This window comes from Sphingomonas sp. 22R3R2A-7 (genome assembly GCF_036856055.1).
In the GTDB taxonomy this organism is placed as follows: Bacteria; Pseudomonadota; Alphaproteobacteria; order Sphingomonadales; family Sphingomonadaceae; genus Sphingomonas.
On the sequence record NZ_JASPFR010000001.1, the window covers coordinates 1,801,701 to 1,859,371 of the forward strand.

A 57,671-nucleotide genomic window follows, 5' to 3' on the forward strand; every position below is an offset into this window, starting at 1 on the left:
CCGCAGACGGGAATGCAGAGCTATTACGGCTTCTCGCAGAAATGGCCGATCACGCCGCTGCCGGGCTATGCGGACCTCGCGGCCTATTTCAACATCGACAACGGCTCGGGCAAGTTGCGCGGGCTGTATGCGGAGACCAATCCCGCGGTGGTGCCGATCTTCCGCGACTGGCTCAGTCCGTTCGCATCGATGGGCGCGTCGACCGTCGTCGTCCGCCCCACCGGCGGGACCGATCACGTCTTCATGCAGCAGGTCGGCGTACCGGGCTTCCAGTTCATCCAGGATCCGCTCGACTATGACAGCCGGATCCACCACACGTCCGCCGACACCTTCGACCATCTGAAGGCGGACGACATGCGCCAGGGGTCGATCGTGCTCGCATCGGTGTTGCTCAGCGCGGCGAATGCGGACAAGGCGCTGCCACGCACGCCACTGCCGACCAAACCGGTGGTGACCGACCCTTATGGATATAGCGATGACGATGACTGATAGCATGACAGGAGCGCTCTGATGGCAGCACGCAAGGGCCATCGGCCGAGCAAGGCCCCCGCGGGACGTCCGCGCTTCTGGGGCAAGCACGCGGTGGGCGCGGCGCTCGCCAACCCCGAACGCACGGTCCGCAAGATCCTCGGCACGCGTGAGGCGCTGGCAGGCTTCGACCTGCCCGCCAACGTCCCCGTGACCTTTGCCGAGGCCGCCGACCTCGCGCGGCTCGTCCCCGGCGATGCGCCGCATCAGGGCGTGGTGATCGAGGTCGAGCCGCTCGAGGACATGTGGCTCGCCGACCTGCTCGAGCATGGCCGGGACGACAATCGTCCGCTCGTCATCCTCGACGGCGTGACCGATCCGCACAATGTCGGCGCGATCATGCGCTCGGCGGCGGCGTTCGACGCGCTCGGCATCGTCACCCCCGACCGCAACGCCCCACCCGAATCGGGCACGATCGCGCGCGCCGCGTCGGGCGCGCTCGAGACGGTGCCGTGGATCCGCGTCGTGAACCTCGCCCGCGCGCTCGAGGAGATCGCCGAAGCCGGGTTCTGGCGGATCGGCCTCACCGGCCATGCGACGCAGACGCTGTCCGAGGCGATGGGGACGCAGCGCATCGCGATCGTGCTCGGCGCCGAGGGCGAAGGCATGCGCAAGAACACCGAGGAGCATTGCGACGAACTCGCCAAGCTCCCCATCTCGGAAAAGGTCGAGAGCCTCAACGTCTCGAACGCCGCCGCGATCGCGCTCTACGCGGTGACGACGCGCTGACTCTCTCCCTCTCCCCCACGGGGGAGAGGGAAGCGGCCCGCCGCGCAGCGGTGGGAAGGGTGAGGGGCGTGAGGCCAGAAACCCCCGCCCCCACCGCGCGTCCCAACCGCCCGGATCAATCCTCGGCGGCGATCCGCACCTTCAGCCCGTCCAGCGCGTCGGTCATGTCGATCTGGCACGACAGCCGCGAGAATTCGTCGCGGTCGCTGGTCGAGTCGAGCAGGTCGTTCTCGTCCTCGCTCATCGGCTTGAGTTTGGCCGCAAAGTCCGGGTCGACATGGACGTGGCAGGTGGCGCACGAGCAGCAGCCGCCGCACAAGGCGAGGATCTCGTCGATCCCGGCGTCGCGGATGACCTCCATCACCGAAAGCCCCGCATCGCCCATGATCTCACGTTCTTCCCCCTCGCGCGTAACGACGATAAGCTTGGGCATGTCAGTCTCCGAAAAATCCTCGCAATCCCATGCCGACAGTGCGCAACGCGATCAAGCATCATGGGGCTGAACGCCGACCAGCTCGAGCACGCGATGGCGGCCTTGTGCGCGATCGAGCCCGCGTTCGCCGTCGCGGTCGCCAACAAGGGCCACCCTGCCCCGCGCATCAGCGAACGCGGCTTTGCCACCTTGTTGCGGACGATCGTCGGACAACAGGTCAGCGTCGCCTCGGCGCAGGCGGTCTGGACCAAGCTCGACACCGTGGTCGGGGGCGCCGACGACCCCACGCGGATCGCGGCCGCCAGCGACGAGACGCTGCGAAGCGCCGGCCTGTCGCGGCAGAAGCTCGGCTATGCGCGCAGCCTCGCCGACGAGGTCACGAGCGGCCGGCTCGACCTCGCCAACCTGCCCGAGGACGACGAGGAGGCGATCGCGGCGCTGGTCCGCGTCAAGGGCATCGGCCGGTGGTCCGCCGAGATCTACCTGTTGTTCGCCGAAGGACGCACCGACATCTGGCCCGCGGGCGATCTCGCCATCCAGATCGAGGTCGGCCGGATCCTCGGTCACGACACGCGCCCCAGCGAAAAACTGACCCGCGAACTCGCCGAGGCCTGGCGCCCGCACCGCGGCGCGGCGGCGATCTTCGCGTGGCATCACTATCAGGCAGAGATGAAGGTGATCTGAGCGCGGCGCTTGAACGTCCCGCGCGCCGTCGTCCCGACCAAAGCCACGCCCCGGCGCCAAGCGGCGCGGCGTTCGGGGCCCTGGATCCTGACTTTCGTCAGGATGACGAGTGCAGGCCAGCGCAGCACGCCCTGCGAACCCCTCACCGGGCACAAAGACCACGGCCCGCTCCCAAGCTCACCACCACCGCTCACCCCCTCCCGTCATCCTGACGAAAGTCAGGATCCAGAGCCAAACAGCTCAGCGTCCGTAACCCTGGATCCTGACTTTCGTCAGGATGACGGGAACAGGCCGGCGCAGCACGCCCCGCCGGCCCTCTCGAGCCACAAACACCACGGCCCGCCCCCAGCCTCACCACCACAGCCTTCCCCTTCCGTCATCCTGACGAAAGTCAGGATCCAGAGCCAAGCAGCCCACCGCCCGTGCCCCCAGGGCTGACGTCCATCAGCATGACAGGACCAACGAACAACCGCGCCCCCGCCCCCCCCCAACACCCGCGCGGCGAGCGAAGCGCTTGTCCCCCCCGCTCCCATCCGGCAAAGCACGCGCGATGCCGCCGCCCAGTTCCGCCCTCGCCCACTCGCTGTCCGACAGCTATCGCACCGTCGCCATCCCCGAAGGCGCCCCATTCTGGCGGCGGTTGTTCGCGTTCGTCGGACCGGGCTATCTCGTCGCGGTCGGCTATATGGATCCGGGCAACTGGGCGACCGACATCGCCGGCGGCTCGGCGTTCGGCTACACGCTCCTGTCGGTCGTATTGCTCTCCAACCTGATGGCGATGGTGCTCCAGGCCTTGTCCGCACGGCTCGGCATCGTCGCCGGGCTCGACCTCGCCCAGGCGTGTCGCGCGCATTATTCGAAGCGCGTGTCGGTCGTGCTCTGGTTCCTGTGCGAGATCGCGATCATCGCGTGCGATCTGGCCGAGGTGCTCGGCACCGCGATCGCGCTCAAACTGCTGTTCGGGCTGCCACTCGTCTGGGGCGTCGTGCTAACCGCGCTCGACGTGTTCCTGATCCTCGCGCTGCAACGCTTCGGCTTCCGCAAGCTCGAGGCGTTCATCGTCGCGCTGCTCGTGATCATCGCCGGCTGCTTCATCTTCGAGCTGTTCCTCGCGCGGCCCGACATGGCGGGCGTGCTCGGCGGGCTCGTGCCGACGACCGAGATCGTCACCAACCCGGCGATGCTCTATATCGCGATCGGCATCCTTGGCGCGACCGTCATGCCGCACAACCTCTATCTCCACTCGTCGATCGTCCAGACGCGCGCCTTCGCACCGACCGAGGCGGGCAAGCGCGACGCGGTGACGATGGCGACGATCGACGGCACGATCGCGCTCGGCCTCGCCTTCTTCATCAACGCCGCGATCCTGATCCTCGCCGCCGCCACCTTCCACGTCGCCGGGCGCACCGACGTCGCCGATATCGACCAGGCGCATGCGTTGCTCGCACCGATGCTCGGCATGGGCGCGGCAAGCGTCGTGTTCGCGGTCGCGCTGCTCGCCTCGGGGCAGAATTCGACCGTCACGGGCACGCTCGCCGGCCAGATCGTGATGGAGGGTTTCCTCAACCTGCGCATGCCCGTCTGGGCGCGGCGTCTCGTCACGCGGCTGCTCGCGATCATCCCCGCGGTGTTCGTGGTCGGCGCCGCGGGCGATGCGGGTGCAACGCGGCTGCTGGTGCTGAGCCAGGTCGTGCTAAGCCTGCAGCTTCCCTTCGCGGTCGTGCCGCTCGTCAAGTTCACCGGCGACGCGCAGATCATGGGCTCGCTGGTCAGCCCGGTCTGGCTGAAAGCGCTCGCCTGGGTGATCGCCGCGGTCATTATCGGCCTCAACGCGACGCTGCTGATCGGCATGCTCTAGGATAAATTGACATGGGTTAGGCAACGCGCGCCCATCTCGTCGATCGCGTCCCGCGACTGCGCAAGTCCGCGTGACAAAGGTGGCCGCGCGGCTAGGATCACCGGCGACGACAACGAGATACGGAATTCGCGTGACCGCAAACCCTGCCATGCAGCACTCCGTCCAGACGCTGGCCGATCCGATCCTCGACACGCTCGTCCACCGGATCGGCAAGGATGCGCAGGCCGCGCTTCCACACGACTGGCTCGCGGCGACGATCCTGACGGTGCGCAACGACATCGTCGAACGCTGGATGGCGTCGACCAAGGCGGCGCATGCGGCGGGCGCCAAGCGCGTCTATTATCTCAGCCTCGAATTCCTGATCGGCCGGCTGCTCCGCGATGCGGTGACCAACCTGCAACGCAGCGGCGAGGTATCGCGTGCGCTCGCACTCCACGGCGTCGATCTGGCCGCGCTCGAGGAGATCGAGCCCGATGCGGCGCTCGGCAATGGCGGGCTCGGGCGGCTGGCGGCGTGCTTCATGGAAAGCATGGCGAGCCTCGCGCTCCCCGCTTACGGCTATGGCATCCGCTATGTGAACGGCATGTTCCGCCAGCGGATCGACGATGGCTGGCAGGTCGAGATGCCCGAAAGCTGGCTCGCGCACGGCAACCCGTGGGAGTTCGAGCGCCGCGAGAGTGCGTATTTCATCGGCTTCGGCGGCGAGGTCATCGCGACCGACAGCGGCCAGGTCCATTGGAGCCCCGCCGAGGCGGTCGAGGCGATCGCGGTCGACACCCCCGTCGTCGGCTGGCGCGGCGAGCACGTCAACACGCTGCGGCTGTGGACCGCGCGCGCGTTCGATCCGATCAAGCTCGACCGGTTCAACGCGGGCGACTTCACCGGTGCGCTCGCCGATCAGCTCCGCGCCGAGACGCTCACGCGCGTTCTCTATCCCAATGACTCCACCGCCGCGGGGCAGGAACTGCGGCTGCGGCAGGAATATTTCTTCTCGTCCGCCTCGATCCAGGACATCGTCCGCCGCCACATCCAGTATTTCGGCGACATCCGCACCTTGCCCGACAAGGCCGCGATCCAGCTCAACGACACGCACCCCGCGGTGTCGGTCGCCGAGCTGATGCGGCTGCTGATCGATCATCACGAATTCGCGTTCGACGAGGCGTGGAAAATCACGCGCGCCACCTTCGGCTACACCAACCACACCTTGCTGCCCGAGGCGCTGGAGAGCTGGCCGCTGCCGCTGTTCGAGCGGCTGCTGCCGCGCCACATGCAGATCGTCTACGCGATCAACGCAAGGCTGCTGCGCGAGGCGCGCGGCGTTGACGGCATCGACGACCGCGCGATCGCCGCGATCAGCCTGATCGACGAGGGCGGCGAGCGGCGCGTGCGGATGGCCAATCTCGCCTTTGCCGGATCGCACAGCGTCAACGGTGTCGCGGCGCTGCATACGCAGCTGATGAAGAAGACCGTCTTCGCCGATCTCCACTGCCTCTATCCGACGCGAATCAACAACAAGACCAACGGGATAACGCCGCGCCGCTGGCTGCAGCAGTGCAACCCGGGCCTCACCACGCTGATCCGCGACGCGATCGGCGACGGCTTTCTCGACGATGCCGAACGGCTGATCGATCTCGATGTTTTTGCCGACGATTCCGCCTTCAGGGAGCGGTTTTGGGCGGTGAAGCGTTCGAACAAGGTGGCATTGGCAAATCATATCAAGGACAGCATGGGGCTGCGTATCGACCCCGACGCGCTGTTCGACGTGCAGATCAAGCGCATTCACGAGTATAAGCGCCAGCTGCTCAACATCATCGAGACGGTCGCGCTGTACGACCAGATCCGCAGCCACCCCGAACGCGACTGGACGCCGCGTGTGAAGCTGTTCGCGGGCAAGGCGGCGTCGAGCTATCACAATGCGAAGCTCGTCATCAAACTGGCGAACGACGTCGCGCGCCGGATCAATGCGGACCCGTCGGTCGGCGGGCTGCTCAAGGTCGCGTTCCTGCCCAATTACAATGTGTCGCTCGCCGAGAAGATCATCCCCGCCGCCGATCTCAGCGAACAGATCTCGACCGCGGGGCTCGAGGCGTCGGGCACCGGCAACATGAAGTTCGCGATGAACGGCGCGCTGACGATCGGCACGCTCGACGGCGCGAATATCGAGATCAAGGATCGCGTCGGCGACGACAACATCTTCATCTTCGGCATGACCGCGGACGAGGTCGAGGCGAAGCGCGCCTCGGGCTATGACCCGCGCAGTGTGATCGACGGGTCGGCCGAGCTGCGCCAGGCGGTCTCGGCGATCGCCTCGGGCGTGTTCTCGCCCGATGATCGCCAGCGTTATGCGGGGCTGATGGGCGGGCTGTACGAGGGCGACTGGTTCATGCTCGCCGCCGATTTCGACAGCTATGCCACCGCGCAGCGCAGCGTCGACACGCGCTGGAACGATCGCGACGCGTGGGTCGCCTCGACCGTGCGCAACGTCGCGCGTGTGGGCTGGTTCTCGTCCGACCGCACGATCCGCGAATATGCCCGCGATATCTGGACGGTGATGTGAAGCCACCCGAAGGCGCCATCGTTGCCCTGATCGAGGGCCGTCACGACGATCCCTTCTCGCTGCTTGGCGTGCATGCCGGCCCCGGGGCACGTTCGCGCGCGCCTGGCTGCCCGGCGCGGCGACCGCGGAGGCGCACGCACTCGACGGCACGACGCTTGGCACCCTGCCCCGGATCGACGATCGCGGGCTGTTCGAGGGGCCGATCGACGGCGATCCGCAGCCGGTGAAATACCATGCCGAGGGCGGTGGCGCGGATTGGTGGGTGACCGATCCGTACAGCTTCGGCCCCGTGCTCGGCCCCGTCGACGACGTGCTGATGGCGGAAGGCAACCACCACCGCCTCCACGACAAGATGGGCGCGCACCTGATCGAGCATGAGGGCGCGCACGGCGTTCATTTCGCGCTCTGGGCGCCCAACGCGCAGCGCGTCTCGGTGGTCGGCGACTTCAACGACTGGGATGGCCGCCGCCACGCGATGCGCAGGCGCGGCGACGTCGGCGTCTGGGAGATCTTCATCCCCGACATCGCCGAATATCGCGCGTATAAATACGAGATCGTCGGTCCCGATGGCCGGCTCCAGCCGCTGAAAGCCGACCCCTTCGCCTTTGCCAGCGAGCTGCGCCCCGCGACCGCGTCGATCACGCGCACGCTCGCGCACGAATGGGCGGATACGAGCCACCGCAAACACTGGGCCTCGGTCGATCCGCGCCGCGTGCCGATCAGCATCTATGAGGTTCATGCCGGATCGTGGGACCGTGACGAGAATGACTGGTTCCTGACCTGGGACGCGCTCGCCGACCGGTTGATCCCGTACGTAGTCGAGATGGGCTTCACGCACATCGAGTTCATGCCGATCAGCGAACATCCCTATGATCCGAGCTGGGGCTATCAGACCACCGGGCTCTACGCGCCGTCCGCACGGTTCGGCGATGTCGAGGGCTTTGCGCGGTTCGTCGACGGTGCGCATCTCGCCGGGATCGGCGTGCTGCTCGACTGGGTGCCTGCGCATTTCCCGACCGACGCGTTCGGGCTCGCGCATTTCGACGGCACCGCGCTCTACGAACACGAAGACCCGCGGCTCGGTTTCCACCCTGACTGGAACACCGCGATCTACAATTTCGGGCGGCGCGAGGTGTCGTCCTTCCTCGTCAACAACGCGCTGTTCTGGGCGGAGCGCTATCATATCGACGGGCTTCGCGTGGATGCGGTCGCGTCGATGCTCTATCGCGATTATTCGCGCGAGGCGGGCGAATGGATCCCCAACGACACCGGCGGGCGCGAGAACTGGGAGGCGGTCGCATTCCTGCGCGACATGAACCGCGCGGTCTACGCACAGCATCCCGGCATCTTCACGATCGCCGAGGAATCGACCTCATGGCCAGGCGTCTCCGCGCCCGTCGGCGATGACGGCAAGAGCGGTGGGCTGGGCTTCGGGTTCAAGTGGAACATGGGCTTCATGCACGACACGCTCCAGTACATGGCGCGCGATCCGCTGCACCGGAAGCATCATCACGGCGAGATCAATTTCGGGCTGGTCTATGCGTTCAGCGAGAATTTCGTCCTGCCGCTCAGCCATGACGAGGTCGTCCACGGCAAGGGCTCGCTGCTCACCAAGATGCCCGGCGACGACTGGCAGCAATTCGCGAACCTGCGCGCCTATTACGCGTTCATGTGGGGCTATCCGGGGAAGAAGCTGCTCTTCATGGGGCAGGAGTTCGCGCAGCGTCGCGAATGGTCCGAAGGCCGCGCGCTCGACTGGTGCCTGCGCAACAGCCGCAGCCATGAGGGCATCCGCAACCTCGTCCGCGACCTGAACACGGTCTACCGCGACAAGCCCGCGCTCCACGCGCGCGACTGCGAGGCCGAGGGCTTCGAATGGCTGATCGCCGACGATGCCGCCAATTCGGTCTTTGCGTGGCTCCGCAAGGCGCCGGGTGCGAAGCCCGTCGCGATCATCGCCAACATGACGCCGATCGCGCGCGCGCCCTATCGCATCCCGCTCCCGCTCGACGGCCGCTGGTGCGAGATCATCAACAGCGACGCGCATGAATATTGGGGCAGCGGGCTCGGCAATCTCGGCGGCGTCGTCGCGGAAGACGGCGCGGCATGGGTCACGCTGCCGCCTCTGGCCACGATCATGCTCGAGTTCGAGGGCTGAAACGGAACAAGCCGCGGGTGACGAGGCGTTATACCGCGGACGATTAGGGAGAGACGAAGATGGTTGAACGGCGGGGACAGCCACTGGCGCGCGACGCGATGGCGTATGTGCTGGCCGGTGGCCGCGGCAGTCGGCTGATGGAGCTGACCGACACGCGCGCGAAACCCGCGGTGTATTTCGGCGGCAAGGCACGGATCATCGATTTCGCGCTGTCGAACGCGATCAATTCGGGCATCCGCCGGATCGGCGTCGCGACTCAGTACAAGGCGCATTCGCTGATCCGCCACCTTCAGAGCGGCTGGAACTTCCTGCGCTCCGAACGCAACGAGAGCTTCGACATCCTGCCCGCCTCGCAGCGGATCAGCGAGTTCCAGTGGTATGAGGGCACCGCGGATGCCGTGTACCAGAATATCGACATCATCGAGAGCCACGCGCCGGAATACATGGTCATCCTCGCGGGCGATCACATCTACAAGATGGATTACGAGCTGATCCTGCAACAGCATTGCGAGACCGGCGCGGACGTCACGATCGCCTGTCTCGAAGTGCCGCGGATGGAGGCGGTCGGCTTCGGCGTGATGGCGGTCGACGAGCATGACAATGTCACAGCCTTCGTCGAGAAGCCCGCCGACCCGCCGGCGATTCCGGGCAATCCGGACATCGCGCTGGCATCGATGGGGATCTACGTCTTCCACACCCGGTTGCTGTTCGACGAGCTGCGCCGCGATGCCGAAACGCCGGGATCGTCGCGCGACTTCGGCAAGGACATCATCCCGTACCTCGTCAAGCACGGCAAGGCGGTCGCGCACCGCTTCTCCGACAGCTGCGTCCGATCGGAGGGCGAGGTCGAGGCCTATTGGCGCGACGTCGGCACCGTCGACGCCTATTGGGAGGCGAATATCGACCTCACCGACGTGGTACCCAAGCTCGATCTCTACGATCGCAGCTGGCCGCTCTGGACCTATTCGGAAGTCACCCCGCCCGCCAAGTTCGTCCATGCGGACGACGGTCGGCGCGGCGAGGCGGTGTCGAGCCTCGTGTCGGGCGACTGCATCATCTCGGGCTCGTCGATCCACCGCAGCCTGATCTTCACGGGCACGCGCGCGCACAGCTATTCGATGCTCGACCAGGCGGTGATCCTGCCGCACTGCGAGATCGGCCGCGGCGCGCGTCTGTCGAAGGTCGTCGTCGACCGCGGCGTTGTGATCCCCGACGGCCTCGTCGTCGGCGAGGATGCCGAACTCGACGCACAGCGCTTCCGCCGCACCGACAACGGCGTCGTCCTCGTCACCAAGTCGATGATCGACCGGCTGATCACGTGATGGCGCAGCGGGCAGCCCATCCCCCGACCGATGCCTTTGAGACACGCGTGCTGTCGGTCGCGTCGGAAGCCTATCCGCTGATCAAGACGGGGGGCTCGCCGACGTGGTCGGTGCGCTTCCCGCCGCGCTTGCACCGCACGGCGCCGCGCTCACGACGTTCCTCCCGGGCTATCCCGCGCTCGCCGCCGTGACGAAGCGGGCGAAGGTCGTCCATCGCTACACCGACCTGCTCGGCGTCGAGGCACGCATCCTCAAGGCACGGATCGGCGATCACCCGCTCCTCGTGCTCGACGCGCCCAGCCTGTTCGCCCGCGGCGGCGGCCCATATGGCGACGCGAGCGGGATGGACTGGGTCGACAACTGGCGTCGCTTTGCCGCGTTCGGCCGCGCCGCCGCCGATCTCGCCTCGGGTGTCGTCGAGGGCCATGCGTTCGACATCCTCCACGCGCATGACTGGCAGGCGGCGATGGCCCCCGCCTATCTGCGCTACGCCCCCGGCCCCGGCACCCCTGCGAAGACGATCGTCACGATCCACAATATCGCGTTCCAGGGCCGCTATGGTCACGACATCTTCACCGCGCTCGCGCTGCCCGACGCCGCCTTCGCGCTCGACGGCATCGAATATTATGGCGGTGTCGGCTTCCTGAAGGCGGGGCTCGAGGCCGCCGACGCGATCACCACGGTCAGCCCGACCTATGCCGCGGAGATCCGCCGCGGCGAGTTTGGCATGGGGCTCGAGGGGCTGATCAACGATCGCGCAGGCCGTGTCTCGGGGATCGTCAACGGTATCGACCCCGCGGTCTGGAATCCCGAATCCGACGCCGCGCTGCCCGCGCGATACACGCACCGGACGCTGGGTCGCCGTCGTGCGAACAAGCGCGCGGTCGAGACGCTCTACGGCCTCGACAGCGGCGACGGGCCGATCTTCACCGTCATCAGCCGGCTGACCTGGCAAAAGGGCATGGACGTCCTCGTCGACATACTCGACGAACTCGTCGCGCTTGGCGGCCGATTGGCGCTGCTCGGGTCGGGCGACACCACGCTCGAACACGCGTTCCTAGCCGCGGCGGAGCGCCATCCCGGCCGGATCGGCGTGCGCATCGGCTATGACGAACCCGTCTCGCATCTGCTCCAGGGCGGCGCCGACGCGATCCTGATCCCGTCGCGGTTCGAACCCTGCGGCCTGACGCAGCTTTATGGGCTCGCTTATGGCTGCATCCCCGTCGTCGCGCGCACCGGCGGTCTTGCCGACACCGTGATCGACGCCAACGAGGCCGCGATCGCGGCGGGCGTCGCCACCGGCGTCCAGCACGACGGAGTCACGCCCGATGCACTCCGCCACGCGCTGCGCCGAACGCTCGCGCTCTATGCACGCCCCGATCGCTGGGCCATGTTGCAGCGCAACGCGATGCGCGCGGACTTCTCGTGGGACGAGAGCGGCCGCCGCTACGCAGACCTGTATTCGAGCCTCCTGGAGCCAGCATGATCCGCACCGTTTCGACCACGCCCTATACCGATCAGAAGCCCGGCACCTCGGGTCTGCGCAAGAAGGTGAAAATCTTCCAGCAGGCCAATTATGCCGAGAATTTCGTCCAGTCGGTGTTCGACGTCGTCGACGACAAGGCGGGCGCGACGCTGGTAATCGGCGGCGATGGCCGTTTCCTTAACCGCGAGGTGATCCAGGTCGCGATCCGCATGGCCGCGGCGAACGGCTTCGGCCGCGTGATCGTTGGCCGCGGCGGCATCCTGTCGACGCCCGCCGCGAGCCACATGATCCGCAAGCGCGGCGCGATCGGCGGGCTGGTCCTGTCCGCCAGCCACAACCCCGGCGGTCCCGACGAGGATTTCGGGATCAAGTACAATATCGCCAATGGCGGCCCCGCGCCCGAATCGATCACCGACGCGATCAACGCGCGCACGCTCGAGATCGACCGCTGGCTGACTGTCGACGCCGCCGACATCGATCTCGACCAGGACGGTGAGGTCATGGTCGGTGACATGCCCGTCGAGGTCGTCGATCCGGTCGAGGATTATGCCGCGCTGATGGAGACTTTGTTCGACTTCGACGCGATCCGCGCCGCGAAGCTGACGATGGCGTTCGACGCGATGAGCGCGGTCACCGGCCCCTATGCGACCGAGATCCTCGAACGCCGGCTGGGATTTGCGGCGGGCACGGTGCGCAACGGCACCCCGCTTCCCGATTTTGGCGGGCATCACCCCGACCCCAACCTCGTCCACGCGCACGCGCTGTACGAGACGATGATGGCGCCCGACGCGCCCGATTTCGGCGCGGCGTCGGACGGCGATGGCGACCGCAACCTGATCATCGGCCGGCACCGGTTCGTCACTCCCTCGGACAGCCTCGCGATGCTGGCGGCGAACGCCCACCTCGCCCCCGGCTATGCCGGCGGGCTCAAGGGCATCGCCCGCTCGATGCCCACCAGCGCGGCGGCGGACCGCGTCGCGGCAGCGCTCGGCATCCCCGCGTACGAGACCCCGACCGGCTGGAAGTTCTTCGGCAATCTGCTCGACGCAGGCATGGCGACGATCTGCGGCGAGGAGAGCGCGGGCACCGGCTCCGACCATGTCCGCGAGAAGGACGGCCTGTGGGCAGTCCTCCTGTGGCTCAACATCCTCGCCGTCCGCGGCGAGAGCGTCGATGCGATCGCGCGCGATCACTGGGCGAAGTTCGGCCGCAACTATTACGCGCGTCATGATTACGAGGGGATCGACACGCCGCGTGCGGACGCGTTGATGGCCGCGTTGCGCGCCAGTCTTGCCACGCTGCCCGGCCAGCGTCATGGCGACCTTACCGTCGAGACCGCGGACGAGTTCGCCTATACCGACCCCACCGACGGCTCGATCAGCCGCAACCAGGGTGTCCGGATCCTGTTCGAAGGCGGCAGCCGCGTCGTCTTCCGTCTGTCGGGCACCGGCACCAGCGGCGCGACGTTGCGCGTTTATCTCGAGCGCTACGAAGGCATCGGCGGCGATCTCGACCGTGATACCGGCGACATGCTGTCCGGGATCGTCGCGGCAGCAGAGGCGATCGCAGGCATCGAACGGCACACCGCGCGCACCGCGCCGGACGTCGTGACGTGATCCGCCGCGCCGTGCTGCTTGCGGCGTCCGCGCTGCTCGCCGCCGCGGCGCCGGCACCCGAGACGCCGCCGCGCTCCCCGGCGCAACTGTTCGGCCCGCTCTACACGGCGGTCCAGATGCGCGGGCTGTTTCCCGATTCGAAGACCTTTGCCGACGCGGTCCCCCATCGCTCGCCAGAGGCGATTCTGGCCGCCTATGCGCGCTGCCGCTGCGACACCGCGCCGGCACTCCGCCGGTTCGTCGAGGCGAATTTCGCGATCCCCGCCACCCCCGCCGCGCCACCGACGATCCAGAAGCTGACGCTGAAGGCGCATATCGACGCGCTCTGGCCACAGCTCACGCGGACCCAGACGACCGTTCCGGCCGGCGCGTCCGCGCTGTCGCTGCCGAGGCGCTATGTCGTCCCGGGCGGCCGCTTCCGCGAGATGTATTACTGGGACAGCCATTTCACGCTGCTCGGCGTCCAGCGATCGGGGCGCCAGGATCTGGTCGAGGACATGGTCGTCGATTTCGGCAGCCTGATCGATCGCTACGGCCATGTCCCCAACGGTACGCGCACCTATTATCTCAGCCGTTCGCAGCCTCCCGTCTTCTATCTCATCGCCGCGCTCTCGCGCGATCCGACGACGCTCGCGACGCGCAACCGGCAGCTTCGCGCCGAACACGCATTCTGGATGGCGGGCGCCGAGACGCTCAGGCCCGGCGAGCAATCGCGTCGCGCGGTCCGCCTGCCCGACGGCACTTTGCTCAACCGCTATTGGGACGATCGCGACGATCCGCGCGACGAAAGCTACCGCGAGGACGCCGCGCTCGCCGACCAGACCCCGTCGCGCGATCGGCGCCAATTGTTCCGCGATCTGCGCGCGGCGGCGGAAAGCGGCTGGGACTTTTCGTCGCGCTGGCTCGGCGACGGGCGCTCGCTCGCGACGATCCGCACCACGCGGTTCGCCGCGGTCGATCTCAACAGCCTGATGTTCGGCATGGAACAGGCGATTGCCGCAAACTGCAGCGCGCTGGGCGATCCGGCGTGCGCGGCGGCGTTCACGGCGCGCGCGTCCGCCCGCGCGGCGGCAATCCGCAAGCATCTGTGGAACGGCCGGTTCTTTGCCGATTACGACCTCGACGCCAACCATGCGAACGACTTTGCGAGCGCGGCGATGGCGTTCCCGCTGTTCGCGCGGATCGCCACGCGCGATCAGGCGAGCGCAACCACCGCCGCGCTCCGCCCGTTCGTCGGCGAGGGCGGCCTGCGCACCACCGCGATCGGCAGCGGTCAGCAATGGGACGATCCCAATGGCTGGGCACCGCTGCAATGGGTCGCGATCCAGGGCCTGCGACATTATGGCGAGACCACGATGGCGGACCAGATCGCCAAGGCATGGCTCGCCAGCGTGTCGCGCGAATACACAGCGAGCGGCAAGCTTCTCGAGAAATACGACGTCGTCGAGCGCAAGCCGGGCGGCGGTGGCGAATATCCCAACCAGGACGGGTTTGGCTGGACCAACGGCGTCACGCGCGCGCTGATGACCGACTGATCCAGCGCCGTCCCCGACACCTTCGCACGACACAAAAAAAGGGCGGGAGCCTTTCGACTCCCGCCCCCGCAGAGACACCCGGTATCAGAACTTCAGGCGGGCCCCGATCGTGTAGGCGCGACCGATCGCGTCGTACGTCGTCGGGAAGGTGTTGCCGCTGTTGAACGCCGTACCACCGACGGTCGACCCGACCAGAGGCGGCTTCTTGTCGAACAGGTTGTCGACGGTCAGCGTCATCTCGAACTGGTCGGTCGGCAGGAAGCGGAGCGCCAGGTCGAAATAATCATAGGCGTCGATCCGCTCATACGCGTCGAGCAGTGTCGCCGGGTTCGGCCCGCCCGGCTGCGCGGTCGTCAGCGGCTGCGTCGCCGTTGCGCGGAAAGGCTCGATCGCGACCGAGTTGACGTGGTTCCACAACAGCGAGATGTCGAACATCTCCTGGCTGTAGGTCACGCGACCATTCCACTTCCACTCGGGCCGCGGGTTGGTGCAATTCGTGCTGTAATAGCCCGTGCAGTCGCGGTTGATCGCGTTCGGCGTCGCCTGGAAGTGGTAATAGTCGAGCCAGGTCGCGTTGAAGCCCAGCGACAGCGTGCCGGGGACATTGATCCCGGCATCCTGCAGCCGCGCGCGCTGCGTGACGCCGAAATCGATACCCGCCGTCTCGATGACGCCGAGGTTCGAATAGCTCAGGATGACGCCCGGCGTCTCGCCCGCCCCGTTCAGGCTGCCCGTCAACGGGTTGCGCTGAATCAGCTGGCAGAAGCTGTTATTGGCGAAGCTCGGGTTGAGCGCTGCCGAATAGCAGCCGTTGAGGATGTCGCCCTGCCCCGGCTGCGTGATCGCGTCCTTCACGACGATGTTGAAGTAATCGACCGTCAGCGAGAAGCCCGGCAGGAACGTCGGCGTCAGGACGCCGCCCAGCGTGTAGGTCCGCGCACGCTCGACATCGAGATCGCGGTTGCCCGCGGTCGTGACGTTGATCTGCCCCGAGGTCGGCGCGGGGATCGAGCCGATCGTGTTCGACGGCGCGCCGGTCGCGACGCACAGCGCCGCCAGACCACCCGAGATCGCCCCCTGGCACGGATCGGGATTGAGGTTGCCAAGCCCCTGCACCGGCGAGGCGAAGAGCTCGGCGATGTTGGGCGAACGGACCGCGCGCTGGTACATGCCGCGGAACTTGAAGCCCTTGATCGGCTCGTAGCCGCCGCCCGCCTTCCACGTCGTGCTGCCGCCCGTCGTCGAATAATCGGAATAGCGGACGCCGCCTTCCGCGGTCAGCTTGTAGATGAAGGGCACGTCCTCGACGAGCGGGACGATCAGCTCGGCAAACGCCTCCTTGGTCGTGATCTGCCCGAAATCGGCGGGCGTGCGTGCGCCGGTGCCGAGCACTTCGCCCTGGATCTGCGACGGGCCATCGGGCGTGCTGCGCGCGCTGACCTTGCGGTATTCGCCGCCGATCGCGAAGCCGACCGCGTTGGTGGCGAACGGCGAGCTGAGCCCGAACAGGTCACCCGCGATGCTGCCGGTGACGACCGTCAGCTCGGTCTTGCGGGTGATGATCGCATCGAGATCGATGAACGCGAGCTGGTCGGCGGTGATGCTGCCGTTGGGGCCGAACAGGTTGAGCGGGACGCAGCCATTGCTCGTGTCGGCGCAGCGCAGCGTGCCGTCGGCCGTCCGATAGGCGCGCAGCGCCTGCTGGACCTTGCTGTACGACCCCCAGTTCTCGCGAACCTGGTTCTGCGACGTCTCGCCATATTGTGCCGACAGGTCGAACTTGATCCCGTCGGTGATCTTGCCGCGGACGCCGCCCTGGACCTGGAACATCTGCGAGGTGATCGGATTGCCGCGCGGGCCATATTCGGTGAAGCGACGCTGTGCGACGACCGGCACTTCGAGATAGCCCGCGGTCCCCGGGCCACCCTGGACCGCCGCCGCCGCGGCGCAGGCCGCAGCCGACACGCGCGGCTGGATTCCGGCGAGCGTCAGGTTGGTGTCCGAGTTGCAGATCTGGTTGCGCAGGCCGGCGGGCAGATACGGGTTGTTGAGCGCGAGCTGATAGGTGTTGCCGAACGTCGCCGACGGCGCGAGCTGCAGGCGGACTTCGCTGCGGCTGTACATCGCGGACGAATAGAGCTCGATTTCGTCGGCGACCTCATAATGCGCGGCCGAGTAGATGTTGATCTTGTTGAGCGGCGTCTGGAAATAGGTGCCGTTGTTCGTGTTGTACGTGTCCGCCGCGGTCGCCGCCTGCAGCAGCCCCGTCGTCGGATTGACCACCGCGCCGAAGGCGCTCGTCGGCAGCCCCAGCGACGCGTTGCTCGGCGACGCGAAGATCGTCACCTGCGCCGCGGTCGCGCCGGAGAACTGGCCGTTCGCCGAGCTGATCGGGAACGCGCTGATGTCGCGCTGCGTGTGGAGCAGCGGGTCCGACTGGGTATAGCCGATGCCGAGGACGACGTTGCCCTTGCCGTCGGCAAGGTTGGCGCCGAACAGGATGTCGCCGCGATAACGTGCGGTGTCGCCGCGCTCGGAGATCCGGTAGTTCGACGTCGCCTCGACGCCCTGGAAATCGCGCTTCGTGACGAAGTTGACGACGCCCGCGACCGCATCGGCGCCATAGACCGACGACGCGCCGCCCGTGACGATGTCGACGCGGTCGATCAGGCCGACCGGGATCACGTTGGTGTCGGTCAGGTTGTCGAGACCGAACGGCACGATGCGACGGCCGTCGAGCAGCACCAGCGTGCGGTTGTCGCCGATGCCGCGAAGGTTGATCGTCGCCGACCCGTCGCTGCCGTTGTTGACGCCGGGTCCGAGCGATGGACGTACCGATGGCAGCGTCCGGAGCAGTTCCTCGGCGGTACCGGGCTGGCGGAGCAGCAGTTCCTGCTGGCCGATCACGTTGACGGGGCTTGCGGTCTCGAGGTCGGGACGGCCGATCCGCGACCCGGTCACGACGATATCGGTTGCGGGAGCATCGCTCGTCGCCTGCGCCTCAGGAACGACCTCGACCGGTTCGGCAACTTGCGACAGTGCCGGTGTGGCCCCAATGAAAGCACCGACGAAGAGCGTGGACGCAAGTAACCTGCACCGCAAACCTGCATTCATGTAATTTATCTCCCCTGTGCGCACCTACCCCCGTAGGCACGCCTCCCGTTTAGGGCCGTTCCGGCCTTGCCAAGAGTGTGCATCGCAGTGCAGCATGCGACAATCGGCGTTATGACCAACTTTTCCGATTTGTTTCGGATGTGACATTTTCGATACAATGTCCGGATCGGACCTGCGTTATGCTGACCGTCGATCGGTGCGAGGGGGATCATGACGGACGTTTTTGGCATGGCCGCGCTGGCCGCGGTGATGGCGGCGCAAATGGTCGCGCAGACCGGGCCCGCGCCCCAGTCCGACAGGATCGTGGCGGATCTGTCGCGCTGCCTCGAGATCGCCGACGCCCGCGAGCGGCTCGCGTGCAGCGATGCCGCGGTGCGGACGCTCGTCGACGCCGTGAAGCGCCGCGACGTGGTGATCCTCGACCGCCGCCAGATCACCCGGACGCAGCGCTCGCTGTTCGGCCTGCCCGTCGATGCGGGCGCGCTGCTCGCGACGCCGGCGGCACCCGCCGAGCGGATCGAGGCGCTCGACACGGTGGTCACCGCAGTCGCGCCCGTCGCCGGCGCGCGCTGGACGCTGACGCTTGCCGAGGGCGGCCGGTGGCAGACGATCGCCGCGTGGGACGGCGATCGCGATCCGCGGCCGGGAATGGCGGTATCGCTCCACCGCGCCGCGCTCGGCAGCTACATCCTGCGCAGCCCCGGGCTGCGGAGCATCAAGGTCCGGCGTATCCCCTGAGCGCTGGCTCCTGCCCTTCGACATGCGCGCCGGTTCTGCGTAGGATCGGCGGCATGACCACAGCCCCCTTGCGCCGCCGCAGCGCGCTCTACATGCCCGCGTCCAACCCCCGCGCGATCGCCAAGGCGCGCAGCCTGCCGTGCGACGTGGTCATCCTCGATCTCGAGGATGCGGTGGCACCCGGCGAGAAGGCGGCAGCGCGCGCGACGATGGCGGCCGAATGCCGCGCCGGCGGGTTCGGCGATCGCGCGCTCGTCGTCCGGATCAACGGGCTCGACACGCCCTGGGGCGCCGCGGATGCCGAGGCGGTCGCGGGGCTCGCGCTCGATGCGGTACTCGTCCCCAAGATCGCGTCCGACCGCGATCTCGTCGCGGCACGCGCGGCGATCGGCCCCGAAGGTCCCGCCTTGTGGGCGATGATCGAGACCTGTGCGGGTATCCTCGCGCTGCCGGGGATCGTCGCCGCCGCGTCGTCGGCGATGCTGACCGCGCTGGTCGCGGGGACCAACGATCTCGCCAAGGAGATGCGCTGCCGTCCGGGCACCGAGCGCATGCCGCTGATCCACGCGCTCGCGGCAACCGTCACCGCCGCGCGCGCCGCGGGTCTGCTCGCGCTCGATGGCGTCTGCAACGCGCTCGACGATCCCGACCGGCTCGCGCGCGAGGCGTTGCAGGGGGCGACGCTCGGGTTCGACGGCAAGACGCTGATCCACCCGTCGCAGATCGCGGCCGCCAACAGCGCGTTCGGCCCGGCACCGGAGCAGGTCGCCTGGGCGCACCGCGTCGTCGATGCGTTCGCCGACGACGCCAACGCCGCACGCGGCGCGATCCGTCTCGATGGCGCGATGGTCGAACGGCTTCACCTCGAGGAAGCCAGGGCGATCCTCGCGCTGGCCGGATAGCCCCCGCCCGCCGCGTCTAACCGCGCGGCGAGACGATCAGCCGCGCGGGCGGCCGATCCAGTCCGCGACCTGCGTCGCGACGGTGTTCGCCGCGGTGTTGATCCCGGCGGCCGCCGACGGTGCATCGATCGCCGCGACGGGCACACGCGCCTCGAAGCGATGCTTTTCGACCGTCTGCATGCCCGCCCGCGTCAGCGCCGCGTCGAACGTCACCACGGCTTCGCGCGTCGTCGCGTCGAGCCCGAAATTGCGCAGTTCGCCACCAAGCTGGGCGCTCGGATCGCCGACGGCCTGGACCGACGACAGCACGACCATCCCCGTGCGCGCCGCCACCGTATCCGACATCAGCCGCGCGAACAGCCGTGCGGGCGGCTCCGCCCATTGCGCGTCCTTCACATAGGCGATCGACGTCGCGGTCGACTGGACCGGAACGCGCGCCGTCGCGAGCGCCTGCGGCACCGTCGGCACCTGCAGCGTGATCGACCGGGCGGTCCCCGAATTCTGGTCCTGCCCGACGGGGACCGACGACGCCGACGTCAGCGTCAGCAGCGTCGGCGGTGGTGCCGCGCCAAAGCTGATGCAGGCGCTGAGCGGCAATGCCGCGAGGAGGATGAGCAGCGGTGTCTTCATGGCGGTCATCACTTACCCTTGTAATCCGGAAGCTTCTGCTGCCCGACGAGCGAGCCTGCCCCCTGCTGGTCGACACGTTCGGCAACCGACGACAGCGCGGCGGCCGTGGTGCGCAGGTCGTGGACGAGGCGGTTGGCCTCGGGGATCGTCGTCTTCGAGAACGCCTGCAACCCGGGCCGCGCATCGCCGATCGCCGCGTTCAGCGTCTCCGCACTCGTCTGCGCCGACTGGATCGCCTTGTTCAGATTGGCCATTGCGGGCTTCACGTCCTCGGCGAGGACCCCATTGGTCGTCTGCGCGAGAACGCCGAACTGCTGTGCGGCATCACCCGCCTGCTGGATCGCCACGCGCGTCTGCGCCAGCGTCGCCGCGATCTCGGGCCCGCGATCCGCCAGCGCATCGGTCAGGCGGTTGGTGTTCTCGAGGATCCCCGCGATCGACGCCTGGTTGCGATCGGTGAGCAGCCCGGTCAGCCGCTCGGTCAGCGTCGACAACCGCTCGAGCAGCTGCGGCGCGGAGTTCAGGATCGCGCCGAGCCCGCCCTGCTTCGTGGGGATGACCGGTACGCCGTACGGACAGGGCTGCCCGTTCGAATCGGGGCATCCGATCGCGGGCGCACTCTTACGCGCGCCATCGAGCGACACCTGGCTGACACCGGTGAACCCGACGCCCGAGATCGACGCGGTCGTGCCCTGCAGGACAGGGGTCTCGTCCTTGACGCTGATGCGGACGCGGACGAACGAGGGGTCATTTTTCCATAGCGAAATCGATTTGACCTGGCCCGACGGCACGCCCGAAAACGTGACGGCCGAGCCGGGGGCGAGACCATCGACCGACTGGCGGAAGAAGATGTCGTATTCCTTCTCTTCCGTACCGCCGAGGCGCGCGATCCACACGGTGAACAGCGCGAGCATCGCCAGCAGGATCAGCACGACGGCGCCGACAAGGACGTGGTTAGAACGGGTTTCCATCAGCGCGCCCTTGCTTCTTTCTCGGCATATGTCGCGTCGGCATCATCGGCCGCGGACTGCTTGGACTGGACTTCGGTCGGGTGAGCCTCGGCGACCGCGTCGGCACGCGCGTGCGCCTCCTGCGTCGCGACCGCCGCACGGCCCCGCGGACCCTTGAAATATTCCTCGATCCACGGATGATCGAGCGCGAGCAGTTCGTCGATCGTCCCGACCGCGATCACCTTCTTGTCGGCGAGCACCGCAACCCGGTCACAGATCGCGTACAGCGTATCGAGGTCGTGCGTGATCAGGAACACGGTGAGACCGAGCGTCTTCTGCAACGACTGCGTCAGCTCGTCGAACGCCGCCGCGCCGATCGGATCGAGGCCCGCGGTCGGCTCGTCGAGGAACAGCAATTCGGGATCGAGCGCGAGCGCGCGGGCAAGCCCTGCGCGCTTCTTCATCCCGCCCGACAATTCGGCCGGAAACTTGTTCGCGGCATCCGCGGGCAACCCCGTCATCACGACCTTGTACCCGGCGATCTCGGCGAGCAGCGCGGGCGGCAGGTCGGGATAGAATTCGCGCAGCGGCACCTCGACATTCTCGGCGACCGTGAGCGTCGAGAACAGCGCACCGCCCTGGAACAGCACGCCCCAACGCTTGCGGATCTCGGTCGCCTCGGTCTCTTCGCGGCCGATATTGGGCTCGCCGAAGACGGTGATCTGCCCCTCGGACGGCGTCTGCAGCCCGATGATCGAGCGCATCAGCACCGACTTGCCGGTACCCGACCCGCCGACCACGCCGAGGATCTCGCCGCGCCTGACGTCGAGGTCGAGCCCTTCATGGATGACCGATTCGCCGAAAGCGTTCTTCAGCCCCTTTACGGAGATGATGATCTCGTCCTTGTCGCGCGCCATCAGTCCCAACCGATCCAGGTAAAGAATACCGCGAAGAACGCGTCGAGGACGATGACCAGGAAGATGCCCTGCACCACCGCCGACGTCGTGCGCAGGCCGACCTGTTCGGCATCCGCCTCGACCTGCATGCCCTGGAAGCACCCCGCCACCGCGATGATCGCGCCGAAGACGGGCGCCTTGATCAGCGCGATGTACAGGTCGGTGATCGGCACGACCTCTCGGATGCGCGCGATGAACGTGACGGGCGGAATCCCGAGCTGGATCCAGCACAGCAACCCGCCGCCGATGATCGCGATCAGCGACGCATAGAAGGCGAGCAACGGCATCATGACGATCGCCGCCAGCACGCGCGGCAGCACGAGCGCCTCCATCGGCGACACGCCGATCGTCCGCATCGCGTCGATCTCTTCGGTCAGCTTCATGGTGCCGAGCTGCGCCGCGAACGCCGACCCCGACCGTCCCGCGACCATGATCGCGGTCATCAGCACGCCGAGTTCGCGCAGCGTCAGCCGCCCGACGAGATTGATCGTGAACACCTCGGCACCGAACTGGCGCAGCTGCACCGCGCCCTGCTGGGCGATGACCACGCCGATCAGGAAGCTCATCAGTCCGACGATGCCGAGCGCGGCAATGCCGACCACCTCGAACCGCTGGACCACCGCGTTGAACCGGAACCGGTGCGGATGGCGAATGACGCTGCCGAACGCGATCGTCGTCGCGCCGAGAAACGCGAGCAGCCCCATCATCGTCTTGCCGGTCAGCACGACCGCGTCGCCGATCTCGCCGAGCACGCGACTGACCGCGCCGACGGGCTTCGGACGCTCGGTCTGCGGCTGGTCGGATGCCACGACCTGATCGAACAGTTTCTGGTCGTCGGCATCCAGCCCGTCGATCGTCGCGTCGTTGCGCGCCGCAAACCGGTGGACCACCCACGCGCCGATCGTGTCGATCCGCTCGACCCCGCTCAGGTCGACATGCGCGATCCTGGCGGCGTCGACCGCCTCCAGCCGTTCGGGCAATGTCCCAAGCCTGGCAAGAGACAGATCGCCGGTAAAGCGAAGCGTACCGGTCTCGGCACCGTCCTGCTGGAAATCTGCCATCGCACTCATCGCGGCACCTTTGCGGCAAACGGACTGGATCGGCAAGACGAATGCTGTGTAAGCGCGGATAATGACTCAGCTTCTCGCCATCTACGACATGGACAAGACGATCACGCACGCGCCGACCTGGACGCCGTTCCTGATCCATTCCGCCCGCAGCGGCGCGCCGTGGCGGCTCGCGCTCGTTCCCGTCGCCGCGTTCGCCGCGATGGGCTATGTCGCCAGGCTGATGAGTCGCGGACGCCTGAAGCACGTGATGCAGCGGATGATGCTCGGCAAGTCGATGTCGCCCGAGCAGGAACGCCGCGCCGCGACCGCGTTTGCCGACCGGGTGACGAAGGACGGCGTCTTCGCCGCGGCGCTGCGCCAGATCGAGGCCGACCGCGCCGCGGGCTACCGGCTCGTCATGGCGACCGCCTCCTACCGGTTCTATGTCGAGGCGATCGCCGAGCGGCTGGGCTTCGACGCGGTCATCGGCACCGAGAGCCTGCGCGATGCGAATGGCCACCTGCTTGCGGGGATCGACGGCGAGAATTGCTACGGCCCCGCCAAGCTCGCGATGATCGAGGCGTGGATGGCGCGCGAGGGGATCGCGCGCGCCGATGCGCATGTCCGCTTCTATTCCGATCACGTCTCGGACGCGCCCACCTTTGCCTGGGCGGACGAGCCGTTCGCGGTGAATGCGCATGGCCCGCTCCGCCTGCTCGCCAAGGCGAAGGGCTGGCCGATGCCCGACTGGGAGCGATAGCCCCCGTCTAAAGTCGCCGCCTAGAGCAGCAGGTCGATCGTGTGGATCGCGAGCCCGACCAGCCCGCCGACGATCGTCCCGTTGACGCGAATATATTGCAGGTCGCGGCCGACCGCGTTCTCGAGCCGCCGCGTGATCGTGTCAGCATCCCATCCACGCACCGTCTCGGACACGAGCCGGACGATCCCGTCGCCATAATCCGCGGCGATCCCGACGACCGCGCGCCGGACGAAGCGGTTGATCGTGTGCGACAGCCGCGGATCGCGCTGCAACGTCTCGCCGAGCTGACGCAGGATGTCACCCAGCTTGCCCGCCATCGCGCGTTCGGGGTCGCGCGCGATCCCGAGCAGCGCGGCGCGTGCCTGTTCCCACAGGCCATCGAGCCAGCGCTGCATCGCCGGGTTGCCGAGCAGCTCGTTCTTCAGCGTCTCGATCCGCGCGCGCATCGCCGGGTCATGCTGGAGGTCCTCGGCAAACCGCGCGAGCCCTTCCTCGGCGCGGACGCGCAACGGATGGTGCGGGTCCTCCGCCACTTCGCCGAGCAGCTTGTCGAGCCCGTCGATCAGCTTGTTCGCGACCGCCCCGTCGAGCCCGGTCCAGCGCAGCAGCGAGCCGGCGCGGTCGTGCACCATCGCGCGGATGAGATGGTCGTTCGCCGCGAGCGCCTGCGCCGCCCAGCGGATCCCCGCATCGAGCAGCGGTGCGTGGCGCCCTTCCGCGATCGACGCCTTCAGCAGCTGGCCGAGGATCGGCGACATCTCCGTCTCGCGCAGCCGTGCGCCGATCCCGGCCTTGACCATGCCGCCCAGCCGCGCCGGGTCGAGCCCCTCGAGCACCTGCGCCACCAGCTTCGACGCACCCGACCGGAACCGCCCGCCCGCACCCTCGGGCGGGTCGGTCAGCCAGCGCGCGATCGCCCCCGCGACGTCGAGACGCCGCATCCGCCGCGAGATCACCGCGGGCAGGAGGAAATTGTCGCGCAGGAAGACCGCGAGCGTGTCGCCGATCCGGTCCTTGTTGCGTGGGATGATCGCGGTATGCGGGATGGGCACGCCAAGCGGATGACGGAACAACGCGGTCACCGCGAACCAGTCCGCGAGCCCGCCGACCATCGCCGCTTCCGCGAACGCGCGGACGAACCCGATCGCCGGATGCACCGGGCCGATCGCCCGGCTGACGAGGAAGACGACCGCCATCGCGACGAGCAGCCCGGTCGCGACGATCCGCATCCGCACCAGCGCAGGATTGACGGCTTCCTGAGCCGGGCGCGCACGGGTGATCGGTATCATAGCCGAAACAATCCCCGAGCGCAGGGATAGTTCAAGGCGCGACCGCACCCGCGCAAATCATTCGCCGCAACCGGCAACGCTTCACGCGGCGGATCACACGGCGAATCACGTGGCGCGTCACTCGGCGGGCTGGGTACCGCCCTCCCCGTCGGCATAGCCGATCTTGGGCGACGCCGGCCCGAGCATCGGCCGGTCGGGACCGGGGATGCCGAGCGGCCCCTCGCCATTGTCGCCTGGCCGATAGGTCAGCAGACGCCGGCCCAGCCGCGGTCCGACCGCGCGCTCGATCCCGACCGCGAGACTGAACGCCGCGGGAATGATCAGCAGCGTCAGCAGCGTCGACAGCGCCAGCCCGCCGATCACGACCGTGCCCATCGGCGCGCGCGATGACGCATCGCCGCTGATCGACATCGCGGTGGGGACCATGCCGGCGACCATCGCGACCGTCGTCATCACGATCGGCTGCGCCCGCTTGTGTCCGGCATCGATGATCGCGGTGAAGGTGTCGACGCCCTTGCTCATCTCGTCGAGCGCGAAGTCGATCAGCAGGATCGAGTTCTTGGCGACAATCCCGAGCAGCATCAGCAGCCCGATATAGACCGGCATCGAGATCGGTTGCCCCGTGACCCACAAGGCGAGCAGCCCGCCGAGCGGTGCCAGCAGCAGCGACCCCATGTTGACGAACGGCGGCAGCACGCGGCGGTACAGCAGCACCAGCACCGCGAACACGAGGAACGTTCCCGAGACCACCGCCATGATGAAGTTGGTGATCATCTCGGCCTGCCACTTGCTCTGGCCAAGCGTGAGTTCGCTGACACCGACCGGGAGCATCTTCATCGTCGGCAGCGCATGGACCTGCTTCATCGCATCGGAAATCACGACGCCGGGCGCGAGATCGGCGCCGAGCGTGATCTGCCGCTGCTGGTTGACGCGGTCGATCTTGGTCGGGCCCGAGCCCAGCCCGATATCGGCCACCACGTTGAGCGGCACCGAGCCGCCCGATGCGGTCGCGACGGGCAGGTTCTGGATCGTCGAGAGGTTCGAGCGCGCAGACTGGTCGAGCGCGACGCGGATCGGGATCTGCCGGTCGGTCAGCGAGAATCGCGCCGAGTTCTGGTCGATATCGCCCAGCGTCGCGATCCGGATCGCCGACGACAAGGCCTGCGTCGTCACGCCGAGGCTCGCCGCGAGGTCGAAGCGCGGGCGGATGACGATTTCGGGCCGCTGCATCCCCCCGACACGCGCGGTGCGGTCAGCGACTTGAGCGACCCCATTTCCGCGACGATCTGGTCCGCCGCCTTCTGCAATTTGGCAGGGTCGCTGCCGCCGAGCACGACGGTCACGTCGCGACCGCTCGACCCCCAGCCCGACTGCGACCGGAACGACACGCGTGCGTCGGGGATCGCGGTCAGCTGCGGTGCGAGGCGGCGCTCGAAATCGACCGACTTCTCCTTGCGATCCTTGCTCAGGTTCGCGGTCACGTTGCCGCTGCCGACGCGGGTCCGCGCATAGACGGTCGTCACCTCGGGCTGCTGGCGCAGGATCTCGCTGACGCGCGCGACGACCGCGTCGGTCTGCGCGAGCGTGGTGCCGGGCACCATCTCGATCTGCGCGTTCGCATCATCCTCGTCGCGCGTCGGCTGGAACTGCGACGGCAGGACGGTGAACATGAACAGCGTCAGCGCGAACGACACCGCCCCCGCCCCGATCGCCCACATCCGGTGGTCGAGCACGCGGTTGAAGACCTTGCGCAGCCCGCCGCGGGCTCGCCATGCGGCGGCCTTGCGGCTGTCGAGCGTCCAGTGCAGCGTGCGGACATACCAGTCCATCACGCGGCCCTCGCCATGCGTCGCATGACCGAAGGACTTGAGGAAATACGCCGCGATCATCGGCGTCACGAGTCGCGCGACCGCGAGGCTCATCAGCACCGCGGCGACGACGGTCAGCCCGAAATTCTTGAAGAACTGCCCCGCGATACCCGGCATCAGCGCGACCGGCAGGAACACCGCGACGATCGCCATCGTCGTCGCCAGCACGGCAAGACCGATCTCGTCGGCGGCATCGATCGACGCCTGATAGGCGGATTTGCCCATCCGCATGTGCCGGACGATGTTCTCGATCTCGACGATCGCGTCATCGACCAGCACACCCGCCACCAGGCTGAGCGCGAGCAGCGTCATCCCGTTGAGGTCGAACCCGAGCAGGTCCATGAACCAGAAGGCGGGAATCGCCGACAGCGGGATCGCGAGTGCGGAGATCGCGGTCGCGCGCCAGTCGCGCAGGAACAGGAACACGACGATGACCGCGAGCACCGCGCCCTCGATCATCGCATGGATCGCGCTCTCATATTGCGATTCGGTATACTCGGTGCTGGTATAGCGCTGGACGAACTTGACCGACGGATTGCGCTTTTCGAGCGCGCGCAGCTTTTCGACAGCCGCATGATAGATCGTGACGTCCGACGCCCCCTTGGCGCGCTGGAAGTCGAAGGTGATCGCCTGGCGGCCGTCGACCGTCGCCCGGCTGCGCTGCTCGGCATACAGGTCGCGGACCTGCGCGATGTCGGCGAGCCGCACGGTGCGGCCATTGCCGACGCTGATCTGCGTCTGTCCGAGATCGGCCGCGTTGCGTGCGTTGCCCAGCACGCGGATCGATTGCTCGGACCCCGCGATTTCCGCGCGGCCGCCCGCGGCGTTCAGGTTCACCAGCCGCAACTGCGCGTTGACCTGGCTCGCGGTCAGCCCCTGGCTCTGCAGCTTGAGCGGGTCGAGGATCACGCGAGATCTCGCGGCTGACGCCGCCGTTGCGGCTGATCGTCGCCATCCCGGGGATCGACAGCAGCTCCTTGGTCACCGTGTCGTCGATGTACCAGGACAGCTGCTCGACCGTCATGCTCGTGGTGATCGCGGCAAAGCTCGCAATGTCGTTGCCGCTGGTGTTCGCGCGGTAGACCTGCGGCTCGAGGATGCCGTCGGGCAGGTCGCTGCGGATCTGCGCGATCGCGTCGCGGACGTCGTTCACCGCGCGATCGATCGGCGTACCGATCGTCAGCTGGATGATCGTCTCCGAATTGCCCTCGGTGACGGTCGAATTGATCTCGTCGATACCCTGGAGCGATCGCACCGCCGCCTCGACGCGCTGCGTGACCTGCGTCTCCATCTCGGTCGGTGCCGCACCCGGCTGGTTGACGACGACGATCGCGATCGGGAAGTCGATGTCGGGATCGCGGTTGACGTCCATCCGCATGAAGCTGACGACGCCTGCAAGCATCAGGGCCAAGAAGAGCACGATCGGCGGAACCGGATTGCGGATCGACCAGGCCGAGATGTTGCGGAAGTTCATGGCTGTCAGCTCGCCTTCTTCGTGATCGGCTTCACCGTCTGTCCGGGCGTCAGGAACCCGCCCGCAGACTGTACCACGCGCTCGGTGCCGTCGAGTCCGCCGATGATCGTCACGCCCGCATCCGACACCTGGCCGATCTTGACGTCACGCCGGACCACCTTGTTCTGCGCATCCGCGATATAGACGTAATTGCCCTTCTCGTCGCTTTGCAGCGCGGAGTCGGGAAGCAGCGGCGCCTGGGTCGCGCCGCCCACGATCGTCGCCGCGGCGAACCCGCCGGGCCGCAGGCCCGGGTCATATTTGACCGCGATCCGCGCGATCCCCTGACGCGTCTGCGAGATCGATCACGGGTGCCACCTGCCACACCTCGCCGGGATAGCGCTGCGTCGTGCCGACCGGGACCACCGTGGCGCGTGCGCCGACGTGAAGCCCGGCGAGATCCGCTTCGCTCAGCTGCGCGCGCATCTCCATCTGCCCCCCCATCGCCATCCGGAACAGCACGCCCGCCGACGGCCCGACGATCTGCCCGGGCTCGACGCCGCGGGTCAGCACCAGCCCCGCCGCGGGCGCGCGGATGTCGAGCCGCCCGTTGCGCGCACGCGCCTCGCCGAGCGAGGCCTGCGCCACCTTGACGCGCGCCGCCGCGGCATCGCGCGTCGCCGCCTTGCGCTGCAGGTCCGCCTTCGAGATGAAGCCGCGATCGACGAGCTGCCGCGCCCGATCGAGTTCCGCCTGCGCGATCGTCTCGTCGGAGCGCGCGACCGATACCGACGCGGCGAGCGAGGCCGCGGCCTCGGTCTGGACCGAGCGATCGACCGTCGCGAGAACCTGCCCCGCGGCGACCCACTGGCCGGGCTCGACCAGCACGCGCGTGATCATCCCGCCCTCGCCCGCGACCCCGACCGGCATCTCGCGCCGCGCCGCGAGCGTCCCCGTTGCCGAGATCACGCGGTCGACGGTCTTGCGGCCCGGCACGACGACCGTCACCGAGGGCAGCTGCGGCGCCGCTGCAGCGGTCGCGGCGCCCTTCTTGCCCGGTCCGAACGCGAACCATGCGCCGGCGATCGCCACGAGGATGACGATCAGCGCGATGATGACGTTGCGACGCGTGTGCGACGGTGTCGTATAGTCCGGCAACATCGGTTGCGGGTCGTCACCGATCACCTTGGTCTCGTAATTCATGCGCGCACAATCCCCGTCCCGACCCGATCCGTTAGGACCGAACATCCGCTGTATTATCTGAATAGGTCACCACGCTCAACCCCCGCCAAGCATGCCGCGATTCGGACGCAGGCATGCCCAGAAACCAACCTGTCCGCAAGCTGCACGCGGCGTTCAGCCTGCGTTGACCGATCCGGCCCCATGCGGGCAATGCGTGTTGCTTCAGGGAGATACCGAATGATCAAGATTGCCATGCTCGCGGCGGCCTCGCTCGCTGCGACCGCTGCCGGCGCGACGGCGGCCAACGCGCAGACGCCGGTGACCGTCGAGCCGATGATTCCGGCGGCGGGTACGGTGCTCGATGTCAGCGCCGAGGGGCGAACGACTCGCGTTCCCGACGTCGCGACGATTCGCGCCGGCGTCGTGTCGCAGGCGGCCACCGCCGCCGCCGCGCTGTCGGACAATGCGCAGCGCATGAACCGCGTGCTCGCGGCGCTGAAGAAGGCCGGCGTCGCCCCGCGCGACATCGCCACCGCGAGCGTCGGCCTGTCGCCGCAATATCGCTATGCCGAGAACCAGCCGCCGGTGATCACCGGCTATCAGGCGACCAACAGCGTATCGGTCCGCTTCCGCGACGTGGCGAAGTCGGGCGTCATCCTCGATGCGCTGGTCGGCGAGGGAGCAAACCAGATCGACGGCCCCAATCTCTCGATCGATCAGCCCGATGCCGCGCTCGACGAGGCGCGTGCCGACGCGGTCAAGCGCGCGCGTGCGCGTGCCGAGCTCTATGCGCGCGCCGCCGGCATGCGCGTCACGCGGATCGTCTCGATCACCGAGAATGGCGAGAATGCCGGGTCGCCCAACCCGCCGATGCTGATGGCACGCGCGTCGATGGCCAAGGACAGCACGCAGATCGTCGCGGGCGAGAAGGACGTCACCGTCAACGTCTCGGTCCGCTTCCTGCTCAACTGAGCCGTCAGGCGGACCCCGCGATCGACGTCCCATGCAAAAGGGCCGCCCGGTTTCCCGGACGGCCCTTTCTTTTCGCGTGACGAATGCGAAGGTGTTTTAGCGAACGCTGCCGCGGCGAACGAGGTTCACGATCGCGAGCAGGACGATTGCACCCAGCAGCGACACGATGAACGAGGTCAGCGTGAGCGGTGCGTTGTTGATCGAACCACCCGAGAGGATCAGCCCGCCGATAAAGGCACCCACGATGCCAACGACGATGTTCAGGAAAATACCCTGCTGCGCGTCAGTGCGCATGATCATGCTGGCGATCCAGCCGATGACGCCGCCGATGATCAGCCAAAGAATAAGACCCATTTTAACTTCCTCCGTTGATCCCGTAGCCGGGCGATGGCGGAAAGACGTGCGAAGACCGATATTTGTTCCGCTCGCGTTTTGAGTTTAGGTCTCAGTATTTCTGCTGGCGCTCGTACAGCGTTTTATAGTGCTGGATCCGCGTGACGCGCAGCCCCGGCATCCCCGACCGGTCGATCGCGCGCTGCCAGCCGGCGAATTCCTCGACCGTCAGGCCATAGCGGTCGCAGACCTCGTCGACCGACAACAGGCCGCCGTTCACCGCGGCGACGACCTCGGCCTTGCGCCGCACGACCCACCGCGTCGTGCTGGGCGGCGGCAGCGAGTCGATCGTCAACTGCTCGCCGAGCGGCCCGATGACCTTGGCAGGACGGATCTTCTGGTTCTCGATCATTTGCAACCTCTGATCGGGGCGTCGCGCCCCTTCTCAACATTCGTAGACGGCGTGTAAGCGCAGGACTTGAAGAACGATTGAAGCGCCACGGTAAACGACCCCTTCATTCACGTTTCCAGTTGGCGAGCGCGTTTGCCATCGGCCCGTTGAACGCGCCGTGGACGGGCGCGAACAGCTTGGGATCGACCGCGACGCGGGCAAAGCCGGCCTGCACCACCGCCGTCGGGCTCGCCGCCTGCCGCGCGGCAACCCCCACGATCAGGAGCGCGAGATCGCCCGGTAATACGGTGACCTCTGTCTCTCGATCAAAACGGGGGAAGCTCAAATCCAACGCAAAACTCGCATAACCATCAGGTAGAGACTGGGGTTTAGCGCAGAGGGGTGAAATCTAAGTAAAGCTCGCGCGGCCGTTCGGTCGTCCGTCGTATTTTTTGCAACGGCTCGCCGCAAAGCCTATGATCGGCCGATGGAACAGTCGGATTTTCAATTGGGTGGCACCGCGCCCGGGTCGCTGCGCGGGCGTCGGATCGTCGTCGCGATGTCGGGCGGCGTCGACAGCTCGGTGGTCGCGGCGCTCGCGCACGAGACGGGCGCCGAGACCATCGGCGTCACGCTGCAGCTCTATGATCATGGCGAGGCGATCGGCCGCGCCGGCTCGTGCTGCGCGGGCCGCGACATTCGCGATGCGCGCGCGGTCTGCGACCGGCTGGGCATCGCGCACTATGTCTTCGACCATGAAACCAGCTTCCGCGAACAGGTCGTCGACCGGTTCGCGGACGAATATCTCGCGGGCCGCACGCCGATCCCGTGCGTCCAGTGCAACATGGGTCCCAAATTCACCGACCTGCTGAAGCTCGCGCGCGATCTCGGCGCGGATTGCCTCGCCACCGGCCATTATGTCCGCCGGGTCGAGGGTGCGGATGGCGCCGAACTCCACCGCGGCGCGGATCCGGCGCGCGACCAGAGCTATTTCCTGTTCGCGACGACGCAGGCGCAGCTCGACTATCTGCGCTTCCCGCTCGGCGGCCTGCCCAAGGCCCGCGTCCGCGAGATCGCCGCGGAGCTCGGTCTCGGCGTCGCGGCCAAACCCGACAGCCAGGATATCTGCTTCGTCCCCGATGGCGATTACGCGAGTCTGGTCAAGAAGCTGCGCCCCGAGGCGGATACCGCGGGCGACATCGTCGACCTGCACGGCGCCAAGCTCGGCGAGCATCGCGGGCTGATCCACTTCACCGTCGGCCAGCGCCGTGGGCTCGAGATCGGCGGCAGCCCCGAGCCGCTCTACGTCGTGCGCGTCGAACCGGAGACCCGGCGCGTGATCGTCGGTCCGCGCCGCGCGCTCGCGATCGAGGCGGCACGGCTGACCGACATCAACTGGCTCGGCGGCGATTTCACCGGGCCGCTGACCGCTAAGGTCCGATCGATGGCCAAGCCGGTGCCCGCGCGGCTCGTCGACGACCGGATCGTGTTCGACGCCCCCGAATACGGCGTCGCGCCGGGCCAGGCCGCGGTGCTCTATGCGGGCGAGCGCGTGCTCGGCGGCGGCTGGATCGCGCAGACCGAGGCGGCACTCGCGGCCGCCTGACGCGTTGGAGGCGGCATGGATATCGAAGCCCTCCGCCGCCAGATGGAAGCCGCCGCCGCCGCGATGGACTTCGAGACCGCCGGGCGTCTGCGCGACCAGATCAGCGTGTTGCGCGGCGGCGGCGCGGTGGCCGACACGACGGGCCTGACGCGCCAGCAGCCCGGCGCGATGGGGCTCGGCACCAGCCAGCAGCGGATGACCCCGCCCCCGGCTGGGTGAAGCCGAAAAAGCCCGATCCGATGACCAAGGGGCGCAAGCGCTAGTCTTAATCCCGTCCTGTTTCTTTCGTCAGGATGACGGGGTGTTTTGGTGGGCAATCAGGGCAGCAGGAACGTGCCCTCGATCACCGTCACGCACGCGCCGCCGAGCACCACCCGATCGTCGACGAGCCGGCACGACAGCTTCCCGCCGCGCGCGCTCGCCTGGAAGGCCGAGAACCGGTCGCCGAGCGTCTCCGCCCAATAGGGCACCATGACCGCATGCGCGGATCCGGTCACCGGGTCCTCGTCGATCGCGTAATAGGGCGTGAAGACGCGGCTGACGATGTCGGTCGCACGACCGCGTGCCGCGACGATCGCGACGATCGGGAATGCCGACAGTGCGACGAAGTCGGGGGTGAGGTCGCGGACGATATCCTCGTCGCCGACGACGACCAGCGCATAGCCCTTCTCGTGCCAGAGCGTCTCGATTGGATCCGCGATGCGCAGCGCCGCGACGATCTCGGGCATGTCCTTCGGGCTCGGCTTCCACGCGGGCAGTTCGAGCGTGTAGCCACGATCCGCGCACGCGACTTCGAGCACCCCGGCCTGCCGCGTCCGGAACCGGACGCGGTCGCGCGCAGTATCCGACGACAACACGAAATGCCCGCTCGCCAGCGTCGCATGGCCGCACAGCGCGACCTCGGCCGCCGGCGTGAACCAGCGCAGGTCGAAATCGACCTCGCCATCGTCCGACGCGACGATGAACGCGGTCTCGCTCAGATTGTTCTCCTGCGCGATCTTGAGCAGCACGTCGTCGGGCAGCCACGCCGACAACGGCATCACCCCCGCCGGGTTGCCGCCGAACGGCGTGTCGGTGAACGCATCGATCTGCGCAAAGGGTATTCTCATGACGGGATCCTCGTGCGGGTGGCGTTCAGACGCGCTTGCCGAACCAGTGCGGCGTGACATCCGCCTCGACCAGCGGATTGTCGGTATCGACATGCCCCTCGGGATCGAGATGGATCAGCACCTCGACCTTCGGGAAGGCGGTGCGCAGGTTGCGCTCGACCGCCTCGACGATGTCGTGCGCATGCGCCACCGTCAGGTCGCGCGCGACCTCCATGTGGAACTGCGCGAAGTCGTGGCTGCCCGACCGCCGCGTGCGGAAATCGTGGATCCCGCGGATGCCGGGCTGGCGTGCGGCGACGTCGAGGAACTGCGCGCGCAGATCCTCGGGCCATTCCTTGTCCATCAGCTGGTCGATCGCGTTCGACGATGCCTGGAACGCACCCCAGGCAAGCCACAACGCGATGACGATCCCGAAAATCGGATCCGCGCCGCTCCACCCGACATATTGGTCGAGCACCAGCGCGACGATCACCGATCCGTTGAGCAGCACGTCCGACTGGTAATGGACGTTGTCCGCCAGGATCGCCACCGAGCCCGTCTGGCGGATGATCTTGCGCTGATAGGCGAGCAGGAACACCGTCGCGACGATCGCGATGACCGAGACGCCGATCCCGAAATCGGCGCCCGTGGTCGGCTGCGGATCGCTGAACGCGAGGATCGCGCGCCAGGCGATGCCCGCCGCCGACGCGGTGATCAGCATGACCTGGAACAACGCCGCCAGCGCCTCCGCCTTGCCGTGGCCGAAGCGGTGGTCGTGATCCGCCGGCGTCGCCGCAAGCCGCACGCCGTACAGCGTCACCAGCGACGCGAGCAGATCGAGCGCGGTATCGGCAAGCGAGCCGAGCATCGCCACCGACCCCGTCGTCCAGGCCGCAAACGCTTTGAGCAGCAGCAGGAAACACGCCATCGCCACGCTGGCGAGCGCGGCGCGTGTCGCGAGCGGTATCACCCGGCGACGTTCGTCCTGAGTCATGGGAAAAACAGTCCTTCGTTCCAGCTATCCTTGTCGCGCACGAAAAGCCGGCGCTCGTGCAGGCGGTGCGCGCGATCCTGCCAGAATTCGATCCGGCTCGGCACGACGCGGTATCCGCCCCAATGCGGCGGGCGCGGCACGTCGCCGCCCTCGAACCGCGCCGCCACGTCGGCAAAGCGCGCCTCGAACGTCTCGCGGCTGTCGAGCGGGCGCGACTGGTCCGAGGCCCAGGCACCCAGCTGCGAATCGCGCCCGCGCGACGCGAAATAGGCGTCCGACTCGGCATCGCTCGCCAGCATCACCGCCCCCTCGATCCGCACCTGACGGCGCAGCGACTTCCAGTGGAACAGCAGCGCGGCCTGCGGATTGGCGGCAAGATCGCCCGCCTTGCGGCTTTCGCGGTTCGAATAGATCACGAATCCGTCGGGTCCGTGCCCTTTCAGAAGCACCATCCGCACCGACGGTCGCCCGTCGGAATCCGCGGTCGCGAGCGCGACGGCATTGGGGTCGTTCGGTTCCGACTCCCTGGCCTGTGCATACCAGGTGTCGAACAGCGTGAAGGGATCGTCAGACATGCCCGCGCCATAGCGGGGTTTGACGGCCAGCGAAACTTTGGAACGACTCGCGCGCGTCGATGTTTGAATCGGTTCCGGAACGAAGGAACAGACACCGTGGCAGCGCGCGCATACTGGCAGGGACAGATCCGGCTCGCGCTGGTCTCGATCCCCGTCGAGATCTACTCCGCCACCAAGTCGGGCGCGGCGGTCTCGTTCAAGCAGATCCATGAGCCGTCGGGGCAGCCGATCCATTACGACAAGGTCGTCACCGGCGTCGGCCCGGTCGATGCCGACGAGATCATGAAGGGCTATGAGGTCTCGAAGGGCGAATATGTCCTGCTCGAGCAGGACGAGATCGACGCGGTGAAGCTCGAGTCGAAGAAGACGCTCGAACTCACGCAGTTCGTCGACGCGAGCGAGATCGACGTGCTCTATTACGAGAAGCCCTATTTCGTCGTCCCCGCCGACGACCTCGCCGAGGAGGCGTTCATCGTCCTGCGCGAGGCGCTGCGCCGGACGAAGAAGGTCGGGCTCGGCCAGCTCGCGATGCGCGGGCGCGAATATGTCGTCAGCCTCAAGCCATGCGGGCGCGGCCTGGTGCTCGAGACGCTGCGCTACGCCGACGAGGTGCACAAGGCGCAGGGCTATTTCCGCGACATCCCCGACGACAAGCCCTCCGAGGAGTTGCTCGAACTTGCCGAGGCGCTGATCGTCAAGCGCAGCGGCGACTTCCACCCGCAGGAATTCCACGACCGCTATGTCGATGCGTTGAAGGACCTGATCGAACGCAAGCGCAAGGCGAACGGCAAGACGATCATCGAGGACAAGGATACCGGCGAGCGCAAGGGCTCGAACGTCGTCGACCTGATGGCCGCGCTGAAGAAGTCGATGGCGGCGAAGGAACCGGCGAAGGCTGAAGAGAAGAAGGCCCCGGCCAAGAAAACGCCCGCCAAGCGCGCCCCGGCGAAAAAACGTGCCTGAACACAGCATCGTCATCCCAGCGAACGCTGGGATCTCCCCGTTACCGCCCACCCCCTGCCGCACGAGATCCCAGCCTTCGCCGGGATGACGGTATCGGCGGCACGTTGTGACTGACACCCCCGACCCACTCGCCCGCTACAACGCCAAGCGCGACTTCGCGAAGACCGCCGAACCCGCGGGCACGCTCGCGCCGGGCAACGGCAACAGCTTCATGGTGCAGAAGCACGACGCCACCCGGCTCCACTGGGACCTCCGCCTCGAGATCGACGGCGTGCTCAAGAGCTGGGCGGTCACCCGCGGCCCCAGCCTCGACCCGAACGAAAAGCGCCTCGCGGTGCGCACCGAGGATCATCCGCTGAGCTACGCGACGTTCGAGGGCACGATTCCGGCGGGCGAATATGGCGGCGGCACGGTGATGCTGTGGGACCGCGGCAGCTGGTCGCCGATCAAGGGCAAGTCCGCCAGCGATCTCGACAAGGGCCATCTCCACTTCGTCCTCGACGGCGAACGGATGAAGGGCGAATGGCTGCTCATCCGCCTCAAGCCCCGCGCGAAGGAGAAGCGCGAGAACTGGCTGTTGCGCAAGATCGACGACGCTGCAGCAGGCGGCACCGACACGCTGGTCGACGAGGCGCTCACCAGCGTCTCGACCGGCCGCACGATGGCGGAGATCGCGGAAGGGAAGCGCGTCACCAAATCAAAACGCCCCCTCCCCCGTCATCCCAGCGGAAGCTGGGATCTCTCGCGGCCAGCACGCGACACGAGCCGCGAAAGACCCCAGCTTCCGCTGGGGTGACGAAGGCGGCAAAATCGGCGGTGACGAAATCCAGGACCGCCGCTCTCCCCGAATTCCGCGACCCCCAACTCTGCACGCTCGTCGATGCCGTCCCGACCGGCTCGGCCTGGCTGCACGAGGTCAAATATGACGGCTACCGCGCGCTCGTCGCGGTCGCGAACGGCACGGCCAGGGTGTTCACGCGCACCGGGCTCGACTGGACCGACAAGTTCGCCGGAATCGCCGCCGCCGCCGCGACGCTGCCCGTCCGGTCCGCGCTGATCGACGGCGAGATCGTCGCGTACAAGAACGGCCATCCCGACTTCTCGACGCTCAAGGACGCGATCTCGAACGGCGGCGACATGACATTGTTCGCGTTCGACCTGCTCGAGCTCGACGGCGAGGACCTGACCGACCTGTCCAATCTCGACCGCAAGGCCCGGCTCGAACCGCTGATCCCGGGCGACGACGACCGGCTGCGCTATTCGGACCATGTCGTCGGCGCGGGCGAGCAGTTGTTCGAAACCATGTGCCGCGAGGGGCTCGAGGGCATCGTCTCGAAACGCGCCGACGCGCCCTATGCGGGCAAGCGGACCAAGGCGTGGCTCAAGGTCAAATGCACACACCGGCAGGAATTCGTGATCGTCGGCTGGCTCCCCTCCGACAAGAAACGCGGGTTCAAGTCGCTGCTGCTCGGCGTGCGTGACGGCAAGGGCTATCGCTATGCGGGCAAGGTCGGCACGGGATTCGACCAGGCGCTGATGACCGAGCTGCGCGACAGGCTGGACGCGCTCGACCGCAAGACGCCGACCGTCGACGCTCCGAAGGCCGCGGTCCGCGGTGCGAAATGGGTCACGCCCAAACTCGTCGCCGAGATCGCGTTTGCCGAGACCACCCCCGACGGCGTGCTGCGCCATTCGAGCTTCATTGGCCTGCGCGAGGACAAGGCGGCGAAGGACGTCGTCGCCGAGACGCCGGCGCCCCTCCCCGATGCCGCCGACGCGGTCCTCGCGACGCGCATCACCGTCACCAGCCGCGATCGCATCCTGTTCGACGAGTCGGACGTGACCAAGGGCGACCTCGCCGATTATTATGCCGCGGTATCGGGCATCATGCTGCCCTTCGCGGGCAGCCGTCCGATCAGCCTCGTCCGCTGCCCGCAAGGCCGGTCGCGCGCCTGCTTCTTCCAGAAGCACGACGCGGGCAGCTTCGGCGATGCGGTCCATCAGGTGCCGATCCGCGAGAAAGACGGATCGACCGAAGACTATCTGTATGTCGACGACGCCGACGGTCTCGTCGCGTGCGTCCAGATGGGAACGATCGAGTTTCATGGCTGGGGATCCTCGGTCGCGGCGCTGGAAAAGCCCGACCGGCTGGTCTTCGACCTCGATCCTGACGAGGGGCTCGCGTTTTCGGACACCAAATCAGCGGCGGAGCACCTGAAGACGCAGCTTGCCGAGCTCGGTCTCGTCAGCTTTCCGCTGCTGTCGGGTGGCAAGGGGGTTCATGTCGTCGTGCCGCTCACACCCGACGCCGAATGGCCTGCGGTCAAGGACTTCGCCGACCGGTTCGCGCGCGCGCTCGCCGGCGCCGAGCCCGACCGCTTCGTCGCGACGATGGCCAAGGCCAGGCGCAAGGGCCGGATCTTCATCGACTGGCTGCGCAACCAGCGCGGGGCCACTGCGGTGATGCCCTATTCCGCACGGGCGAGGGCCGGCGCACCCGTCGCGGCGCCCGTGTCGTGGACCGAGCTGCGCGACATCGACACCGCCGCGCGCTGGGGCGTACGCGACGTCGACGAGCTCATCGCACGGGTCAATTCGCGCGTGCTCAAGGGATGGGGCGTGGCCGACCAGGTGCTGCCCGATCTGTGAAACCACTGCCTCTCCCTTGAGCGTGCGACCATCTCCCCGGCCGGGCCGCTGGCGGTGCGATGCGTGGCGCGCCGGCGCTCGCGGTTTCGGTACGACGCGGGGCGGACGGGACAATTTATGTTGCACCGCCGCGTCGAAAGGTGAAACACCGCCGCCACTGATCGGGGACTTGAGGCATTGGAAATAGCGACGCAATCCGCGCCCCTGTTCGACGCGATGGTCCATGCCGACCGCTGGATCACCGACTATTGCGCGCGCAGCACCAGCGCCGACGTGCTGTGTCCCGACGCCGATGGCAGCATCGACCCCGCTTGGCCGGCGATGTTCGCCGAACTCGCCGCGGTCGCGTCGGATGATCTCGGCCATGTCCGCGAACGCGTCCAGCGTCATGCCGCCGACATCGGCACGGGGTTCCGCATCGCCGACGAACCCGACGAGCGCCCCTGGCCGGTGTCGCCCGTCCCGCTGCTGATCGAGGCGGGGGAATGGGCGGACATCGCGCGCGGCGTCGTCCAGCGCGCGACGCTGATGGAACACGTCATCGCGGACCTCTACGGCGAAGGCCGGATCGTCGCGGACGGCCATATCCCCGCCGCGCTCGTCACCGGCAGCCCGTTCTTCCTGCGCCCGATGGTCGGGCTGCCGCCGCCCGGCGGACGGCATCTCGATTTCATCGCGATCGATCTCGGTCGCGGCCCGACGGGCGAATGGCGCGTGCTCGCCGACCATCTGCGCGCACCTGCGGGGGCGGGCTATGCGCTGGAGAACCGCCTCGCGGTCAGCCGGACGCTCGGCGGGTTGCAGGCGCGTCTGAACGTGCAGCGTCATGCGCCGTTCTTCGCCGCGTTCCGTGCCGGCCTCGCGGCGATGTGCAAGCGCACCGACCCGCGGATCGGGCTGCTCACGCCGGGCCGCTTCAACCCGAGCTATCCCGAACAGGCGCATCTCGCGCGCTATCTCGGGCTGCTGCTCGTCGAGGGCGCCGATCTCGCCGCGCTCGAGGACAAGGTCTATGTCCGCACGATCGGCGGCCTCAAGCGGATCGACGCGCTGTGGCGACGGCTCGATCCGCGGCTGCTCGATCCGCTCGCGTTCGACACGCATTCGCAGATCGGCGTCCCCGGGCTGATCGACGCCTATGCCGCGGGCAATGTCGTGCTGTCGAACGCCCCCGGGTCCGCGGTGCTCGAGGCGCCGGCCTTCGCCGCGTTCCTGCCGCAGCTCGCGCGGTCGCTGCTCGGCGAAGACCTGCTGCTCCCCAACATCGCGACCTGGTGGTGCGGACAGGACGGCGCACGCAACCGGGTCGAGGCGGATCTCGACGCGCTGCTGATCGGCCCCGCCTTCCACGCGGCCCCGCTCGGCCTGCCCGATGGCCCGACCGCGGGCGCCGACATCACCGGCGACGCGCGCACCGCGCTGCTCGCGGACATCGCGCGCCGGCCGCAGGATTATGTCGGGCAGGAGATCGTCCGGCTGTCGACGATGCCCGTCGTCGTCGGCGATCTCGCTCGTCCCGCGCCCGTTCACGCTGCGCGTCTTTGCTGCCCGCGGCGGCGATGGCGAGTGGACCGTCCTGCCCGGCGGGTTCGCGCGGATCGGCGAGCATCCCGACGCCCGCGCCGCCGTGATGGGCGAGGGAATCTGGTCCGCCGACGTCTGCGTCTATGGCGCCGATCCGGTCGCCCCCGACTCGCTGCTGACCGCACCCGACTCGCTCCATGTCCGGCGCAATCCGGGGACGTTGCCAAGCCGCGTCGCGGACAATTTCTACTGGCTCGGCCGCTATCTCGAGCGCGGCGAGGCGCTGCTCGGCGCGATCCGCGTGATGCTGGGCAACTCGATCGACGTCGATGGCGGCGCGGTGCTCTCGCCGCAGACCGTCGGCAAGCTCGTCGGGCTGGTCGTCGGCAGCGGTGCCGCGCCGCATCCCCCGTCGCTGCGCCGCGCCGACCTGACGCAGTTCGCGCGGACCGCGATGGAGGATGACGCGTGGCAGTCGATCGCGACGATCAACCGTCATGCGCGCGACATCGGCGAGGGGTCGCGCGACCGGCTGTCCGCGGACATGGTCCGCCTGCTCGAGGCGCCCTTCCCGTCGCATCGCGGCATGCTCGACCGCGCCGGGTCGCTCCAGCGGCGCTACGCCGCGATCGCCGGGCTGTCGGCGGAGCATATGGGGCGCACCGCGGCGTGGCGGTTCCACGATCTCGGCCGCCGCATCGAGCGCGCGATGGCGATGGCGCGCGCGATCCGGCTGTTCGGGATGCCCGGCGCCTCGCCCGATGACCTGTCCGTGCTGCTCGACCTCGCCGACAGCCAGATCACCTATCGTCAGCGTTATCCGACCGGCATCGCCCGCGTCCCCGTCATCGACCTCGTCGCGCTTGATCCGGGCAATCCGCGCAGCCTCGCCTTCTCCGCCGAACGCATTGCCGCGCGCCTCGCCGAGCTGCCGGTGCTGAGCGACGACGAGATGGCCGAGCCGCAACAGGCGCAGGCGATCGCGCTCCAGGCGATCGTCGTCACCGCGGCCGCGGCCGATCTCGATGCCGACACGCTGGGCGACATCGAACGCCGTCTGGGCGGCGTGTCGGACGCGCTCGCCCGCCGCTATTTCCTGCAGGGCGCCGAGCCGTTGCGCACCAGCGGGCTGACGCTGGCATGAGCCGACGCGGCGGGCCGACCCGCACCCCGGACCTGGCACCCGATGATCTACGATATCCGTCACGTCACGACGTTCGACTATGGCGCGAGCGTCAAGTTCGCGCGCTGCAACCTGCGTCTCAAGCCGATCGACTGGCCCGGCCAGACGCTCGAGACCTATACGCTGTCGGTGCATCCCGGCGGCCGCACCAGCGCGGCGCGCGCGGAGGCAGGGCTCGCCAACGTCACGCGGCTCGTCGTGGACAGCCCCGTCCGGCATCTCACGATCGAGAGCCGGTCGCGCATGACCGTCGACCGGCTCGTCCCCATGCCCGGCGCGGACGATCCGACACTTGCCGACATCGCCGCGATGGCATGCGCGAGCACCGATCTGTCCGCGGCCAGCCCGGCCAATTATATCTACCCCTCGCCGCTCATCCCGCTCGACCAGTCGATCGCCGACTATTGCGCCGCCGATCTCGACCCCGCGCGCGGCGCGCTGGATGCAGGGATCGCGCTCGCGCGGCGGATCCAGCGCGAATTCGTCTTCGATGCCGATGCGACGCTGGTCGACACGCCCCCGCACGAGGCGTTCCGCCACCGCAAGGGCGTCTGCCAGGATTTCGCGCAGATCATGATCACCGGCCTGCGCGCGGCCGGCCTGCCCGCCGCCTATGCGTCGGGCTATATCCGCACGATCCCCCCGCGGGCCAGCCGCGTCTGGTCGGCGCCGATGCGACGCACGCCTGGGTCCTGCTCTGGTGCGGACCGCGGCATGGCTGGATCGGCCTCGATCCGACCAACGGCATCTGGATGGCGAGCGATCACATCGTCATGGCGGTCGGCCGCGACTATGCCGAGATCGCGCCCGTCGACGGCGTCGTGCTCGGATCGGGTGCGCAGAACATGGACGTCAGCGTCGACGTCGCCCCGCTCGACGAACCGGCGCGGCCCTGACGCGGTCTTTGCTGCCAAACCGGCGGGCGGGAATTGCGCTGGAGGCCGCATCGCCCCACATAGATGCGCAAGTAAGACTGGGGACGTAAGTGGCCGATCCGTACAAGACCTTGGGCGTTGCCCGCGATTCAACCGAAGCCGACATCAAGAAGGCGTATCGCAAGCTTGCCAAGGAACTGCATCCCGACCGCAACAAGGACAATCCCAAGGCGTCCGAACGGTTCAGCCAGGTCACCAACGCCTATGACCTGCTCAACGACAAGGACAAGCGCGCGCGCTTCGATCGCGGCGAGATCGACGGCGACGGCAACCCGGCCGCACCGTTCGGCTTTGGCGGCGGCGGCGGTGGTCGCGCGCAGCCCGGCGGCGGCTTCCGCAGCGAGGGGTATGAAACCGGCGGCCCCGACATGAGCGATATCTTCGAGGGGCTGTTCGGCGGCGCGCAGCGGGGCGGCGGCGGCTTCTCGAGCGGCTTTGGCCGGCGGGCACAGCCCAAGGGCGAGAATGTCGCCTATCGCCTGCAGGTCCCGTTCGTCGAGGCAGCCACGCTCGAGCCGCAGCGCGTGACGCTCGCCGACGGCAAGACGCTCGATCTCAAGCTTCCCGCCGGCGTCGAGACCGGGACGCAGATGAAGCTGGGCGGCAAGGGTGAGCCCGGTCCGGGCGGTGCGGGCGATGCGATCCTGACGATCGACGTCCAGCCGCACCGGTTCTTCACGCGCGACGGCGACGATGTCCGCATCGACCTGCCGATCAGCCTCGCCGAGGCGGTACTCGGCGGATCGATCAAGGCGCCGACCGTCGACAAGCCCGTCATGCTGACGATCCCCAAGGGGACGACGTCGGGCAAGACGTTGCGTCTCAAGGGCAAGGGCTTTCACAAGAAGGGCGGCGGGCGCGGCGATCAGCTCGTCACGCTGATGATCGACATTCCGGCGAACGATGCGGCGCTCGCGACGTTCGTCGAAGGATGGAAGGATCACGGCGCGGGGAACCCACGGGGGGCCATGGGCGTCTGAACGCCTTGTGAATGATAGCAATCTTACGCCCGAAGCGCGCGCCCACGATCACCGGGGTGCGCGCACCAGGCTTACGCGCGGCATAGCGAAGGTCCGTCCGGGCAGCACGGCGTTCGAAGTCGTCAAGCGCGCCGCGGTAGGCGTCTTCAACGACGGCTTCATCCATGCCGGCAACCTCGCCTATCTCGCGCTGATGACGGTGTTTCCGTTCTTCATCGTGGCCGCCGCGATCCTGTCGCTGTTCGGGCAGAGCGTCGAGACGATCCGCGCGGTCGAATCCTTCCTCAACGTCCTGCCGCCCAACGTGTCCGATCTGTTGCGCAAGCCGATCGCCGACGTGCTCGCGGCGCGCACCGGCTCGCTGCTCTGGCTCGGCGCGCTGGTGGGGCTGTGGACCGTCGGCAGCTTCGTCGAGACGATCCGCGACATCTTCCACCGCGCCTACGGGATCAAGGCGACCGCGCCGTTCTGGAAATCGCGGCTCGGCTCGTCCGCGGTGATCGTCGGATCGGTCATCATGGCGCTGCTTTCGTTCCTCGTGCAGGGCATCCTCACCGCCGCCGAACAGTTCATCTACCGCCTCGTCCCCTTTGCGCAGGACGCCGCGGGCTGGGTCGGGCTGTCGCGGCTGATCCCCGCGCTGCTGATGTTCGGCGCGCTGTATCTGCTGTTCTATTCGGTCACGCCGTCGCGCTACCGTTACTCCAAATGCCGCAAATGGCCCGGCGCGGCGTTTACTGCGGCATGGTGGATCAGCGCGACCGCGTTGCTGCCGATCGTGCTGTCGAGTCTGGGCGGCTACGACCTGACCTATGGCAGCCTTGCGGGTGTCGTGATCATGCTGCTGTTCTTCTACGTGATCGGGCTGGGGCTGGTGTTCGGCGCACATTTGAACGCAGCACTGGCGGAACCACCCGAAACCACGCTAGAGCAGCCGGCTAAGACGGTGCAGGTGGAGGCGACGACGGCGTGAACGGTTTGATGGCGGGCAAGCGTGGATTGATCATGGGCTTGGCGAACGACAAGTCGCTGGCCTGGGGGATCGCCAAGAAGCTGTCCGAAGCGGGCGCCGAACTCGCGTTCAGCTATCAGGGCGAGACGATGGAGAAGCGCGTCCGCCCGCTTGCCGAGCAGCTGGGCGTCGCGCGACTGTTCGACTGCGACGTGTCCGACATGGGCGCGCTCGATGCCACCTTCGCCAAGCTGGCCGAGGAATGGCCGACGATCGACTTCGTCGTCCACGCGATCGGCTTTTCGGACAAGAACGAGCTGCGCGGGCGGTTCGTCGATACCAGCCTCGACAATTTCCTGATGACGATGAACATCAGCGTCTATTCGTTCGTCGCGGTCGCGCAGCGCGCGGCCAAGATGATGAACCCGGGCGGGTCGATGCTGACGCTCAGCTATTACGGCGCCGAGAAGGTTATCCCGCATTACAACGTGATGGGCGTGGCCAAGGCCGCGCTTGAGACGAGTGTGCAGTATCTCGCGGTCGATCTTGGCCGCGACAATATCCGCGTCAACGCGATCTCGGCCGGCCCGATCAAGACGCTGGCCGCGAGCGGGATCGGCGACTTCCGCCTGATCCTGAAGTGGAACGAGCTGAACTCGCCGCTGAAGCGCAACGTGACGATCGACGATGTCGGCGGCGCGGGGCTGTACCTGCTCAGCGACCTGGCATCGGGCGTCACGGGCGAAACGCACCATGTCGACGCCGGCTACAACGTGATCGGCATGAAGGCCGAAGACGCCCCCGACATCGCGCTGGTCTAAATCGAAGGCAGCATCGACCACCCCCTCTCCCTTCAGGGGAGAGGGAGGGGCCCATGCGCAGCATGGGAGGGTGAGGGCAAGGTGAGGCAGAAGGACGGCACCGAAGCCCTCACCCGCGCACGCCAGATGCGCCGCGACGCCACCGAGGCGGAAACCCGGCTATGGCAGAACCTCCGCAGCCGCCGCCTCGCCGACTTCAAGTTCCGCCGCCAGGTCTGGATCGGCCCGTTCATCGCCGACTTCCTGTGCATGGACGCCATGCTCGTCGTCGAGGTAGACGGCAGCCAGCATATCGGCGACGCGGCCTATGACGCCGACAGAACCGCCTACCTCGCGAACAAGGGATACCGTGTGATCCGTGTCTGGAACAACGACGTGATGCAGCGGATGGACGACGTGCTTGCCGCGATCCTGTCCGCACTTAGCAGCGTGCCCTCACCCTCCCATGCTTCGCACGGGCCCCTCCCTCTCCCCGCCGGGGAGAGGGACCAGTGAGCGTCAACACCTTCGGGCGGATGTTCCGCTTCACCACCTGGGGCGAATCGCACGGCCCCGCGCTCGGCGCGGTGGTCGACGGCTGCCCCCGGCATCCCCCTCACCGAAGCCGACATCCAGCCCTGGCTCGACAAGCGCCGCCCCGGCACCTCGCGCTTCACCACGCAGCGGCGCGAGCCCGATACCGTCCGGATCCTGTCGGGCGTGTTCGACGGGCGCACCACGGGCACGCCGATCAGCCTGATGATCGAGAATGTCGACCAGCGCTCGAAGGACTATTCGGACGTCGCCAAGGCCTATCGCCCCGGCCATGCCGACTATGCCTATGACGCCAAATACGGGTTTCGCGATTATCGCGGCGGCGGCCGCTCGTCCGCGCGCGAGACCGCGGCGCGCGTCGCCGCCGGGGCGGTCGCGCGGCTCGTCGTGCCGCAGGTCCGCATCCGCGCCTGGGTCGAGGCGATCGGCGGCGATGCGATTCACCCCGCCAATTTCGACGACGCGCAGATCGACCAGAACCCGTTCTTCTGCCCCGATGCCGAGGCCGCGCTGCGTTGGGAGGCGCTGGTCGACGCCGCGCGCAAATCCGGCTCGTCGCTCGGCGCGGTGATCGCGTGCGAGGCGACCGGCGTCCCCGCGGGCTGGGGCGCGCCGCTTTACGCCAAGCTCGATTCCGAACTCGCCGCGGCGTGCATGAGCATCAACGCGGTCAAGGGGATCGAGATCGGCGACGGGTTCGCCGCCGCCGCGCTGTCGGGCGAGGCCAATGCCGATCCGATGCGCCCCGGCGTCGACGGCCCCGAATTCCTCGCCAACCACGCCGGCGGGATCGCGGGCGGGATCGCCACCGGCCAGCCGATCCGGTTGCGCGTCGCGTTCAAGCCGACCAGCTCGATCCTCACCCCCGTCGAGACGATCAGTCCGACCGGCGAGGCCGCCACGATCGCCACCAAGGGCCGCCACGACCCCTGCGTTGGCATCCGCGGGGTGCCGGTCGTCGAGGCGATGGTCGCGCTTGTAATAGCGGACCAGGCGTTGCTCCACCGGGGCCAGTGCGGCTAGACGACGGAACGTGTTGCTCTCGTCACCCGTTATAAAGGTACAAGATCTAGGAGAGACACGATGCGTATTCTGATGACGGCAACCGCCGCTGCCCTGCTGATCACCGGCGCGGCGACCGCACAGACGACCGCGCCCGGCCAGTCGGGTACCATGGGCGGTCAGTCCGGCACCATGGGCGGCCAGGCAATGCCCGGTCAGCCGATGCCCGGCCAGCCCATGCCGGGTCAGTCGATGCCAGGCGACACGGTCCAGACCGATTCGATGAATCCGTCGACGACCGCACCAGCCAACCCGAACGATCGCCAGAAGAAGGCGCGTCGCGGCGGCGCACAGTCGACGATGCCCGGTTCGAGCACGACCGGCCCGACGATGCCGAACGCGCCCTCGTCGCCCGCAGCAGGCGGCATGACGCCGGCACCCGGAATGACGCCGACCCCAAACTGATCGGTTCGTCGTCAGCTAAATAAAAAACGGGCGGGGATTTCCCCGCCCGTTTTTTTGCGCCCGCCGTCGTCGGCAGGCCGTCAGCGACGGATCAGTCCGAGAACGGATCGCGGACGAGGATCGTGTCCGCGCGCTCCGGGCTGGTCGAGACCAGCGCGACCGGGCAGCGAGATCAGCTCCTCGATCCGGCGGATATACTTGATCGCCTGCGCCGGCAGATCCGCCCAGCTGCGCGCACCCGCCGTCGTTTCCTGCCAGCCTTCCATCGTCTCGTACACCGGTTCGACCAGCGCCTGGTCGGCCGCATGCGCGGGGAAGTAATCGAGCGTCTCGCCGCGCAGGCGATAGCCGGTGCAGATCGACACCGTCTCGAACCCGTCGAGCACGTCGATCTTGGTCAGCGCGATCCCGGTGATGCCGCCGACCGCCGCCGACTGGCGCACCAGCACCGCATCGAACCAGCCGCAGCGACGCTTGCGCCCCGTGACCGTCCCGAACTCATGCCCGCGCACGCCGAGCCGCTCGCCCGTCTCGTTCTCGAGCTCGGTCGGGAACGGCCCCGATCCGACGCGCGTCGTATACGCCTTGGCGATCCCGAGCACGAAGCCGACCGCGCTCGGGCCCAGACCCGAACCGCCCGCCGCAGCGCCCGCGATCGTGTTCGACGAAGTCACGAACGGATAGGTGCCGTGATCGACGTCGAGCAGCACGCCCTGCGCGCCCTCGAACAGGATCCGCTTGCCCGCCGACCGTGCGGCGTTGAGATCGCGCCACACGGGCTTTGCGAACGGCAGGACGAAGCCGGCGATCTCGCGCAGCTCGGCGATCAGCGCCGCGCGGTCGATCGGCGGTTCGCCGAAACCTGCGCGCAGCGCGTCGTGATGCGCGGTCAGACGGTCGAGCTGCGGCCCCAGATCGTCGAGATGTGCCAGATCGCACACGCGGATCGCACGGCGACCGACCTTGTCCTCGTATGCCGGGCCGATGCCGCGCCGCGTCGTGCCGATCTTGCCCGCGCCGCTCGCATCCTCGCGCAGACCGTCGAGATCGCGGTGGAACGGCAGGATCAGCGCGCAGGTATCGGCGATGCGCAGCGTCTCGGGCGTCGCGACGACGCCCTGCGCGCCGAGCCGGGCGATCTCGTCCTTGAGCGCCCAGGGATCGAGCACCACGCCGTTGCCGATGAACGACGGCGTGCCGCGGACGATGCCCGACGGCAGCAGCGACAGCTTGTACACATTCTCGCCGACGACCAAGGTGTGGCCCGCGTTATGGCCGCCCTGGAACCGCACGACCATGTCGGCGCGCTCGGCGAGCCAGTCGACGATCTTGCCCTTGCCTTCGTCGCCCCATTGCGCGCCGATGACTGCTACGTTGGCCAAACTCTATCTCCTGAGGATTACCCGCAGCGCCTACAGCGCGCGGGGGCCGCCCGCTACCCATAGATGCGTGCAGACCTGTGCTTCGGGGGTGTCGCCCGCCTCGAGCGCAGCGACGGTGACCCAGCCCTGCGCGCGCATCGCCGCGCCTTCGCCGGCGGGCGTGCCGAACGGCAGGAACAGGCGGCGGCGATCGACGCTCGCGGTGCGCCCGACCAGCGCATCGGCATAGAGCGAGAAACCGGTTGCGGCTTCCTCAGCGCCCGTCTCGTGGACGATCGTGTACGTCCCGCCCCGCCCGACTTCGCGCGTGCTGCCATCGGCGAACAGCGAGAAGCCGAGCCAGCTTTGATATTCGAACCCGTGCCGCTCGGTCGGATCGAGCGTCAGCGCGACGCGCCCGTCGATCGCCTCGGCGATGCGCGACAGGGCGTCGAGCCGCGAGGCGAGCGCACCGCTCGTGTCGAACGCGCGCAACCGCTCCATCGCCTGCGCGAACGGCCCGGCGGCCTCGATCAGCGGGAGATAGGCGGGCGCGAGCGCGGCGACCGCGCCGGCATCCTTCGCATCGAGCCGGTCGCGCAGCGTCGCGACCTGTTCGGGCGTGACCGGCAGCGGCCCGGCGGCGAGCGTCGGCACCAGATCGGGCAGCGTGAAGTCGATCGACGCGCCGCTGACATCCGCCGCCGCGATCATGTCGACCGCGACCGCGACGAGTTCCTGCGCCGCGGCGACCGAATCGAGCCCGATCAGCTCGCAGCCGATCTGCCGTGTCTCACGCGCCGGCGCGAGCTGCGACGCGCGCAGTTTGAGCACCGAGCCGGCATAGCTCAGCCGCACCGGTCGCGGGTGATGCCCCATGCGGGTGGCGGCGATCCGCGCGACCTGCGCGGTGATATCGGGCCGGATCGCGAGCGTGCGCTGCGACACCGGATCGACGAACCGCACCGCGTCGTGGAGCCCGCCGGCCTTCAGCCGCATCTCGAGCCCGTCGGCGAATTCGGCAAGCGGCGGATCGACGCGCTCATAACCGTGCAGGCGCGCAGCCTCGAGCACACGGGCTTCCAGTGCCGCCGCCGAATCGGCGAAGGGCGGCAGGCGATCTCGGAAACCTTCGGGGAGGAGTGCGGTCACTGCGCGGACTCCCTGCCAAGCGCTGCCGAAATGACCCGCCACACCCCGTCCATCCCGGACATGATGTCGGCATTGCTGAACCGTATCACGCGATATCCCTGTCGTTCGAGCCAATCCGTTCGGCTGTCGTCGCGCGCTTGGTCACTATGCGTATCGCCGTCAACCTCGATGACGAGTTTCGTCTCGCGCGCGGCGAAGTCGGCGATGTAGGGGCCGATGACGAACTGACGGGTGAATTTAACGCCGCTGATCTGCCGCCCGCGAAGATGCCGCCACAACATTGCCTCGGCCGGCGTAGGCTCGCGCCGCATCCGCTTCGCACGATCCAGCAGAACGTCGTCGATCCTGGCCACCGCTCCCTCTCCCCTCGGGGAGAGGGCCGGGGTGAGGGGCGCCGCAAACGCTACCCTACCAAACGACCCCTCACCCAACCCTCTCCCCAAAGGGGAGAGGGCTAGATCAGTACCACGACCGTGCACCAGCGTCAGCCACCGCTCCCTCTCCCCTCCGGGGAGAGGGCTAAGCACACAGCAGTATCAGAAGTTCAGACCCATCGCGGTCTTAACCCCCGGCAGCGCGCGGACCTTCGTCAGCAGTTCCGGCGTCACCGCCTCGTCGACCGACAGCAGCAGCACCGCCTCGCCGCCCGCCTGACGGCGGCCGAGATGGAACGTGCCGATGTTGACCCCCGCCTCGCCCAGCGCCGTCCCGAGACGACCGATGAACCCCGGCGCATCCTCGTTGACGACATAGAGCATCGGCCCCGCCAGATCCGCCTCGATCTTGATCCCGAGCAGCTCGACCAGACGCGGCGCCGAGATCGCCGAACAGCGTGCCCGCGACCGAGCGCTCGCCATCCTCGGTCCTGACCGAGACCCGCAGCAGCGTGTGGTAATCCGCCTCGCGCTCGGTCCGCACCTCACGCACCTCGAGCCCGCGCTCGCGCGCCAGCACGGGGGCGTTGACCATGTTGACCGTCGCGGTCTGCGTCTGGAGATACCCCGCCAGCACCGCGCTGACGATCGGCTTGGCGTTCAGATCCGCCGCCGCGCCCTCGGTATGCACCGAGATCCGCGACACCGCGCCGTGCGTTAGCTGGCCGACGAGCGAGCCGAGCTTCTCCGCCAGTGCCATGTACGGCTTGAGCTTCGGCGCTTCCTCGGCGGACAGCGACGGCATGTTGAGCGCGTTGGTGACGCCGCCCGACATCAGGAAATCGGCCATCTGCTCGGCGACCTGGATCGCGACGTTGACCTGCGCCTCGGTCGTCGACGCGCCGAGATGCGGCGTGCTGATGAAGTTGGGCGTGTTGAACAGCGGCGAGGCCTTGGCGGGCTCCTCGACGAACACGTCGAGTGCGGCGCCGCCGACCTGCCCCGAATCGAGCGCCGCCTTCAGCGCGACCTCGTCGATCAGCCCGCCGCGCGCGCAGTTGATGATCCGGACGCCCTTCTTGGTCTTGGCGAGCGCGTCGGCCGAGAGGATGTTGCGCGTCTGGTCGGTCAGCGGCGTGTGCAGCGTGATGAAGTCGGCACGTGCGAGCAGCTCGTCGAGCGTGACCTTCTCGACACCCATCTCGATCGCGCGCTCGGGCGTCAGGAACGGATCGAACGCGACGACCTTCATCTTGAGGCCGCGCGCACGGTCGGCGACGATCGAGCCGATATTGCCCGCGCCGATCAGGCCGAGCGTCTTCGACGTCAGCTCGACACCCATGAAGCGGTTCTTCTCCCACTTGCCCGCCTGCGTCGAGGCGTCGGCCTCGGGCAGCTGGCGCGCGAGTGCGAACATCAGCGCGATCGCGTGCTCGGCGGTGGTGATCGAATTGCCGAACGGCGTGTTCATCACGACCACGCCCTTCGCCGACGCGGCGGGGATGTCGACGTTATCGACGCCGATGCCCGCGCGGCCGACGACCTTCAGGTTGGTCGCATGCTCGAGGATCTCCTTGGTGACCTTGGTCGAGCTGCGGATCGCGAGACCGTCATAGTCGCCGATCATCGCCATCAGCTCTTGCGGAGTCTTGCCGGTGATCTCGTCGACCTCGACGCCGCGCTCGCGGAAGATGTGCGCGGCGCGGGGATCCATTTTGTCGGAAATGAGGACTTTTGGCATGGGATTTCCTTCTTCTCCCTCTCCCCTCCGGGGAGAGGGTCGGGGTGAGGGGTGGTACGGGGAGGTGGCGTGCGTGGCAGCCCCTCACCCCAGCCCTCTCCCCGGAGGGGAGAGGGAGCGAGACTATCAGGCGGACTTGGCGGTCGCGTAGGCCCAGTCGAGCCAGGGGCCGAGCGCCACGATATCGGCGGTATCGACGGTCGCGCCGCACCAGATCCGCAGGCCCGGCGGCGCGTCGCGATAGCCCGCGACGTCATACGCAGCACCGGCCTTCTCGAGCGCGGCGGCCATCGCCTTGATCATCGCCTCGTCCGCACCCTCGACCGTCAGGCACAAGCTGGTGCGCGACCGAGTCGCCGGATCGGCAGCGAGATGACCGAGCCAGTCGCGCTCCGCCACGATCGTGTCCAGAGCCGCCGCATTCGCGTCCGACCGCGCGATCAGCCCGTCCTCGCCGAGCGACTTCGCCCATTCGAGGCTGAAGATCGCGTCCTCGACGGCCAGCATCGACGGCGTGTTGATCGTCTCGCCCTTGAACACGCCCTCGGCGAGCTTGCCCTTCGAGACGAGGCGGAACACCTTGGGCAGCGGCCATGCGGGGGTGTAGCTCTCGAGCCGCTCGACCGCGCGCGGGCCGAGGATCAGCACGCCGTGCGCGCCCTCGCCGCCGAGCACCTTCTGCCACGAGAAGGTCGCGACATCGATCTTCGTCCAGTCGATATCGTAGGCGAACACGCCCGACGTCGCATCGGCGAACGACAGGCCTTCGCGGTCGTCGGGGATCCAGTCCGCGTTCGGCACGCGCACGCCGCTGGTGGTGCCGTTCCAGGTGAACAGCACGTCGTTCGACCAGTCGACCGACTCCAGATCGGGCAGCTGGCCGTAATCGGCACGCACCACGGTCGGGTCGATCTTCAACTGCTTGACCGCATCGGTCACCCAGCCCTCGCCGAAGCTTTCCCACGCCAGCGCGGTGACGGGCTTCGCGCCCAGCATCGTCCACATCGCCATCTCGTACGCGCCGGTGTCGGAGCCGGGGACGATGCCGATGCGGTGCGTGCTCGGAAGCTTCAGCAGTTCGCGCATCAGGTCGATGCTGTACTGGAGGCGGGTCTTGCCGATCTTCGAGCGATGCGAGCGGCCGAGCGAGATCGGTGGCGAGCTTGTCCGCGGACCAGCCCGGAGGCTTCGCGCAGGGACCGCTGGAGAAAAAGGGGCGTGCCGGCTTGGTCGCAGGCAGCGCAGGCGCACCTGTGGCGGTGGCGTAGGTCGTATCAGTCATGTATCTCTCCTCACAGAGAGCACGCGCGGCGTTGGGACCGCGTGGCCCGTTGCCGGCCCTAACGACGTGGCGGTGCGAGTCAACCATGTCCGCGCATGCGTGCCCCGTCCCCACGCTCCCCGTTCGCCCCGCGCGACGTCGAAGCGCATCGCCCCCCATGCCCAGGCCTCGACTCGCCGCAACGCCGCCCCGCGCCGCGTGACAAGCCGGCGCGGCGCGGGGATGATGGCGCCATGTACCGCGTTCTTTACCCTCTCCTGCTCACGATCATGCTCGCCGCCTGCGGTCGCGCCGATCGCCCCGCCGCACCGCAACAGACCCGCCCCAACCTCTCGGTCCCGAGCAACCGCGAAACCGCGCAATGCCTCGCCGACCTGCGCCAGCTCCGTGTCTCGTTCCAGCTGCTGCCCGACCGCGAGACCGGCCCCGGTTGCGGCCTGGCGGGCACCGTCAAGCTCGTCGATATCGGCGTCCCCGTCGCCAATCTCACCGCGGTCCGCTGCGGCGCGGCGCGCGCGCTGATCGGCTGGACGCGCAACGCGGTCGCCCCCGCGGCCTATCAGATGCTCGGCAGCGAACTCGCGCGGATCGACAGCATGGGCAGCTATGCGTGCCGCAACGTCGTCGGCTCGGCGCGCACCGTGAGCCGCCGGTCGGGCCACGCGATCGCCAACGCGGTCGATATTGGCGGGTTCGTGCTGAAGGACGGGCGGCGGATCAGCGTCCTCAACGACTGGAGCTCGCCCGACCCGCAGGTGCGGCAGTTCCTCCAGACGATCCGCGCCTCGGCGTGCAAGCGGTTCGGCACCGTGCTCAGCCCCGACTATAACGCCGCGCACCGCAATCACCTCCATCTTGAGGACGATCGCGCGAATTTCTGCCGCTAGTACACCGGTCTAGCCCTGCGCGCGGCTTTCGACTAAATCCGCCGAAATGACAGATACCCGCATTCCCTCACGCGTTTTCGCGAACGCCAGCCAGGACGCTGAAACCGCCCGCGACATCACGTCCACGCCGCAGACGCAGCATCCGCACTACCGCCTCGCCTTCCAGGACATGGACTTCCTGCTCCGCGAGGACCTGCGCCCGGTGCGGTTCCAGCTCGAGCTGCTCAAGACCGAACTGGTGCTCGAGGAAGCGAAGATCGCCTCGACCTTCGTCTTCTACGGCTCCGCCCGCATCCCCGAGCCCGCCAAGGCGCAGGCGCTGCTCGAACTCGCGACCGACGAAAAGTCGAAGAAGATCGCCGAGCGGCTGGTCGAGAAGTCGAAATATTACGACGTCGCGCGCGAGCTCGCCGCCAAGGTCAGCGTGCTGCCCCGCGACGAGCGCGGCTGGCGGCAGTTCGTCGTGTGCTCGGGCGGCGGTCCGTCGATCATGGAGGCGGCGAACCGCGGCGCGACCGATGTCGGCGCCGAATCGATCGGGCTCAACATCGTCCTGCCGCACGAGCAGGCGCCCAACCCCTATGTGACGCCGTCGCTGTCGGTGCAGTTCCACTATTTCGCGCTGCGCAAGATGCACTTCCTGCTCCACGCGCGCGCGCTCGCGGCATTCCCGGGCGGGTTCGGCACGTTCGACGAGCTGTTCGAGCTGCTGACGCTGATCCAGACGGGCAAGATCCAGCCGATCCCCGTGCTGCTGTTCGGTCGCCAGTTCTGGGAGCGCGTGGTGAACTTCGACGCACTGGTCGAGGAAGGCGTGGTCAGCGAGAAGGACCTGTCGATCTTCCGCTACGTCGAAACCGCCGACGAGGCATGGGACGCCGTCCAGTCCTTCTACCGCGAACGTGCCGCCAACGAGGCGGCAGAAGCCTGACCTTATACCCCCTCTCCCCTCGGGGGAGAGGGCCGGGGTGAGGGGCTGCCACGCAACGCAGCGCCTCGGAAAAGCCCCTCACCCCAACCCTCTCCCCACAGGGGAGAGGGAGCAGAGAGGATTACTGTTCCGTCCGCGCACCCTTGCGCGCAGCTTCCGGATCGACCGAGGGCGCACCCGACGCCGCCGTCCCCGTGTTCGCGATATCCGCGGTATCCGCGCCGTTCTCGGCCGCAGCCTCCGCGGCATTCGCGCTAGCAGGCTGATCCGCGCCCTCGGCCGCAGGCGCCCCGGCGGCAGGCGCCGCGGGCAGAGGCAGGTTCGAGCCCTGCTGGTTGAGATACAGGATCACGTTCGCGCGGTCCTGCGCGTTGCCGAGACCCGCAAAGGTCATCTTGGTGCCGGCCGCGAACTTGCGCGGGCTGGTCAGCCACGCGTTCATCTTGTCGAAGTCCCAGGTGCCGCCGACGCCCTTCAGCGCGTCGGTAAAGGCAAAGCCGCCCTTGCCCTGGCCGATCCCCTCGCCCATCGTCCCGTACAGGTTCGGGCCGATCCCGTTCGCGCCACCCTGGTTGATCGTGTGGCATGCGGCGCACTTCTTGAAGACCTCGGCGCCCTTGGCGGCATCGGCGGTCGGCAGCAGCGAGGCGATCGCCACGTCGGGGGCACCGCCACCCGCGCCCTCCTCGACGACGCCCTCGATCGCATAGCCCATCTTCTCGGGCCGCTCGCCGTGGAACAGCATGCCCCCTACGATCGACAGCCCGAGCGCCGCACCACAACCTGCGAGCACCCAACCGGCGATCGTATTGGTCCTGTCGTCCATAATGCGCATCCGCCCCTGTTAGGTTTGGCACTGCCATAGAAAAGCCTGGCCCTGATCGCAAGCAAACGCTGCCCCAGGGCTTTCGACGCGCTTGCCCGCACGCGCCGCGCTGGCTACGCGGCGCACCCATGGAAAACTTCGCCGTCCCCGCCCGTCCGATCGTCGCGCGGATGACCGCCGCCGCCGCCGCAGAGCCCGCGCGCGCGGTCGCGTTCCAGGGCGCGCCCGGCGCCAACAGCCATGTCGCCGCGGTCGAGGCGTTCCCCGATGGCCTGCCGCTGCCGTGTTTCGACTTTGCCGATGCGATCGACGCGGTGAAGGACGGCCGCGCCGACTGCGCGATCATCCCGATCGAGAATTCGCTCCACGGCCGCGTCGCCGACATCCATTTCCTGCTCCCCGAATCGGGGCTGGTGATCACCGGCGAGCATTTCCTGCCGATCCGCCACGCGTTGATGGGGATCGGCCCGCGCGACGGCATCCGCCAGGCGATGAGCCATCCGCAGGCGCTCGGCCAGTGCCGCCACTGGCTCAAGGCGCACGCGATCGAGCCGGTCAGCTATCCCGACACCGCGGGAGCCGCGGCGAAGGTCGCCGAGCTCGCCGATCCCGCGATCGCAGCGCTCGCGCCGCCCGCCGCCGCCGCGCTCTACGGGCTCGACCTGCTCGCGACCGACATTGCCGACGCCGACCACAACACGACGCGCTTCGTCACGCTCGCGCGCGGCGGCAAGCCCCCGGCGGCGCAGGACGTCGGCGACGGCGACTGGATGACCACGCTGATCTTCGAGGTCCGCAACGTCCCCGCCGCGCTCTACAAGGCGATGGGCGGGTTCGCGACCAACGGCGTCAACATGACCAAGCTCGAAAGCTATCAGCGCAACGGCAGCTTCGCCGCGACCGAATTCTATGCCGATGTGGTCGGCAAGCCCGGCGACGCCAATCTCGACCACGCGCTCGAGGAGCTCGGCTTCCATTCGAAATGGCTCCGCGTCCTCGGCACCTACCGACAGGCCCGCCCGAGAGGTTAGACTTTCATCCTCCCCCGCCAGGGGGAGGTGGCAGGCTCTTGCCTGACGGAGGGGGAGGACACGGAACCGACGTTACACTTTCCTCCCCCTCGACGCCTTCGGCGCCACCTCCCCCTGGCGGGGAGGATTTTAGCAGCGTCGCCTACCCCTGCGCCCAGACGGTGAGCAGCGTGTGCGCGATCGCATAGGACGGCGGCGGCAGGAACGGCCCCTCCTCGCCACGCAGCACCGCGCGCACCATCTCGCGCGGGACCCACATCGCATCCTCGAGCTCGTTCACGTCGAGCGTGATCGCATCGTCCTCGGCCTCCGCGACGCATGC

Annotated in this window: 38 protein-coding genes and 13 pseudogenes (2 of these 51 cut by a window edge); 29 read left to right on the forward strand and 22 right to left on the reverse strand. The window is 68.0% G+C overall.

The genetic code is table 11. The annotated features are described in order from the left end of the window. Together QP165_RS08500 and rlmB are read left to right on the forward strand one after the other, a co-directional pair. On the forward strand, window positions 1-489 hold the 3' portion of the coding sequence (locus QP165_RS08500; protein ID WP_333995157.1) for a M20/M25/M40 family metallo-hydrolase. The gene continues 1,164 nt to the left of window position 1, outside the view; only the last 489 of its 1,653 coding nucleotides appear in the window; its start codon lies off the left edge, out of view; it ends in the stop codon at window positions 487-489. Window positions 490-510: 21 nt separating this feature from the next. After that, on the forward strand, window positions 511-1,257 hold the full coding sequence (gene rlmB / locus QP165_RS08505; RefSeq protein WP_056017254.1) for a 23S rRNA (guanosine(2251)-2'-O)-methyltransferase RlmB: 747 nt from the start codon (window positions 511-513) through the stop codon (window positions 1,255-1,257). A 115-nt stretch (window positions 1,258-1,372) separates the two neighbouring features. Here the strand turns inward: rlmB and QP165_RS08510 are convergent, their stop codons facing one another. Further along, the gene (locus QP165_RS08510) at window positions 1,373-1,690 is read right to left on the reverse strand and encodes a 2Fe-2S iron-sulfur cluster-binding protein (protein WP_056017257.1); all 318 of its coding nucleotides are present in this window, start codon (window positions 1,688-1,690) and stop codon (window positions 1,373-1,375) included. Window positions 1,691-1,750: 60 nt separating this feature from the next. On the opposite strand from QP165_RS08510, the gene QP165_RS08515 reads away from it, so the two are divergent. The 8 genes and pseudogenes from QP165_RS08515 (at window position 1,751) to treA (ending at window position 14,906) form a co-directional block, all read left to right on the forward strand. Beyond that, window positions 1,751-2,374, forward strand: coding sequence for a DNA-3-methyladenine glycosylase family protein (locus tag QP165_RS08515; RefSeq protein WP_333995160.1), 624 nt, complete (start codon window positions 1,751-1,753; stop codon window positions 2,372-2,374). A 550-nt stretch (window positions 2,375-2,924) separates the two neighbouring features. Further along, window positions 2,925-4,232 carry an Nramp family divalent metal transporter gene (locus tag QP165_RS08520; RefSeq protein WP_333995162.1) on the forward strand — a complete coding sequence of 436 codons (1,308 nt, stop codon included), beginning with the start codon at window positions 2,925-2,927 and terminating at the stop codon, window positions 4,230-4,232. A 148-nt stretch (window positions 4,233-4,380) separates the two neighbouring features. Further along, window positions 4,381-6,789: a glycogen/starch/alpha-glucan phosphorylase gene (locus QP165_RS08525; RefSeq protein WP_333996986.1), complete on the forward strand. Its 2,409-nt coding sequence runs from the start codon at window positions 4,381-4,383 to the stop codon at window positions 6,787-6,789. Then, window positions 6,786-8,947, forward strand: a pseudogene (gene glgB, locus QP165_RS08530) (1,4-alpha-glucan branching protein GlgB). Before QP165_RS08525 ends, glgB begins: the two are co-directional and overlap by 4 nt. A gap of 59 nt (window positions 8,948-9,006) precedes the next feature. Continuing rightward, entirely contained in the window at window positions 9,007-10,269 is a 1,263-nt protein-coding gene (glgC, locus tag QP165_RS08535) for a glucose-1-phosphate adenylyltransferase (protein ID WP_082445782.1), read from the forward strand. After that, window positions 10,269-11,755 (forward strand): annotated as a pseudogene (glgA, locus tag QP165_RS08540) (glycogen synthase GlgA). Before glgC ends, glgA begins: the two are co-directional and overlap by 1 nt. Then, entirely contained in the window at window positions 11,752-13,371 is a 1,620-nt protein-coding gene (locus tag QP165_RS08545; RefSeq protein WP_333995164.1) for an alpha-D-glucose phosphate-specific phosphoglucomutase, read from the forward strand. The pseudogene glgA and the gene QP165_RS08545 overlap by 4 nt, the downstream one beginning before the upstream one ends. Then, the gene (gene treA / locus QP165_RS08550) at window positions 13,368-14,906 is read left to right on the forward strand and encodes an alpha,alpha-trehalase TreA (protein ID WP_333995165.1); all 1,539 of its coding nucleotides are present in this window, start codon (window positions 13,368-13,370) and stop codon (window positions 14,904-14,906) included. Before QP165_RS08545 ends, treA begins: the two co-directional genes overlap by 4 nt. 84 nt (window positions 14,907-14,990) lie before the next feature. Here the strand turns inward: treA and QP165_RS08555 are convergent, their stop codons facing one another. Further along, window positions 14,991-18,020, reverse strand: a complete 3,030-nt coding sequence (locus QP165_RS08555) for a TonB-dependent receptor plug domain-containing protein (RefSeq protein ID WP_333995167.1) — start codon at window positions 18,018-18,020, stop codon at window positions 14,991-14,993. 210 nt (window positions 18,021-18,230) lie between these two features. Between QP165_RS08555 and QP165_RS08560 the strand changes: the two genes are divergently transcribed. Continuing rightward, window positions 18,231-18,758, forward strand: coding sequence for a hypothetical protein (locus QP165_RS08560; protein WP_333995168.1), 528 nt, complete (start codon window positions 18,231-18,233; stop codon window positions 18,756-18,758). Window positions 18,759-18,811: 53 nt separating this feature from the next. After that, the gene (locus QP165_RS08565) at window positions 18,812-19,660 is read left to right on the forward strand and encodes an HpcH/HpaI aldolase/citrate lyase family protein (protein ID WP_333995169.1); all 849 of its coding nucleotides are present in this window, start codon (window positions 18,812-18,814) and stop codon (window positions 19,658-19,660) included. A 36-nt stretch (window positions 19,661-19,696) separates the two neighbouring features. On the opposite strand, the gene QP165_RS08570 is transcribed toward QP165_RS08565, so the two are convergent. Genes QP165_RS08570 through QP165_RS08585 form a run of 4 tightly spaced genes read right to left on the reverse strand, consistent with a single transcriptional unit; the run spans window position 19,697 to window position 23,266 of the window. Next, window positions 19,697-20,290: an ABC-type transport auxiliary lipoprotein family protein gene (locus QP165_RS08570; protein WP_082445869.1), complete on the reverse strand. Its 594-nt coding sequence runs from the start codon at window positions 20,288-20,290 to the stop codon at window positions 19,697-19,699. 8 nt (window positions 20,291-20,298) lie between these two features. Next, window positions 20,299-21,261, reverse strand: coding sequence for an MlaD family protein (locus QP165_RS08575; RefSeq protein WP_333995171.1), 963 nt, complete (start codon window positions 21,259-21,261; stop codon window positions 20,299-20,301). Next, window positions 21,261-22,157 (reverse strand): ABC transporter ATP-binding protein, encoded by an 897-nt coding sequence (locus tag QP165_RS08580; RefSeq protein WP_056017298.1) that lies wholly within the window; start codon window positions 22,155-22,157, stop codon window positions 21,261-21,263. Before QP165_RS08580 ends, QP165_RS08575 begins: the two co-directional genes overlap by 1 nt. After that, entirely contained in the window at window positions 22,157-23,266 is a 1,110-nt protein-coding gene (locus tag QP165_RS08585; RefSeq protein ID WP_333995173.1) for an ABC transporter permease, read from the reverse strand. Before QP165_RS08585 ends, QP165_RS08580 begins: the two co-directional genes overlap by 1 nt. Before the next feature lie 61 nt (window positions 23,267-23,327). Between QP165_RS08585 and QP165_RS08590 the strand changes: the two genes are divergently transcribed. Then, a complete protein-coding gene (locus QP165_RS08590; RefSeq protein ID WP_333995175.1) occupies window positions 23,328-24,005 on the forward strand; it encodes an HAD family hydrolase in 678 nt (225 codons plus the stop codon). A gap of 20 nt (window positions 24,006-24,025) precedes the next feature. On the opposite strand, the gene QP165_RS08595 is transcribed toward QP165_RS08590, so the two are convergent. The 3 genes and pseudogenes from QP165_RS08595 to QP165_RS08605 all read right to left on the reverse strand — a co-directional run bounded on the left by QP165_RS08595 (window position 24,026) and on the right by QP165_RS08605 (window position 29,818). After that, window positions 24,026-25,294 (reverse strand): DUF445 domain-containing protein, encoded by a 1,269-nt coding sequence (locus QP165_RS08595; protein WP_333995177.1) that lies wholly within the window; start codon window positions 25,292-25,294, stop codon window positions 24,026-24,028. 117 nt (window positions 25,295-25,411) lie between these two features. Continuing rightward, window positions 25,412-28,636 (reverse strand): annotated as a pseudogene (locus QP165_RS08600) (efflux RND transporter permease subunit). A 5-nt stretch (window positions 28,637-28,641) separates the two neighbouring features. Then, window positions 28,642-29,818 (reverse strand): annotated as a pseudogene (locus QP165_RS08605) (efflux RND transporter periplasmic adaptor subunit). A 216-nt stretch (window positions 29,819-30,034) separates the two neighbouring features. On the opposite strand from QP165_RS08605, the gene QP165_RS08610 reads away from it, so the two are divergent. Further along, on the forward strand, window positions 30,035-30,769 hold the full coding sequence (locus QP165_RS08610) for an SIMPL domain-containing protein (RefSeq protein ID WP_333995178.1): 735 nt from the start codon (window positions 30,035-30,037) through the stop codon (window positions 30,767-30,769). Between the two features lie 96 nt (window positions 30,770-30,865). On the opposite strand, the gene QP165_RS08615 is transcribed toward QP165_RS08610, so the two are convergent. From QP165_RS08615 to QP165_RS08625, 3 genes are all read right to left on the reverse strand, one after another. Next, complete coding sequence (locus tag QP165_RS08615; RefSeq protein ID WP_056017316.1) at window positions 30,866-31,123, reverse strand: GlsB/YeaQ/YmgE family stress response membrane protein; 258 nt, start codon at window positions 31,121-31,123, stop codon at window positions 30,866-30,868. A gap of 91 nt (window positions 31,124-31,214) precedes the next feature. Continuing rightward, entirely contained in the window at window positions 31,215-31,514 is a 300-nt protein-coding gene (sciP, locus tag QP165_RS08620) for a CtrA inhibitor SciP (RefSeq protein ID WP_056017319.1), read from the reverse strand. 103 nt (window positions 31,515-31,617) lie between these two features. Next, window positions 31,618-31,845: a hypothetical protein gene (locus QP165_RS08625; RefSeq protein WP_056017322.1), complete on the reverse strand. Its 228-nt coding sequence runs from the start codon at window positions 31,843-31,845 to the stop codon at window positions 31,618-31,620. 135 nt (window positions 31,846-31,980) lie between these two features. Here QP165_RS08625 and mnmA point away from each other — a divergent pair, with 135 nt between their 5' ends. Together mnmA and QP165_RS08635 are read left to right on the forward strand one after the other, a co-directional pair. Then, a complete protein-coding gene (gene mnmA / locus QP165_RS08630; protein WP_333995186.1) occupies window positions 31,981-33,099 on the forward strand; it encodes a tRNA 2-thiouridine(34) synthase MnmA in 1,119 nt (372 codons plus the stop codon). Window positions 33,100-33,114: 15 nt separating this feature from the next. Beyond that, window positions 33,115-33,362, forward strand: a pseudogene (locus QP165_RS08635) (UvrB/UvrC motif-containing protein). 54 nt (window positions 33,363-33,416) lie between these two features. Here the strand turns inward: QP165_RS08635 and QP165_RS08640 are convergent. From QP165_RS08640 to pdxH, 3 genes are read right to left on the reverse strand one after another with little or no spacing between them, the layout of a single operon-like run. Next, the gene (locus QP165_RS08640; RefSeq protein WP_333995188.1) at window positions 33,417-34,208 is read right to left on the reverse strand and encodes a PhzF family phenazine biosynthesis protein; all 792 of its coding nucleotides are present in this window, start codon (window positions 34,206-34,208) and stop codon (window positions 33,417-33,419) included. 25 nt (window positions 34,209-34,233) lie between these two features. Continuing rightward, a complete protein-coding gene (locus QP165_RS08645; RefSeq protein ID WP_333995190.1) occupies window positions 34,234-35,181 on the reverse strand; it encodes a cation diffusion facilitator family transporter in 948 nt (315 codons plus the stop codon). Next, complete coding sequence (pdxH, locus tag QP165_RS08650) at window positions 35,178-35,756, reverse strand: pyridoxamine 5'-phosphate oxidase (RefSeq protein WP_333995191.1); 579 nt, start codon at window positions 35,754-35,756, stop codon at window positions 35,178-35,180. Before pdxH ends, QP165_RS08645 begins: the two co-directional genes overlap by 4 nt. Before the next feature lie 96 nt (window positions 35,757-35,852). Here pdxH and ku point away from each other — a divergent pair, with 96 nt between their 5' ends. The 10 genes and pseudogenes from ku (at window position 35,853) to QP165_RS08700 (ending at window position 47,764) form a co-directional block, all read left to right on the forward strand. Beyond that, on the forward strand, window positions 35,853-36,719 hold the full coding sequence (gene ku / locus QP165_RS08655; RefSeq protein WP_333995193.1) for a non-homologous end joining protein Ku: 867 nt from the start codon (window positions 35,853-35,855) through the stop codon (window positions 36,717-36,719). A gap of 106 nt (window positions 36,720-36,825) precedes the next feature. Beyond that, a pseudogene (gene ligD, locus QP165_RS08660) lies at window positions 36,826-39,368 on the forward strand (DNA ligase D). A gap of 183 nt (window positions 39,369-39,551) precedes the next feature. Beyond that, a pseudogene (locus QP165_RS08665) lies at window positions 39,552-42,036 on the forward strand (circularly permuted type 2 ATP-grasp protein). 42 nt (window positions 42,037-42,078) lie between these two features. Next, window positions 42,079-42,971, forward strand: a pseudogene (locus tag QP165_RS08670) (transglutaminase family protein). Window positions 42,972-43,060: 89 nt separating this feature from the next. Next, window positions 43,061-43,990, forward strand: coding sequence for a DnaJ C-terminal domain-containing protein (locus QP165_RS08675; RefSeq protein ID WP_333995196.1), 930 nt, complete (start codon window positions 43,061-43,063; stop codon window positions 43,988-43,990). A 7-nt stretch (window positions 43,991-43,997) separates the two neighbouring features. Continuing rightward, window positions 43,998-44,963, forward strand: a complete 966-nt coding sequence (locus QP165_RS08680; protein WP_235532235.1) for a YihY/virulence factor BrkB family protein — start codon at window positions 43,998-44,000, stop codon at window positions 44,961-44,963. After that, a complete protein-coding gene (gene fabI, locus QP165_RS08685) occupies window positions 44,960-45,763 on the forward strand; it encodes an enoyl-ACP reductase FabI (protein ID WP_107930438.1) in 804 nt (267 codons plus the stop codon). The genes QP165_RS08680 and fabI overlap by 4 nt, the downstream gene beginning before the upstream one ends. An 81-nt stretch (window positions 45,764-45,844) precedes the next feature. Beyond that, the gene (locus tag QP165_RS08690) at window positions 45,845-46,258 is read left to right on the forward strand and encodes an endonuclease domain-containing protein (protein ID WP_082445786.1); all 414 of its coding nucleotides are present in this window, start codon (window positions 45,845-45,847) and stop codon (window positions 46,256-46,258) included. After that, window positions 46,255-47,320: pseudogene (aroC, locus tag QP165_RS08695) on the forward strand (chorismate synthase). The gene QP165_RS08690 and the pseudogene aroC overlap by 4 nt, the downstream one beginning before the upstream one ends. Window positions 47,321-47,380: 60 nt before the next feature. Further along, window positions 47,381-47,764, forward strand: coding sequence for a hypothetical protein (locus QP165_RS08700; RefSeq protein ID WP_333995199.1), 384 nt, complete (start codon window positions 47,381-47,383; stop codon window positions 47,762-47,764). Between the two features lie 91 nt (window positions 47,765-47,855). On the opposite strand, the pseudogene QP165_RS08705 reads toward QP165_RS08700, so the two are convergent. The 5 genes and pseudogenes from QP165_RS08705 to QP165_RS08725 form a co-directional block, all read right to left on the reverse strand. Next, a pseudogene (locus tag QP165_RS08705) lies at window positions 47,856-49,146 on the reverse strand (adenylosuccinate synthase). Between the two features lie 30 nt (window positions 49,147-49,176). Further along, window positions 49,177-50,277, reverse strand: a complete 1,101-nt coding sequence (locus QP165_RS08710) for an ATP phosphoribosyltransferase regulatory subunit (RefSeq protein WP_333995201.1) — start codon at window positions 50,275-50,277, stop codon at window positions 49,177-49,179. Further along, a complete protein-coding gene (locus tag QP165_RS08715) occupies window positions 50,274-50,630 on the reverse strand; it encodes an endonuclease domain-containing protein (RefSeq protein ID WP_333995203.1) in 357 nt (118 codons plus the stop codon). The genes QP165_RS08710 and QP165_RS08715 overlap by 4 nt, the downstream gene beginning before the upstream one ends. A 183-nt stretch (window positions 50,631-50,813) precedes the next feature. Beyond that, window positions 50,814-52,392: pseudogene (gene serA, locus QP165_RS08720) on the reverse strand (phosphoglycerate dehydrogenase). Window positions 52,393-52,518: 126 nt separating this feature from the next. Then, window positions 52,519-53,674, reverse strand: a pseudogene (locus tag QP165_RS08725) (phosphoserine transaminase). A gap of 233 nt (window positions 53,675-53,907) precedes the next feature. Between QP165_RS08725 and QP165_RS08730 the strand changes: the two are divergent. Together QP165_RS08730 and QP165_RS08735 are read left to right on the forward strand one after the other, a co-directional pair. Continuing rightward, window positions 53,908-54,561, forward strand: coding sequence for an extensin family protein (locus QP165_RS08730; protein WP_333995205.1), 654 nt, complete (start codon window positions 53,908-53,910; stop codon window positions 54,559-54,561). A gap of 46 nt (window positions 54,562-54,607) precedes the next feature. Further along, a complete protein-coding gene (locus QP165_RS08735; protein WP_056017374.1) occupies window positions 54,608-55,492 on the forward strand; it encodes a TIGR00730 family Rossman fold protein in 885 nt (294 codons plus the stop codon). 121 nt (window positions 55,493-55,613) lie between these two features. Here QP165_RS08735 and QP165_RS08740 read toward each other — a convergent pair whose 3' ends face one another. Next, window positions 55,614-56,318, reverse strand: a complete 705-nt coding sequence (locus QP165_RS08740) for a c-type cytochrome (protein ID WP_333995208.1) — start codon at window positions 56,316-56,318, stop codon at window positions 55,614-55,616. Window positions 56,319-56,446: 128 nt separating this feature from the next. On the opposite strand from QP165_RS08740, the gene QP165_RS08745 reads away from it, so the two are divergent. Next, complete coding sequence (locus QP165_RS08745; protein WP_333995210.1) at window positions 56,447-57,349, forward strand: prephenate dehydratase; 903 nt, start codon at window positions 56,447-56,449, stop codon at window positions 57,347-57,349. A 142-nt stretch (window positions 57,350-57,491) separates the two neighbouring features. Here the strand turns inward: QP165_RS08745 and nudC are convergent. Next, window positions 57,492-57,671 (reverse strand): annotated as a pseudogene (nudC, locus tag QP165_RS08750) (NAD(+) diphosphatase) (it continues 715 nt past the right edge of the window).

What these genes read in the sequence shown, in the direction of transcription:
- QP165_RS08730 (WP_333995205.1), top strand. Translation starts at nt 53,908, where the DNA reads ATGTACCGCGTTCTTTACCCTCTCCTGCTCACGATCATGCTCGCCGCC.
- QP165_RS08580 (WP_056017298.1), bottom strand. Translation starts at nt 22,157, where the DNA reads ATGGCGCGCGACAAGGACGAGATCATCATCTCCGTAAAGGGGCTGAAG.
- QP165_RS08515 (WP_333995160.1), top strand. Translation starts at nt 1,751, where the DNA reads ATGGGGCTGAACGCCGACCAGCTCGAGCACGCGATGGCGGCCTTGTGC.
- rlmB (WP_056017254.1), top strand. Translation starts at nt 511, where the DNA reads ATGGCAGCACGCAAGGGCCATCGGCCGAGCAAGGCCCCCGCGGGACGT.
- QP165_RS08590 (WP_333995175.1), top strand. Translation starts at nt 23,328, where the DNA reads ATGACTCAGCTTCTCGCCATCTACGACATGGACAAGACGATCACGCAC.
- QP165_RS08560 (WP_333995168.1), top strand. Translation starts at nt 18,231, where the DNA reads ATGACGGACGTTTTTGGCATGGCCGCGCTGGCCGCGGTGATGGCGGCG.
- QP165_RS08525 (WP_333996986.1), top strand. Translation starts at nt 4,381, where the DNA reads ATGCAGCACTCCGTCCAGACGCTGGCCGATCCGATCCTCGACACGCTC.
- QP165_RS08570 (WP_082445869.1), bottom strand. Translation starts at nt 20,290, where the DNA reads ATGAAGACACCGCTGCTCATCCTCCTCGCGGCATTGCCGCTCAGCGCC.
- QP165_RS08520 (WP_333995162.1), top strand. Translation starts at nt 2,925, where the DNA reads ATGCCGCCGCCCAGTTCCGCCCTCGCCCACTCGCTGTCCGACAGCTAT.
- QP165_RS08595 (WP_333995177.1), bottom strand. Translation starts at nt 25,294, where the DNA reads ATGATACCGATCACCCGTGCGCGCCCGGCTCAGGAAGCCGTCAATCCT.
- mnmA (WP_333995186.1), top strand. Translation starts at nt 31,981, where the DNA reads ATGGAACAGTCGGATTTTCAATTGGGTGGCACCGCGCCCGGGTCGCTG.
- QP165_RS08575 (WP_333995171.1), bottom strand. Translation starts at nt 21,261, where the DNA reads ATGGAAACCCGTTCTAACCACGTCCTTGTCGGCGCCGTCGTGCTGATC.
- QP165_RS08610 (WP_333995178.1), top strand. Translation starts at nt 30,035, where the DNA reads ATGATCAAGATTGCCATGCTCGCGGCGGCCTCGCTCGCTGCGACCGCT.
- QP165_RS08555 (WP_333995167.1), bottom strand. Translation starts at nt 18,020, where the DNA reads ATGAATGCAGGTTTGCGGTGCAGGTTACTTGCGTCCACGCTCTTCGTC.
- QP165_RS08565 (WP_333995169.1), top strand. Translation starts at nt 18,812, where the DNA reads ATGACCACAGCCCCCTTGCGCCGCCGCAGCGCGCTCTACATGCCCGCG.
- QP165_RS08615 (WP_056017316.1), bottom strand. Translation starts at nt 31,123, where the DNA reads ATGGGTCTTATTCTTTGGCTGATCATCGGCGGCGTCATCGGCTGGATC.
- QP165_RS08745 (WP_333995210.1), top strand. Translation starts at nt 56,447, where the DNA reads ATGGAAAACTTCGCCGTCCCCGCCCGTCCGATCGTCGCGCGGATGACC.
- QP165_RS08645 (WP_333995190.1), bottom strand. Translation starts at nt 35,181, where the DNA reads ATGACTCAGGACGAACGTCGCCGGGTGATACCGCTCGCGACACGCGCC.
- QP165_RS08640 (WP_333995188.1), bottom strand. Translation starts at nt 34,208, where the DNA reads ATGAGAATACCCTTTGCGCAGATCGATGCGTTCACCGACACGCCGTTC.
- sciP (WP_056017319.1), bottom strand. Translation starts at nt 31,514, where the DNA reads ATGATCGAGAACCAGAAGATCCGTCCTGCCAAGGTCATCGGGCCGCTC.
- glgC (WP_082445782.1), top strand. Translation starts at nt 9,007, where the DNA reads ATGGTTGAACGGCGGGGACAGCCACTGGCGCGCGACGCGATGGCGTAT.
- QP165_RS08700 (WP_333995199.1), top strand. Translation starts at nt 47,381, where the DNA reads ATGCGTATTCTGATGACGGCAACCGCCGCTGCCCTGCTGATCACCGGC.
- QP165_RS08585 (WP_333995173.1), bottom strand. Translation starts at nt 23,266, where the DNA reads ATGAGTGCGATGGCAGATTTCCAGCAGGACGGTGCCGAGACCGGTACG.
- pdxH (WP_333995191.1), bottom strand. Translation starts at nt 35,756, where the DNA reads ATGTCTGACGATCCCTTCACGCTGTTCGACACCTGGTATGCACAGGCC.
- QP165_RS08735 (WP_056017374.1), top strand. Translation starts at nt 54,608, where the DNA reads ATGACAGATACCCGCATTCCCTCACGCGTTTTCGCGAACGCCAGCCAG.
- QP165_RS08740 (WP_333995208.1), bottom strand. Translation starts at nt 56,318, where the DNA reads ATGGACGACAGGACCAATACGATCGCCGGTTGGGTGCTCGCAGGTTGT.
- QP165_RS08510 (WP_056017257.1), bottom strand. Translation starts at nt 1,690, where the DNA reads ATGCCCAAGCTTATCGTCGTTACGCGCGAGGGGGAAGAACGTGAGATC.
- QP165_RS08545 (WP_333995164.1), top strand. Translation starts at nt 11,752, where the DNA reads ATGATCCGCACCGTTTCGACCACGCCCTATACCGATCAGAAGCCCGGC.